Source organism: Streptomyces phaeoluteigriseus (assembly GCF_001896135.2).
GTDB classification, from domain to species: Bacteria; Actinomycetota; Actinomycetes; order Streptomycetales; family Streptomycetaceae; genus Streptomyces; species Streptomyces phaeoluteigriseus.
This window is the reverse complement of sequence record NZ_MPOH02000016.1, coordinates 385077-442747: the sequence shown is the minus strand read 5'-3', so window position 1 is coordinate 442747 and position 57671 is coordinate 385077. Positions and strand designations below refer to the sequence as shown.

General features: G+C 73.1%; 34 protein-coding genes and 8 pseudogenes (2 of these 42 cut by a window edge). 21 read left to right on the top strand and 21 right to left on the bottom strand.

Annotated elements, in window-relative coordinates; all coding sequences use genetic code 11:
* The 4 genes and pseudogenes from BM536_RS26645 to cyc2 form a co-directional block, all read left to right on the top strand.
* Positions 1 to 7509, top strand: partial view of a non-ribosomal peptide synthetase gene (locus BM536_RS26645; RefSeq protein WP_094103606.1) — the 3' portion only. The gene continues 360 nt to the left of window position 1, outside the view; only the last 7509 of its 7869 coding nucleotides appear in the window; its start codon lies beyond the left edge, outside the window; its stop codon occupies positions 7507 to 7509.
* Entirely contained in the window at positions 7506 to 12038 is a 4533-nt protein-coding gene (locus BM536_RS26640) for a non-ribosomal peptide synthetase (RefSeq protein ID WP_158086544.1), read from the top strand. The genes BM536_RS26645 and BM536_RS26640 overlap by 4 nt, the downstream gene beginning before the upstream one ends.
* A gap of 5 nt (positions 12039 to 12043) precedes the next feature.
* Positions 12044 to 13237: a damage-control phosphatase ARMT1 family protein gene (locus BM536_RS26635; RefSeq protein ID WP_094103647.1), complete on the top strand. Its 1194-nt coding sequence runs from the start codon at positions 12044 to 12046 to the stop codon at positions 13235 to 13237.
* Between the two features lie 134 nt (positions 13238 to 13371).
* A pseudogene (gene cyc2, locus BM536_RS26630) lies at positions 13372 to 15533 on the top strand (germacradienol/geosmin synthase Cyc2).
* Between the two features lie 169 nt (positions 15534 to 15702).
* On the opposite strand, the gene BM536_RS26625 reads toward cyc2, so the two are convergent.
* Positions 15703 to 16458, bottom strand: coding sequence for a CTP synthase C-terminal region-related (seleno)protein (locus BM536_RS26625; RefSeq protein ID WP_073498210.1), 756 nt, complete (start codon positions 16456 to 16458; stop codon positions 15703 to 15705).
* Between the two features lie 87 nt (positions 16459 to 16545).
* Between BM536_RS26625 and BM536_RS26620 the strand changes: the two genes are divergently transcribed.
* Together BM536_RS26620 and BM536_RS26615 are read left to right on the top strand one after the other, a co-directional pair.
* The gene (locus BM536_RS26620) at positions 16546 to 17412 is read left to right on the top strand and encodes a LysR family transcriptional regulator (RefSeq protein WP_094103604.1); all 867 of its coding nucleotides are present in this window, start codon (positions 16546 to 16548) and stop codon (positions 17410 to 17412) included.
* Between the two features lie 107 nt (positions 17413 to 17519).
* Positions 17520 to 18098 (top strand): PDZ domain-containing protein, encoded by a 579-nt coding sequence (locus BM536_RS26615; protein ID WP_073498208.1) that lies wholly within the window; start codon positions 17520 to 17522, stop codon positions 18096 to 18098.
* Between the two features lie 33 nt (positions 18099 to 18131).
* Here BM536_RS26615 and BM536_RS26610 read toward each other — a convergent pair.
* Positions 18132 to 18886 (bottom strand): annotated as a pseudogene (locus BM536_RS26610) (phosphodiesterase).
* Positions 18887 to 19102: 216 nt separating this feature from the next.
* Here BM536_RS26610 and BM536_RS26605 point away from each other — a divergent pair.
* Both BM536_RS26605 and BM536_RS26600 read left to right on the top strand, forming a co-directional pair.
* Complete coding sequence (locus BM536_RS26605; protein WP_073498206.1) at positions 19103 to 20230, top strand: aminopeptidase P family protein; 1128 nt, start codon at positions 19103 to 19105, stop codon at positions 20228 to 20230.
* A gap of 58 nt (positions 20231 to 20288) precedes the next feature.
* The gene (locus tag BM536_RS26600; protein WP_094103603.1) at positions 20289 to 21227 is read left to right on the top strand and encodes an aminoglycoside phosphotransferase family protein; all 939 of its coding nucleotides are present in this window, start codon (positions 20289 to 20291) and stop codon (positions 21225 to 21227) included.
* Between the two features lie 41 nt (positions 21228 to 21268).
* Here BM536_RS26600 and treZ read toward each other — a convergent pair whose 3' ends face one another.
* The gene (gene treZ, locus BM536_RS26595) at positions 21269 to 23014 is read right to left on the bottom strand and encodes a malto-oligosyltrehalose trehalohydrolase (protein ID WP_094103602.1); all 1746 of its coding nucleotides are present in this window, start codon (positions 23012 to 23014) and stop codon (positions 21269 to 21271) included.
* Positions 23015 to 23227: 213 nt separating this feature from the next.
* Between treZ and BM536_RS26590 the strand changes: the two genes are divergently transcribed.
* The 3 genes and pseudogenes from BM536_RS26590 to BM536_RS26580 all read left to right on the top strand — a co-directional run bounded on the left by BM536_RS26590 (position 23228) and on the right by BM536_RS26580 (position 25717).
* Complete coding sequence (locus tag BM536_RS26590) at positions 23228 to 23779, top strand: FHA domain-containing protein (RefSeq protein WP_073498204.1); 552 nt, start codon at positions 23228 to 23230, stop codon at positions 23777 to 23779.
* A gap of 122 nt (positions 23780 to 23901) precedes the next feature.
* Positions 23902 to 25256, top strand: a pseudogene (locus tag BM536_RS26585) (M14 family zinc carboxypeptidase).
* Positions 25253 to 25717 carry an SSI family serine proteinase inhibitor gene (locus BM536_RS26580; protein ID WP_094103601.1) on the top strand — a complete coding sequence of 155 codons (465 nt, stop codon included), beginning with the start codon at positions 25253 to 25255 and terminating at the stop codon, positions 25715 to 25717. The pseudogene BM536_RS26585 and the gene BM536_RS26580 overlap by 4 nt, the downstream one beginning before the upstream one ends.
* Positions 25718 to 25791: 74 nt before the next feature.
* Here the strand turns inward: BM536_RS26580 and BM536_RS26575 are convergent, their stop codons facing one another.
* From BM536_RS26575 to glgX, 3 genes and pseudogenes are all read right to left on the bottom strand, one after another.
* Positions 25792 to 27051, bottom strand: a complete 1260-nt coding sequence (locus BM536_RS26575) for a M14 family zinc carboxypeptidase (RefSeq protein ID WP_073492492.1) — start codon at positions 27049 to 27051, stop codon at positions 25792 to 25794.
* 590 nt (positions 27052 to 27641) lie between these two features.
* Positions 27642 to 30014 (bottom strand): annotated as a pseudogene (treY, locus tag BM536_RS26570) (malto-oligosyltrehalose synthase).
* 71 nt (positions 30015 to 30085) lie between these two features.
* Positions 30086 to 32203, bottom strand: a complete 2118-nt coding sequence (glgX, locus tag BM536_RS26565) for a glycogen debranching protein GlgX (protein ID WP_073492494.1) — start codon at positions 32201 to 32203, stop codon at positions 30086 to 30088.
* A gap of 190 nt (positions 32204 to 32393) precedes the next feature.
* Here glgX and BM536_RS26560 point away from each other — a divergent pair.
* From BM536_RS26560 to BM536_RS26545, 4 genes and pseudogenes are all read left to right on the top strand, one after another.
* Positions 32394 to 33229, top strand: a pseudogene (locus BM536_RS26560) (Tat pathway signal sequence domain protein).
* Positions 33230 to 33324: 95 nt separating this feature from the next.
* Positions 33325 to 34671, top strand: a complete 1347-nt coding sequence (locus BM536_RS26555; RefSeq protein ID WP_094103600.1) for a copper amine oxidase — start codon at positions 33325 to 33327, stop codon at positions 34669 to 34671.
* 72 nt (positions 34672 to 34743) lie between these two features.
* Positions 34744 to 36009 carry an SAV2148 family HEPN domain-containing protein gene (locus tag BM536_RS26550; protein WP_073492497.1) on the top strand — a complete coding sequence of 422 codons (1266 nt, stop codon included), beginning with the start codon at positions 34744 to 34746 and terminating at the stop codon, positions 36007 to 36009.
* Between the two features lie 132 nt (positions 36010 to 36141).
* The gene (locus tag BM536_RS26545) at positions 36142 to 36867 is read left to right on the top strand and encodes a 3'-5' exonuclease (RefSeq protein ID WP_094103599.1); all 726 of its coding nucleotides are present in this window, start codon (positions 36142 to 36144) and stop codon (positions 36865 to 36867) included.
* Positions 36868 to 37305: 438 nt separating this feature from the next.
* On the opposite strand, the gene BM536_RS26540 is transcribed toward BM536_RS26545, so the two are convergent.
* Positions 37306 to 38160: a phosphotransferase enzyme family protein gene (locus tag BM536_RS26540; protein ID WP_094103598.1), complete on the bottom strand. Its 855-nt coding sequence runs from the start codon at positions 38158 to 38160 to the stop codon at positions 37306 to 37308.
* A 177-nt stretch (positions 38161 to 38337) separates the two neighbouring features.
* Here BM536_RS26540 and BM536_RS26535 point away from each other — a divergent pair, with 177 nt between their 5' ends.
* The 4 genes and pseudogenes from BM536_RS26535 to mgt all read left to right on the top strand — a co-directional run bounded on the left by BM536_RS26535 (position 38338) and on the right by mgt (position 42650).
* On the top strand, positions 38338 to 39273 hold the full coding sequence (locus BM536_RS26535) for a carbohydrate ABC transporter permease (protein WP_107439629.1): 936 nt from the start codon (positions 38338 to 38340) through the stop codon (positions 39271 to 39273).
* Positions 39270 to 40103 (top strand): carbohydrate ABC transporter permease, encoded by an 834-nt coding sequence (locus tag BM536_RS26530; RefSeq protein WP_073492499.1) that lies wholly within the window; start codon positions 39270 to 39272, stop codon positions 40101 to 40103. The genes BM536_RS26535 and BM536_RS26530 overlap by 4 nt, the downstream gene beginning before the upstream one ends.
* A complete protein-coding gene (locus BM536_RS26525; RefSeq protein ID WP_073492501.1) occupies positions 40103 to 41395 on the top strand; it encodes an ABC transporter substrate-binding protein in 1293 nt (430 codons plus the stop codon). Before BM536_RS26530 ends, BM536_RS26525 begins: the two co-directional genes overlap by 1 nt.
* Before the next feature lie 22 nt (positions 41396 to 41417).
* Positions 41418 to 42650 (top strand): annotated as a pseudogene (gene mgt, locus BM536_RS26520) (macrolide-inactivating glycosyltransferase).
* 227 nt (positions 42651 to 42877) lie between these two features.
* Here the strand turns inward: mgt and BM536_RS26515 are convergent.
* Positions 42878 to 45139, bottom strand: coding sequence for an MMPL family transporter (locus BM536_RS26515; RefSeq protein ID WP_073492503.1), 2262 nt, complete (start codon positions 45137 to 45139; stop codon positions 42878 to 42880).
* A gap of 459 nt (positions 45140 to 45598) precedes the next feature.
* Between BM536_RS26515 and BM536_RS26510 the strand changes: the two genes are divergently transcribed.
* Entirely contained in the window at positions 45599 to 46147 is a 549-nt protein-coding gene (locus tag BM536_RS26510; RefSeq protein WP_073492505.1) for a DUF1697 domain-containing protein, read from the top strand.
* A gap of 55 nt (positions 46148 to 46202) precedes the next feature.
* Positions 46203 to 46804, top strand: a pseudogene (locus BM536_RS26505) (TIGR03086 family metal-binding protein).
* A 293-nt stretch (positions 46805 to 47097) separates the two neighbouring features.
* On the opposite strand, the gene BM536_RS26500 reads toward BM536_RS26505, so the two are convergent.
* From BM536_RS26500 to BM536_RS26440, 13 genes and pseudogenes are all read right to left on the bottom strand, one after another.
* Positions 47098 to 47838, bottom strand: a complete 741-nt coding sequence (locus BM536_RS26500; RefSeq protein WP_073492507.1) for a sirohydrochlorin chelatase — start codon at positions 47836 to 47838, stop codon at positions 47098 to 47100.
* Positions 47839 to 47843: 5 nt separating this feature from the next.
* Positions 47844 to 48752, bottom strand: a complete 909-nt coding sequence (locus tag BM536_RS26495; RefSeq protein WP_073492509.1) for an ABC transporter permease — start codon at positions 48750 to 48752, stop codon at positions 47844 to 47846.
* Positions 48739 to 49527, bottom strand: a complete 789-nt coding sequence (locus BM536_RS26490; RefSeq protein ID WP_073492511.1) for an ABC transporter ATP-binding protein — start codon at positions 49525 to 49527, stop codon at positions 48739 to 48741. Before BM536_RS26490 ends, BM536_RS26495 begins: the two co-directional genes overlap by 14 nt.
* Positions 49528 to 49562: 35 nt before the next feature.
* Complete coding sequence (locus BM536_RS26485) at positions 49563 to 50675, bottom strand: aliphatic sulfonate ABC transporter substrate-binding protein (protein ID WP_073492513.1); 1113 nt, start codon at positions 50673 to 50675, stop codon at positions 49563 to 49565.
* A gap of 222 nt (positions 50676 to 50897) precedes the next feature.
* Positions 50898 to 52231, bottom strand: a pseudogene (locus BM536_RS26475) (sulfate adenylyltransferase subunit 1).
* A 2-nt stretch (positions 52232 to 52233) separates the two neighbouring features.
* Positions 52234 to 53169, bottom strand: coding sequence for a sulfate adenylyltransferase subunit CysD (gene cysD, locus BM536_RS26470; RefSeq protein WP_073492519.1), 936 nt, complete (start codon positions 53167 to 53169; stop codon positions 52234 to 52236).
* Positions 53166 to 53702, bottom strand: a complete 537-nt coding sequence (gene cysC, locus BM536_RS26465) for an adenylyl-sulfate kinase (RefSeq protein ID WP_073492521.1) — start codon at positions 53700 to 53702, stop codon at positions 53166 to 53168. The genes cysD and cysC overlap by 4 nt, the downstream gene beginning before the upstream one ends.
* A gap of 38 nt (positions 53703 to 53740) precedes the next feature.
* Positions 53741 to 54451 (bottom strand): phosphoadenylyl-sulfate reductase, encoded by a 711-nt coding sequence (locus BM536_RS26460; RefSeq protein WP_073492523.1) that lies wholly within the window; start codon positions 54449 to 54451, stop codon positions 53741 to 53743.
* A complete protein-coding gene (locus BM536_RS43190; protein WP_073492525.1) occupies positions 54448 to 54627 on the bottom strand; it encodes a hypothetical protein in 180 nt (59 codons plus the stop codon). The genes BM536_RS26460 and BM536_RS43190 overlap by 4 nt, the downstream gene beginning before the upstream one ends.
* Positions 54624 to 56321 carry a nitrite/sulfite reductase gene (locus tag BM536_RS26450; protein WP_073492527.1) on the bottom strand — a complete coding sequence of 566 codons (1698 nt, stop codon included), beginning with the start codon at positions 56319 to 56321 and terminating at the stop codon, positions 54624 to 54626. Before BM536_RS26450 ends, BM536_RS43190 begins: the two co-directional genes overlap by 4 nt.
* 180 nt (positions 56322 to 56501) lie before the next feature.
* Positions 56502 to 56585: a putative leader peptide gene (locus BM536_RS44425; RefSeq protein WP_309486338.1), complete on the bottom strand. Its 84-nt coding sequence runs from the start codon at positions 56583 to 56585 to the stop codon at positions 56502 to 56504.
* Between the two features lie 127 nt (positions 56586 to 56712).
* On the bottom strand, positions 56713 to 57285 hold the full coding sequence (locus BM536_RS26445) for a GNAT family N-acetyltransferase (RefSeq protein WP_073492529.1): 573 nt from the start codon (positions 57283 to 57285) through the stop codon (positions 56713 to 56715).
* Between the two features lie 17 nt (positions 57286 to 57302).
* On the bottom strand, positions 57303 to 57671 hold the end of the coding sequence (locus tag BM536_RS26440; RefSeq protein ID WP_073492531.1) for a hypothetical protein. Its footprint extends 924 nt past the window's final position; the window shows 369 of its 1293 coding nt (coding positions 925-1293); its start codon lies off the right edge, out of view; it ends in the stop codon at positions 57303 to 57305.

Sequence of the window (57671 nt, the reverse complement as noted above, 5' to 3'; positions counted from 1 at the left end):
TCGCGCCGGCTGATGGCCGAGGACCTGGCGCTGCCGTCCTCGCTGACGGACGGCGCCGTACGGTGGCAGCTGCACCGGCTCGCCGACGACCACCACCGCTTCTACGTGTCGGCCAACCACATCCTGCTGGACGGCTTCAGCCGCACCCCGTTCTACCGGCGGTTCGCCGAGCTGTACGCGGGCACGGCCGACGGCGAGCCCCTGCCGCCGCTGCGGGTCCTCGTCGACGACGAACAGGCCTGTCTCCACTCCGCGAAGCACGAGCGGGACGCCCGGTTCTGGGCCGGCCGGTTCGCGGAGACCCCCGAGCCGACCCGGCTCTCCCCGCGCCGCCCGCTGCGGGCACGGCACACGCTGAGGTGGAATTCCCCCGTTCCCGCAGCGACCGTGACCCGGCTGGAGCGGGCCGCCTGGGAGAGCCGGGTCACCCTCCCCGCCGCGCTGGTCGCGGCCACCGCCTCCTACCTGGCCCGGGTCACCGGCGGCAGCCGGGTGCTGCTGACCCTGCCCGTGCCGGCCAGGACCACGCCGACGGCCCGCACGGTCCCCGGCATGCGCGCCAACTTCCTGCCGCTGCCGCTCGACGTCACCCCCGCGCTGACCCGCGACGGCCTGCTGGAACTCACCGCGGCCGAACTGCGCACCACCCTGCGCCACCAGGGCTACCGCGGTGACCGGCTGCGCCGCGAGCTGGGTCTCGCCGGGGACGCGGAGCTGTCGTACGGGCCGACCGTCAACGTGCTGGAGTCGGGCGCCGACCTGGTCTTCGGCGAGTGCACCGGCCGGCTGCACAACCTGTCCACCGGGCCGGTGCCGGGACTCCAGCTCATCTACCTGGACGCGCCCGGCGGACGCTGGACGCTGCGGCTGGACGCCAACCCGGGCCTGTTCACCGACGAGGAACTCGCCGCGCACGGCGAGCGCCTGCTCGGCCACCTGGAGAGCTTCGCGCTCGCGCCGGCCGCACTGCCGCTGGGCCGGCTCGACGTCACGCTGCCCGCCGAGCGGCAGGTCGTCCTGGAGGACTGGAACGCCACCGTCCGCACCGGCGGCTTCACCGACGTGGTGGAGCGGGTGCGCGAGCTGGCCGCCGCGAGCCCGGACGCGATCGCCGTGGACGACGGCACCGTACGGCTGACGTACGCCGACCTGTGCGCGCGGGCCGACGAGGTGAGCCTGCGGCTGGCCGGGGCCGGGGTGGCCACCGGGTCGCTGGTGGCGCTGGCCGCCGACCCGGGGACGCAGTTCGTCGCCGCCGTGCTCGGGGTGCTCGCCACGGGCGCCGCCTGGATCCCGCTGGACGTGCACGCACCCGTCGCCCGCGGGGCGGCCCTGCTCGCCGACAGCGGGGCGGAGGCCCTGCTGTTCAGCCCCGTCCGCGAGGGCTACGCCCATCAGCTGCTGGCGGCCGGCGACCACTGGCCCAAGATCGTCGAACTCCTGGACGTCCGGGAGGGAGGGAAGCGCGCCGATGCTCCGACGGCTGCCGCACCGGCTGCGGGCACGGGCGACGACCTGGCCTATGTGATCTTCACGTCCGGTTCCACCGGCCGCCCCAAGGGCGCCATGGTGCACCGGGCCGGCATGGTCAACCACCTGCTCGCCAAGGTGGAGGACCTCGGGCTGACGCCCGACGACGTGCTCGTGCACAACGCGCCCGTCAGCTTCGACATCTCCGTGTGGCAGATGCTCGCCGCGCTCGTGGCCGGCGGCCGCACCCGGGTCGTGCCGCGCTCCCTGGCCGCCGACCCGCAGGGCCTGTTCGCGCTGGTCGACGAGGAGGACATCACCGTCCTGGAGGTCGTGCCCTCGCTGCTGCGGGCGGCCGTCGACGACTGGGACAGCGGCGCCGCCCGGCCCCGGCTGGCCTCCCTGCGCCATCTCGTCGTCACCGGCGAGGCCCTGCCCGCCGACCTGTGCCGCCGCTGGTTCGCGCACTTCCCCGGCGTGCCGCTGGTCAACGCCTACGGCCCGACCGAGGCGTCCGACGACGTCACCCACGCCTTCATCCGCTCCGAGGCCGACCTCGGAGACGTCCACACCCCGATCGGCTCCGCGATCCGCAACACCCGCCTGTACGTCCTCGGCGACGGCCTGCGTCCCGTGCCCGTGGGCGCGCCCGGCGAGCTGTACGTCGGCGGGGTCGGCGTGGGCCGCGGCTACCTGGACGATCCGCGCCGCACCTCGGCCGTGTTCGTCGCCGACCCGTTCGCGACGGAGCCGGGCGCCCGCATGTACCGCACCGGTGACCGCGTACGGCACCGCACGGACGGCCGCCTGGAGTTCCTGGAGCGCGTCGACCACCAGGTCAAGATCCGCGGCCATCGCATCGAACTCGGCGAGGTCGAGGCCGCGTTGCGCGGCGTCACCGGTGTCACCGACGCGGCCGTGGACGTCGCCGTGGACAGCGCGGGCTCGACCCGGCTGGCCGCGTTCGTCACCGGCGACGTCGATGTCGCCGAGGTGAAGGCCGAGCTGTCCACCACCCTGCCCGACTACATGGTCCCGGCCGCCTTCGTGGTCCTGGACCGGCTGCCGCTCACCGCCAACGGCAAGGTCGACCGCAAGGCACTGCCCGCACCCGACCTCACCGCCGGGCAGCCGGGACGCCGCCCCCGCACCCCGCGTGAACAGGTGCTGTGCGCGGTGTTCGCGGAGGTCCTCGGCGTCGAACAGGTCGGCATCGACGACGACTTCTTCGAGTTCGGCGGGCACTCGCTGCTCGCCACCCGCGCGATCAGCCGGATCCGGGTGCTGCTCGGCGCCGAACTTCCCGTCCGGGTCCTCTTCGAGGCCCCCACCGTCGCCGCGCTCGCCGAACACCTCACGGAGGCCGGGGCCGCGCGTCCCGCGGTCACCGCCCAGGAGCGGCCCGCCGCACTGCCGCTGTCCTTCGCCCAGCAGCGCCTGTGGTTCCTGGACCGGCTCGACGCGGACGCGGCCGTCGGCTACCACCTGCCGCGCGCCGTACGGCTGACCGGCCCCCTCGACCACGAGGCGCTCGCCGCGGCCCTCGGGGACGTCGTCGACCGCCACGAGTCGCTGCGCACGGTCTTCCCGGAGCGCGACGGCCGGGCCGTCCAGGTCGTCCTGCCCGCCCGGAACGGACCGTTCGACCTCCCCGTCACCGAGGTCGCCGCCGGTGACCTCGACGCGGTGCTCGCCGAACGGGCCGTACGCCCCTTCGACCTCGCCGCCGACCTGCCGCTGCGCGCCGAGCTGTGCACGCTGTCGGACCAGGAGCACGTGCTGCTGGTGGTGCTGCACCACATCGCCGGCGACGGCTGGTCGGTGCTGCCGCTCGCCGAGGACCTGCGCACCGCGTACACGGCACGCACCGCGGGTCACGCCCCCGGCTGGGCACCGCTCGACGTGCAGTACGCCGACTACACGCTGTGGCAGCGCGAACTGCTCGGCGACAGCGCCGACCCCGGCTCGCTCGCCGCCCGCCAGCTCGACTTCTGGCGCGGCGAACTGACCGGAATACCCGACGAGCTGGAGCTGCCGACCGACTTCCCGCGCCCCGCGCTGCCCGCTCACCGCGGCGGGCAGATCTCCTTCCGGCTGGACCGGGAACTGCACGAGGCGGTCACCGCGCTCGCCCGCGCCACCGGCGCCAGCGTCTTCATGGTGCTCCAGGCCGCGCTCGCCGCCATGCTGCGCAAGCTGGGCGCCGGCACCGACATCCCGCTCGGCACGCCCGTCGCCGGCCGCACCGACGCGGCCCTGGAGCGGCAGGTCGGGTTCTTCGTGAACACGCTGGTGCTGCGCACCGACGTGTCCGGCGACCCCACCTTCCGCGAGCTGATCGGCCGCGCACGCACCACCGACCTGGCCGCCTACGCCCACCAGGACGTGCCCTTCGAATGGCTCGTCGAGGCACTCAACCCGGAGCGCTCGCTGGCCCGCCAGCCCCTGTTCCAGGTGCTCCTGGCGCTCCAGAACAACGCGGCGACCGACCTCGCCCTGCCCGGCACCCGTGCCGAGACGACCGCCGTCCCCACCGGCACCGCCCGCTTCGACCTGGCCTTCGAACTCACCGAGGAGCAGGACGGCAGGGGCCGCCCCGACGGCATCGCGGGTCTGCTGGAGTACAGCGCCGACCTGTTCACCCACGAGAGCGCCGAGTCGGTCGCCGCCCGCCTGGTGAGCCTCCTGCACGCCCTCACCGAGCGGCCGGACACCGCGCTCAGCGGCTTCGACGCCCTGCTGCCCGCCGAGCGCGAGCGGCTGTTCGGCGAGTGGAACGGCTCCGCGGTCGAGGCACCCGAACCCACCACGATCGCCCGTCTGTTCGCCGCACGCGCCGCCACCGACCCGCACCGCCCGGCCCTCGCCCTGCCCGACGGCACCACCGTGTCCTACGGCGACCTCGCCGACCGGGCGCACCGGCTCGCGCACCTGCTGGTGGAACGGGGTGTGCGCCCCGGCCAGGTCGTGGCGCTGATGGCGGACCGCTCCGCGCACACGGTCACCGCGGTCCTGGCGGTCCTGGCCGCCGGAGCCGCCTACCTGCCCATCGACCCGGCCTACCCGGACGAGCGGATCGCGTACGTCCTGGACGACGCCCGCCCCGCCGCAGTGCTGACCACGGCGGCCGTCGCCGACCGGGTCCCCGCGACGGCCCCCGAACCGCTGGTACTGGACGCCGACACCGTCCTCGCCGACCTCACCGGCCGGCCCACCCGCGCCCCCGAGCACGGCCCGGCGCCCGGCGACCCGGCGTACGTCATCTACACCTCCGGCTCCACCGGCCGCCCCAAGGGCGTGGTCGTCGGGCACGCCTCGGCGACCGCGCTGACCGCGCAGGCCGCACGGTTCGGGGTGCGGGAAGGGACCCGGCTGCTCCAGTTCGCCTCGCTCAGCTTCGACGCGGCGGCCTGGGAGGTGCTGACCGCCCTGGTCACCGGCGCCGTCCTGGTCCTGGCCACGGAGGACCAGCGCGCCCCCGGCGATCCGCTCGCCGCCCACCTCACCGACGCCGGCATCGACGTCGTATGCCTGCCGCCGGCCGTGCTCGCGGCCTGGCCGGAGGACCGGCCGGTGCCGTCCGGGATCACCGTGATCACCGCGGGGGAGGCCTGCCCGCCCGCGCTGGTGGAGAAGTGGGCCGCGCACACCACCCTGCTCAACGCCTACGGACCCACCGAGACGACGGTCTGCGCGACCGTCAGCGACCCGCTCGTGCCCGGCCGCAGGCCGTCCATCGGCACCCCGCTGGCCGGCACGGTCGTGCACGTCCTCGACGACGACCTGCGGCCCGTCCCGGCCGGCGTCACCGGCGAGCTGTACGTCGGCGGCGCGAGCCTCGCGCACGGCTACCTCGGCCGCCCCGACCTGACCGCCCAGCGGTTCGTCACCGACCCGTACGGCCCGTCGGGCGCCCGCATGTACCGCACCGGCGACCTCGTGCGCCGCCGCGCCGACGGCGTCCTCGACTACCTGGGCCGCGCCGACGACCAGGTCAAACTGCGGGGCTTCCGCATCGAACTGGCCGAGGTGGAGGCCGCCCTGGCCGCCCACCCGGAGGTGGACCGGGCCGCCGTCGTCGTCCGCGAGGACCGCCCCGGCGACAAACGCCTCGTCGCCTACGTCGTCCCGGCGGCCGGCACGACGGCGCCCCCGGCGACCCTGCGCAGCCACGTGGCCGGGCTGCTGCCCGACTACATGGTCCCGGCCGCCGTCGTCACCCTGGCCGGCCTGCCGCTCACCACCAACGGCAAGCTCGACCGGCGTGCCCTGCCCGCCCCCGACTACACCGACGCCACCCGCGGCCGGGCCCCGGTCACCGAGCGGGAACGGGCGCTGTGCGCGGTGTTCGGCGAGGTGCTCGGGCTCGACGAGGTCGGCGCCGACGCCGGGTTCTTCGACCTGGGCGGCGACTCCATCAGCTCCATCCAGCTCGTCGGCCGGGCCCGCGCGGCAGGCCTGCTGCTCACCGCGCAGGACGTCTTCCTGCACCGCACGCCCGCAGGGCTCGCCGCGGTGGCCCGCCCGGTGGACGAACAGGTCGTGCGCGGCACGGACGACGGGATCGGCACCTTCCCGCCCACCCCGATCATGCGCTGGCTGCACGCCCTCGACGGCCCCTGCGACGCCTTCCGGCAGGCGGTCGCCGTCCGCACCCCGGCCGGCGCCACCCGGGCGAGCCTCGCCACCGCCCTGCAGACGCTGATCGACCACCACGACGCCCTGCGGACGCAGCTGCTCGACGAGGACGGCACCTGGACGGCGAAGGTGCGCGAACCCGGCACGGTCAACGCGCCCTGGCTGCTGGTCCGCGAGAACGTGGCCCGGCTGGACGGCCCCGCCCTCGCGCAAGCCGTGCGGGACGCCGCGTCGGCCGACGCCGCACGCCTCGACCCGCGTCAGGGCACCATGCTCCGCGCGACCTGGCTCGACGCGGGCGCCGACCGCCCCGGCAGACTCGTACTGACCCTGCACCACCTGGTCTGCGACGGCGTCTCCTGGCGGATCCTCCTGGACGACCTCGCCCGCGCCCACGAGGCGGCCGTGGCGGGCGGCCCGGCGGAGCTGGAGCCGGTCGGCACCTCCGTACGGCACTGGGCCCGACTTCTCGTCGCGGAGGCCGCCTCCGAACAGCGAGCGGCGGAGGGCGAGTTGTGGCGGCGGACGCTGGCCGCCCCCGACCCGCTGCTCGGCGGGCGGCCCCTCGACCCGGCGCGGGACACCCACGCCACCGCCCGCACCCTGCGCCGCACCCTCGACACCGAGGCGACCCGGGCGGTCCTCACCGAGGTGCCCGCCGCCTTCCACGCCGAGATCAACGACGTCCTGGTCACCGCCTACGCGCTGGCCGTCGCCGACTGGCGGCGCCGCACCCGCGACGACGCGGCGGCGGTGCTGATCGAGATGGAGGGCCACGGCCGCGAGGAGATCGCCGACGGCATCGACCTCGGCCGGACGGTCGGCTGGTTCACCACCACCTACCCGCTGCGCGTCGACCTCGGCGCGCCGGACTGGGCGGAGGTGTGGGCCGGCGGGCCCTCGGCGGGACGCGTCCTCAAGCAGGTCAAGGAGCAGCTGCGGGCCGTGCCCGACCACGGCGTCGGCTTCGGCGTGCTGCGCCGGATCGCCGCCCTGCCGGGCCTGGAGCGCACCCCGCAGCTCGGCTTCAACTACCTGGGCCGGCTGCCCGCCCCGCGCGACGCGGACTGGGCGACCACCGAGGAGTCCCCGCTCATCGCGGCGGGCGCCGACCCCGGGCTCGCGCTGCCGCACACGCTCGGCCTCAACGCCCTCACCGAGGACGGGCCGGACGGGCCGCGCCTGACCGCCGTATGGACCTGGCCGGGCGAACTGCTCGACGAGGCGGACGCCGCCGACGTCGCCGAGGGCTGGTTCCGGGCGCTGCGCGCGCTCGTCGCCCACGCACAGAACCCCGACGCGGGCGGCCACACGCCCAGCGACGTGGACCTGATCGCCCTGAGCCAGGACGAACTGGACGCATTCGAGAACGAGATGGACGACTGGGGGGCCTCCCTGTGACACGCGGAAGATCCAACCTGAGCGACGTCCTGCCGCTCACCCCGCGACAGGAAGGCCTGCTCTTCCACGCGGTCTCCGGGCGGCGGGAGCTGGACGTCTACACCGTGCAGCTGGTGCTGGACCTGTCCGGGCCGCTGGACGGGGCGCGCCTGAAGGCCGCCGCCGAGCGGTTCCTCGACCGCCACCCGCACCTCAAGGCCGGGTTCCGCTACCGCGACAACGGCGACCCCGTCCAGCTCGTGCCGCGCACGATCGCCCTGCCCTGGCAGGAGGACCACGTCACCGACGAGCACCGGATCGGGCAGCTGACCGAGGAGGACCGCCTGCGGCCCTTCGACATGGCCCGCCCGCCCCTGCTCCGGTTCCGCCTGATCCGCACCGGCGCCACGTCGTACCGTTTCGTCCTGACCGCCCATCAGATCCTGTTCGACGGCTGGTCGATGCCGGTCATCATCAGCGAACTGTTCACCCTGTACGGCGACCCGGCGGCCCCGCTGCCGCCCGTCACCCCGTACAAGACCTACCTCGCCCACCTCGCCCGGCAGGACGACGCCGGCGCCGAGGCGGCCTGGCGGGAGGCGCTGGACGGGCTCACCGAGGCCACTCTCGTCGCCCCCGGCGGCACGGACGGCTCCCGGCTGCCCGACCACCACGTCCTCGACCTCCCGACCGGCTTCACCGCCGGCCTCACCGCCTGGGCGAAGGAACGCGGGCTCACCCTCAACACGGTCGTCCAGGGCGCCTGGGCGACGGTCCTGGGCACCCTCACCGGGCGCACCGACATCGTCTTCGGTTCCACGGTCTCCGGCCGCCCGCCGGAGCTGCCCGGCGTCGAGTCGATGGTCGGCCTGTTCATCAACACCGTCCCGGTACGGGTCACGCTGGACCCGTACGCGGCCTTCCCCGAGATCCTCGGCCGGCTCCAGGAGCGGCAGGCCGCGCTCCTGCCCCACCAGCACCTCGGCGCCGCCCGCGTCCAGCGGGCGGTGGGCCTGGGCGAGCTGTACGACACCGTGCTGGTCTTCGAGAACTACCCGCTGGACCCGGCCGCCCTGCGCACCCCGGTCCCCGGCCTCGCCGTGACCGGCCTGGAGGCCAAGGACGCCACCCACTACCCGCTGAGCCTCATGGCGATCCCCGGCGAACGGCTGAGGCTGACGGTGTCCTACGATCCCGGCAGATACGCCGCCGCCGAGGCGGCCGACGTCCTGGCCCGGCTGGAGCGGGTGCTGCGGTCGGCGGTCGCCGAACCCGAGACGCCGTCCGGCCGGATCGGCGCCCTGCTGCCGGGCGAGGACGTACCGGACCTGCCGGTGGCATCCGGCGGGGACGCCTTCACGGACGTCGTGGCCCGGGTGCGCGAGCTGTGCGCGGCCCGGCCCGACGCGGAGGCCGTCGCCGACGACCACGGCAGCCTCACCTACGCCGGCCTGGCCGGACGCGCCGGCGGCATCGCCGCGCACCTCACCGGCGCGGGCGTCGGTCCCGGCTCCCTGGTGGGCGTCCTCGCCGCCCCCGGCCGTGACTTCGTCGCCGCCGTCCTCGGCACCCTCGCGGCGGGTGCCGCCTGGGTCCCCCTCGACGTCCACGCCCCGACGGCCCGCAGCGCCTCCCTGGTCCAGGACGCGGGCGTACGGCACCTGCTGGTCGACGGGGAGCACGAGGGCGCGGCACGCGACGTGCTGGCCGCCGCCGGGGCGGAGCTGCCCGTCACCCCCGTCACCGGCCTGCCCTGCGCGCCCCTTGCGGAGGCGCCCGGCGGCCCGCTCGACCTGGCCTACGTCATCTTCACCTCGGGGTCCACCGGGCGGCCCAAGGGCGCCATGGTGCACCGGGACGGCATGGTGAACCACCTCCTCGCCAAGGCGGAGGACCTCGGCCTCGACGCGGACACCGTGCTCGTGCACAACGCGCCGGTGACCTTCGACATCTCCGTGTGGCAGATGCTGGCCGCCCTGGTGAGCGGGGGCCGGCTGCGGGTCGTGGGACGGTCCACGGCCGCCGACCCGCAGTCCCTGTTCGGGCTCGCGGACACCGACGCGGTCACCACCTTGGAGGTGGTCCCCTCGCTGCTGCGGGCCGCGCTCGACGCCTGGGGCGCGGGCGCCCGCCCGCCGGTCCTCGCCGCGCTGCGGCAGCTGGTCGTCACCGGCGAGGCGCTCCCCGCCGACCTGTGCCGCCGCTGGCTCGCCCGCTTCCCCGGCATCCCCCTGGTCAACGCCTACGGCCCCACCGAGTGCTCCGACGACGTCACCCACGCCCTCATCACCGACGCCACCGGTCTCGGCGACGTACGGGCGCCCATCGGGCGGGCCGTGCGCGAGACCGGGCTGTACGTCCTCGACGACGCCCTGCGTCCGGTGCCCGCCGGGGTGCCCGGGGAGCTGTACGTCGGCGGGCGCGGGGTCGGGCGCGGCTACCTGGACGACGCCGCGCGCACCGGGGCCGCCTTCGTGGCCGACCCGTTCGCGGGGAGGCCCGGCGCCCGCATGTACCGCACCGGCGACCGGGTGGTGCGGACCGTCTCCCCGGAGGGGGAGGCGCGGCTGGAGTTCCTGGAGCGGCGCGACCACCAGGTCAAGGTGCGCGGCCACCGCGTCGAACCCGGCGAGATCGAGGCCGTCCTGCGGACCCTGCCCGGGGTCGCGGACGCCGTGGTCACCGTGTTCGGCGAGACCGGCACGGCCCGCCTCGCCGCCCACCTCGCCGGTACGGCCGACCCGGCGCGCGTGAGGCGGGAACTGGCCGCGCTGCTGCCCGAGTACATGGTTCCGGCCGCGTTCGTCGTCCTGCCCGCGCTGCCGCTGACCCCGAACGGCAAGGTGGACCGCAAGGCGCTGCCCGCCCCGGACCTCGCCGGGGTCTCCACCCGCGGCCCGCGCACCCCGCAGGAGGCCGTGCTCTGCCAGGCCTTCGCCGACGTCCTGGGCGTCGAACGGGTCGGCGCCGACGACGACTTCTTCGACCTGGGCGGCCACTCGCTGCTCGCGACCCGGCTGATCAGCCGCGTCCGCGCGCTGCTCGGCGCGGAGCTGCCGATGGCGCTGGTCTTCGAGGAGCCCACCCCGGCCCGCCTCGCCGCCCGCCTCCGCACGGCCGGGGCGGCCCGGCCCGCCCTCGCCGCCGCCGTACGGCCCGCGAGGCCGCCGCTGTCGTACGCCCAGCGCCGGATGTGGGTGCTCAACCGGCTGGAGGGGACGGCCGGGGCCTACCACCTGCCCTGGACACTGCGGCTCACCGGGCCGCTGGACCGGGACGTCCTCCAGGCGGCGCTGAACGACGTCGTCGCCCGGCACGAGGCGCTGCGGACGGTCTTCCCGGAGGCGGACGGCGAGCCCTACCAGCGGGTGCTGGAGAGGGCCGAGGTGCCGCTGGCCGCCGTCGAGGACCTCCCGGCGTTCGTCGCCCGAGGTTTCGACCTGGCCGCCGAACCACCCCTGCGGGCCGGCCTGCTGGCGGTGGGGGAGGAGGAGCACACGCTCGCCGTCGTCATCCACCACATCGCCGCCGACGGCTGGTCCAACGCCGTCCTCGCCCGCGACCTCGGCACCGCCTACCGGGCCCGGCTCGACGGCACCGCCCCGAGGTTCGCGCCGCTGCCCGTGCAGTACCCGGACTACGCGCTGTGGCAGCGGGACCTGCTCGGCGACGAGGACGACCCCGGCAGCCTCGCGAACGAACAACTCGGCTTCTGGCGCAAGGCCCTGGACGGGCTGCCGGACGAACTCCAGCTGCCCGCCGACCGGCCCCGGCCCGCGGTCGCCTCCTACCGGGGCGCCACCGTCGGCTTCACCGTCCCCGCCGCCACCCACCGCCGGGCCGCCGCCCTCGCCGCCCGCTCGGGCGCCAGCCTCTTCATGGTGCTCCAGGCCGCCCTCGCCGCCCTCTACGCCAAACTGGGCGCCGGCCAGGACGTGCCCCTCGGCACCCCGGTCGCCGGCCGCACCGACGAGGCCCTGGACGACCTGGTCGGCTTCTTCGTCAACACCCTCGTCCTGCGCACCGACGTCTCCGGCGACCCCACCTTCACCGACCTCGTCGACCGCGTCCGCACGGCCGACCTGGCCGCGTACGCCCACCAGGACGTGCCCTTCGAGAAGCTCGTCGAGGCCCTCGCCCCCACCCGCTCCCTGGCCCGCCACCCCCTCTTCCAGACCCTGCTCGCCCTGCACAACAACACCCGGCCCGACCTCGAACTCCCCGGACTGAAGGTCGAGTTCGGCGCGGCCGGCACCGGCGGCGCGCGCTTCGACCTCGCCTTCGACCTGGCCGAGGAACAGGACACCACGGGGGCGCCCGCCGGGCTCGCCGGACGGCTGGAGTTCAGCGCCGACCTGTTCACCGAGGACACCGCCCGACGCCTCGCCGACCGGTTCGCCCACCTCCTCGACGCCCTGACCAGCAACCCCGGCGAACCCCTCAGCACGGTCTCCGCCCTGCTGCCCGGCGAACGCGAGACCCTCCTGGAGGAGTGGAACCAGACCCCCGCCCACCCCTACGACCCGCCCGCCCACCCCGCGATACCGTGATCCGCATGTCCGACACCCCCGTGCCGCCCGTTCCGCCCGTGATCCTGGGCGACGAGCCCGGCTCCTTTGCGCGCGGTGTCCTCGCCGAGCGGCACCCCGCGATCATCCGGCGGGTGCGGGACGCCTTCCCCTACGGACCCGACGTCCGGCGGTCCCTGGACGCGCTGCTGACGAGCTGTGTCGAGGGTGTGATCGAGCCGCTCCCCGCCGACGCGCACGACCGGGACCGCTGGCGGGTCTGGGGGCTGGACGGGTACGCGGGCCGCTCCTGGTACGAGGTGCCCTGGCTGTGGTCGGAAAGCTACTTCTACCGCCTGCTGCTCGAAACCGTCGGCTACTTCCGGCCCGGCCCCTGGCAGGGTCTCGACCCGTTCCGCCCGTTCAAGCTCGCCGAACTGGACGCCCCCGAGACCGACGAGGAACTCGCCGCGCTCGACGGCCTTGAAGGCCGCCCGGAGCCGGAACGGGAACAGGCTCTGCTGCACGGCTCCCTCTGGGGCAACCGCGCCGACCTCGGGTTCCGACTCTCCGACGCGGGCGCGCGGGACAGGGCCGCCGTCCCCGGACTCGTCGCCGACGACAGCGAGACCCTGTGGGCGCTGCTGGCGCCCCCGCAGGCCGCCGACGGCGCGCTGTGCCTGGTCGCCGACAACGCCGGCCGCGAACTGATCCCCGATCTGCTCCTCGCCGCCCACCTCCTCGCCCACGGGCGGGCCGGCCGGGTCGTCCTGCACGTCAAGCCGTACCCCTACTACGTCTCTGACGCCACGACGGCCGACGTCGTCGACGCGCTGCGCCGCCTGACGGCCGCTCCGGGGACGGCCGGCGGGTACGGGCGGCAGCTGTGGGCGGCGATGGCGGACGGCACGCTGACGGTTCGCGCCCATCCCTTCGCCGCGGCCCCGCTGCCGTACGAGCGGATGCCGGACGATCTGCGTGCCGAGTTCGCGGGCGCCGCCCTGACGATCGTGAAGGGTGACCTCAACTACCGCCGTCTGGTTGGCGACCGGCTGTGGCCGCCGACGACCCCCTTCGCGGACGTGACCGCCCACTTCCCCGGCCCGGTCGTGGCCCTGCGCACCCTGAAGTCGGACGTGATCACCGGGTTGTCCGCCGGTACCGAGGCCGCGCTGACCGCCGCCGAGGGCCGGAGCTGGCGGACCGGCGGGACACACGCGCTGATCCAGACCAGGAAGTGAGCGCCGCGCGGGCCGCCGCGTCCGCCCGCTGTCAACAGCGCCCGATTCGCAAGGATTCGCCCCCGGTTCACGCGATGGTGTGATCATGTGCCGCGCCACGGATGACGGTTGGCGCCCCCGGGTAGGGCCCGGCCATGACGCAGCCGTTCGAACTCCCGCACTTCTACATGCCGTATCCCGCGCGCTCAACCCGCACCTCGACGAGGCCCGCGCCCACTCGACGGCGTGGGCGCGCGAGATGGGCATGCTGGAGGGCTCCGGCATCTGGGAGCAGGCCGACCTCGACGCGCACGACTACGGCCTGCTCTGCGCCTATACCCACCCCGACTGCGACGGCCCCGCCCTGTCGCTGATCACCGACTGGTACGTGTGGGTGTTCTTCTTCGACGACCACTTCCTGGACATGTTCAAGCGCACCCCGGACCGGGCGGCCGGAAAGGCCCACCTGGACCGGCTCCCGCTGTTCATGCCGCTCGACCCGGCGACTCCGGTGCCGAAACCGGAGAACCCGGTCGAGGCGGGCCTCGCCGACCTGTGGGCGCGCACGGTACCGGCGATGTCCGCCGACTGGCGGCGCCGCTTCGCCGTCGCCACCGAGCACCTCCTCAACGAGTCGATGTGGGAGCTGTCCAACATCAACGAGGGGCGGATCTCCAACCCCGTCGAGTACATCGAGATGCGCCGCAAGGTGGGCGGCGCCCCGTGGTCCGCGGGGCTCGTGGAGTACGCGACCGCCGAGGTCCCCGCCTCCGTCGCCGGGTCCAGGCCGCTGCGGGTGCTGATGGAGACCTTCTCCGACGGCGTGCACCTGCGCAACGACCTGTTCTCCTACCAGCGCGAGGTGGAGGACGAGGGCGAACTGAGCAACGGCGTGCTCGTCCTGGAGACGTTCTTCGGCTGCACCACCCAGGAGGCCGCCGACACCGTCAACGACATCCTCACCTCCCGCCTCCACCAGTTCGAGCACACCGCCGTGACCGAGGTGCCCGCGCTGGCCCTGGAGAACGGCCTCCGGCCGGACGAGGTGGCCGCCGTCGCCGCCTACACCAAGGGGCTCCAGGACTGGCAGTCCGGCGGCCACGAGTGGCACATGCGCTCCAGCCGCTACATGAACAAGGGAGCCGGCTCCACCTCGCCCTGGGAGAAGCTGACCCGTCCCGGTACCTCCGCCGCCGACGTCGGCGCCCTGCTCGCCTCGGCCGCCGCGGAACGCATGCGCGCGTACACGCACCTGCCGTACCAGAAGGTCGGCCCGTCCCGGCTGCCCGAGTTCCACATGCCCTTCCAGGTGGAGCTGAGCCCGCACCTGGACCGGGCCCGCCACAACCTGGTCGGGTGGGCGCGCCGTATGGGCATGCTGTCCGAAGGGGTGTGGGACGAGGACAAGCTCGCCTCCTGCGACCTGGCGGTCTGCTCGGCGGGCCTGGACCCCGACGCCGGCCCCGAGGCCCTCGACCTCAGCGCCTCGTGGCTCGCGTTCGGCACCTACGGCGACGACTACTACCCGCTGGTGTACGGCCACCGTCGCGACCTGGCCGCGGCCCGGGTCACCACCGCCCGCCTGTCGGCCTGCATGCCCGTCGACGGCGAGGAGACCGTCGTCCCGCTGAACGCCATGGAGCGGTCGCTGATCGACCTGTGGGCGCGTACGACGGCCGGGATGACCCCCGACCAGCGGCGCACCCTGCGCGCGGCGGTCGGCAGCATGACGGAGAGCTGGGTGTGGGAGCTGTCCAACCAGCTCCAGAACCGCATTCCCGATCCCGTGGACTACCTGGAGATGCGGCGCGCGACCTTCGGCTCCGACCTCACCCTGAGCCTGTGCCGTATGGGCCAGGGCCCCGCCGTCCCACCCGAGGTGTACGCCAGCGGCCCGGTCCGCTCGCTGGAGAACGCGGCCATCGACTACGCCTGCCTGCTCAACGACGTCTTCTCGTACCAGAAGGAGATCGAGTTCGAGGGCGAGGTCCACAACGCGATCCTCGTCGTGCAGAACTTCTTCGGCTGCGACTACCCGACCGCGCTCGGCGTCGTCCACGACCTGATGACCCAGCGCATGCAGCAGTTCGAGCACGTCGTCGCGCACGAACTGCCCATCCTGTACGACGACTTCGGCCTGTCTGCGGCGGCCCGCGAGGCCATGCGCGGATATGTGACCGACCTCCAGAACTGGATGGCCGGCATCCTGAACTGGCACCGGGTGGTGGACCGTTACAAGGACTCCTACCTGTCCCGCCGGTCCCACGGCTTCCTGCCCGACCGCCCACCGGCCGTCCCCGCCCTGCCGGTCGGCTGACCGCGCACGGCGACCGTCGCGGCGTTGCCGCTCGACCGACCGCCCGCGCGGGCCGTGCCCGCCGTCCGGCGTGCCGAGTGTCCGTCACCGGGCCGCGCCCGCCCGCCGTCCGGGGTGCGGAGTGTCCGTCACGCGGATCGTGCCCGCCGTCCGGCGTGCGGAGGGTCCGTCAAACGGACCGCGCCGCCGTCCGGCGCGTCGCGTGACCGACCGCGGCTCGTGCCAGTCCCCGGAGCATGGGGTGCGGGCGTGAGCCGTCGCCGTACAGCTCCGGCTGGAAGAGGGAGGCCAGGAAGAAGGGGTGGCCGGGGAGTTCGGCCATCCGGACCTGGCCCGCCGCGTCCCGGCCGGAGAAGCGCAGGCCGTGCGCGACCAGGGTGTCGAAGTGCCGGGAGAGGCCGTACCGGCAGGAGTAGCGCTCGACCGTGGACTCCCGGCCGATCACCTCGCGGGCCAGCGAGCCCGGCTCCAGCAGGACGGTGTCCTCGTGGCCCTCCAGCGAGCAGGCCAACGGTTCCAGGAGCGGGTCCTCGGCGCCCGGGTCGTTCTCCGCGTGCGCCGCGTCGGCCAGCCCGCAGGCGTTGCGGGCGAACTCCAGCAGCGCGTGCTGGAACCCGCCGCAGGTGCCGAGGAACGGAATGCCCTCCTCGCGGGCGGTCCGGATCGCGGCGAGGACACCGGCCTCGCTGCGGTACGGGCTGCCCGGCACCACCCACACCGCGTCGAAGCCGCGCACCGCGTCCTCGGCCTCCGCGTCGGCCGACGGGATCCAGTACGCGTCGAGGACCAGCCGGTCCCGGGCGGCGAGGGCGTCGAGCAGGAGCGGGATCCGGGTGTGCGAGACGACGTTGGGGGAGTGGTCGCCCACCAGGGCGACCTTGGCGATCCGGGCGGTGCCGGCGATCTGAGCGGTGCTGTCGGTCATGGGTCTCATCCTCGGAGCCGGCTCCACTTCACGTCCAACGATGATTTCTGCACTTCCGATAAGCAGAACTGATGCGACCCTGTGGGCATGGACCCGCACCTCCTGCGCACCTACGTCACCGTGGCCCGTCTCGCCTCCTTCTCCGAGGCCGCGCGCGACCTCGGCTACACCCAGTCGGCCGTGTCCCAGCACATCGCGGCCCTGGAACAGGACCTCGGCGCGCCGCTGCTCACCCGCCGTCCCGTCGCCCCCACGGCGGCCGGCGAGCGGCTCCTCGAACACGCGGGGCCCCTGCTGCTGCGTCTGGCGGCGGCCCGCGCGGACGTCGTGCGGATGGCCGCCGCCCCCGACCACGGCCTGACCCTGGCCGCCTCCGCGACCGCGCTCACCCCCGCGACCCTCGCCGCGCTGCCGTCCGCCGGTGTGACACTGCGGGTGCTGGCCCGCGACGAGGTAGCGGCCGCCGTCGCCGCGGGCACCGCCGACGTGGGCCTCGTCGACGGCCTCGCCGCCCCCAGCGACCCCCTCCGGCTGCCCGACGTGGCACCGCTCACGACCCACGGCGTCGGGGAGGAACCGGTCGGCGTCCTGCTGTCCGCCGGCCATCCCCTGGCCCGCCGCACCGGACTGCGCCTCGGGGACCTCGCCGACGCCCGCTGGATCGACGCCCCCGACACGGGTCTGCCGCTGCCCCAGCTCCGCGCCGCGAACGGCGGCCGCGGCTTCCGCCCGGCCCTGCGCTACGACGGCACCGACGTCCGCGTCCTGGCCGCGCTCGCCGCCGCGGGCCACGGCCTGACCCTGCTGCCCCGCTCGGCGACGGCCGACACGCCGGGCGCGGTGGCCGTGCCGCTCACCGCACCGAGGGTCGTCCACCGGGTGGAACTCGTCCACGCCGGGACGCCGACGGGTGCCGCGCGGGCCCTGGTCGCGGCGCTGTCCCCGCGCGTGTGAGCCCGGTTGCGCGGCGGTCGTACCGCTGTTGACCGCTGGTCAGTCTCACTCGTTCGTGGCTTGTGACGCTCCGGTGCGACGGGTAGGGCACCGGACGGAGGCGATCCATGGAACAGACCGCGTTGCGTCCCAAGCCCATGCCCGGCCAGGAGCCCGGCGGAGGCCCGCCGTCCGACGGCCGGCCCCACCACCCGCACGCCGCCCGCCGTCGCGGCCGACATCTGACGACGCTGCTGTCCGGCCTGTTCGTCGGTACGGTCCTGGTGCTGTCCGGCGTCGGCCTCGGCACCGTGGGCGCCACGGTGATCGGCGCGAGCAAGCTCGCCGAGCTGCAACGGCAGGCGGGCGGGGCCGCACCGGGTGCCGTCTCACAGGCGGGCCCGAGTCCGTCCGCTCAGGACTCCCCGGCGGCGGCGCCCGTCGACGCCACCCTGGGCCTGGAGATCGTGGACGCCGACAAGGGGGGCGCCGAGGTCGTCGCCGTCCATGTGCCCGGTCCCGGCTATTCGGCCGGTCTGGTGCGCGGGGACCTCGTACTGCACTTCGGCAGGGTCCGGATCGACTCGGCGGCGGATCTCGCGCGTGCGGTCGACGAGGCGAAGCCGGGCCGGGAGATCAAGGTGACGGTGCGTCACAGGAGCGGCGGGTATCAGCAGTTGACGGTCGTGCCGGGGATCGTCACCTGACGGCCCGGTCCGCGCGAGGGTGCGCCGCCGGACTCAGACGACCACGCGGAAGTGGCTCGTGAGCCGCCGGTCCTCGTCCAGGACGTGGAACGCGAACCCGACCGGAGCCGCACGGTCGGCGATCTCCTCGCCCTCCCAGGGCAGCCGCAGCGTCCATGTCACGCCGGGGCCCACGACCAGCGGCCGCCCGGCGAAGGTGGTGGCGGCCGGGCTGTGGGCGTGGCCGGTGATGATCCCGGCGATCTCCGGCCGGCGCTCCAGCAGCGCGGCCAGCCGGCCGGGGTCACCCAACCGGTAGCCGTCCGGCAGGGGATGGTGCAGCGTCACCGGGGGGTGGTGGAAGGCGAGCAGTGCCGGCACGTCCCCGTCCAGCTCGTCGAGGGTCTCCTCGATCCAGGCGTACGTCTCGTCGGCCAGGGCCCCCTCGTCCTCGCCCGGGATGCTGGAGTCGCACATCAGGACCGCGCCTCCGTCGAACACCTGGACGCTGTTGACCGGCCCGTCGGCGGCCGGCCGCCCGAGCAGGGCCTTGCGGTACGGGGCGCGACGGTCGTGGTTGCGGGGCAGGTGAGCACCGGCCAGGGAGTGCGGGGGCCGTGCGGCCCGAGGATGCGTGCGGCCTCCTCGTACTCGGCCTCCGTCCCGTGGTCCGCGATGTCCCCGGTGACCAGCAGCGCGTCCACCCGCCCCGGCAGGTTCCGGAGCCGCTCGCACACCCGCTCGGCGCGCTCGGTGGCACGTGCGCTGCCGTCCAGGTGCAGATCGCTGATGTGGGCGAGTACGAGCACGGAGTCGGCCTCCCGAAGTAGATTAATGCTTATCAGATACCCAACCATTAGATCTGACGACGAGATCCAACCATGAGATCCGATGAGCAGGCAATGCACACCCGTCAGGGGGCGGCGAGTGGACCTTCCCGCGAAACCCGTCGACCGGGTCGCGCCGCCCCTGATGACCGGGCAGGATGCTGCCCGTAGTCACCACGTCCTTCCAGGGAGGCCCGGATGACCGGCCGTACGCCCGCGCGCTTCACCGCCGCCGACTACCGGGCCCGCATGGAGCGGGCCGTCCGAGCGGCCGCCGACGCGGGGCTGGCCGGTCTGCTCGTGGCCCCCGGCCCGGACCTGGTCTGGCTCACCGGCTACGCGCCCCCGGCGGTCACCGAACGGCTCACCCTGCTCGTCCTCACCCCCGACCGCGACCCCGTCCTCGTCGTCCCGGCGCTGGAGGCCCCCGACGCCGCCGAGGCGGTCGGTGCCCCCGCGCTCACCCTGCGGGACTGGACGGACGGCAAGGACCCCTACGCCGCCACCGCCGCCCTCCTGGACACCGGCAAACGGTTCGGCGTCAGCGACAACGCCTGGGCTCTGCACCTGCTCCGCCTGCAGAGGGCCGTGCCGGACAGCTCCTACGCCTCCCTCACCGAGGCCCTGCCGATGCTGCGTGCCGTCAAGGACGCTGCCGAACTGGAGCTGATGGCGGCCGCGGGAGCGGCCGCCGACGCAACGTACGAGGAGATCCGGAAGGTTCCCTTCGCCGGGCGCAGGGAGTCCGAGGTCGGCGCCGACCTGGCCGACCTGCTCCGCCGCTTCGGGCACTCCCAGGTCGACTTCACCATCGTCGCCTCGGGCCCGAACGGAGCCAACCCGCACCACGAGGTCGGTGACCGCGTCATCGAACACGGCGACATGATCGTCCTCGACTTCGGCGGCCTCAAGGACGGCTACGGCTCCGACACCTCCCGCACCGTCCACGTCGGCGAACCCACCGACGAGGAACGCCGGGTCCACGATCTCGTCCGCGAGGCCCAGGAGGCCGGCTTCCGCGCCGTACGGCCCGGCGTCGCCTGCCAGGAGATCGACCGCGCCGCCCGAGCCGTCATCGCCGACGCCGGGTACGGCGAGTACTTCATCCACCGCACCGGCCACGGCATCGGTGTCACCACGCACGAACCGCCGTACATGATCGAGGGCGAGGAGCAGCCCCTCGTGCCCGGCATGTGCTTCTCCGTGGAACCCGGCGTCTACCTGCCCGGACGGTTCGGGGTGCGCATCGAGGACATCGTCACCGTCACCGAGGACGGCGGCCGGCGCCTCAACGACACCACGCGCGAGATGGTCATGGTCGACTGAAACCCACCAGGAGTTCCGGCACCCACCCGAACGGCACCCGAACGGCTACGGCGCGACCATGACCCAGGCATCCACACCCACCGCGGACACCGTCCGCCGGCTGGTCCGCACGCTCCTCGAGGTCGGCGACGAGGGCGGTCCCGGCCCCGAGGTGCGGCCCGTCACCGAGGAGGGCGGGCACGGCACCTGGTGGGTCGGCACCCGCCACGTCCTGCGGCTGGCCCCCGACCGCGAGGCGACCGTCCGCATGCGCCGCGAACTGCGCCTGCGTGACCTCGTCCGGCCGCACGTACCGGTCGCCGTGCCGACCTCCGTCGCGCACGGCGAATGGTCGCCCGGCCTCACCTACACCCTCGACACCAAGGTGCCCGGCGGCACCGCCGAGGAGCACGACGTGTCCGCCGTGGGCGAGGCCGACCTGGCCGGACTGCTCGGCGGACTGCGCGAGGTACCGGCCCGGCAGGCCGAGACGGTCGGCGTGCCGCGCGTCGCCCCGCGCTCCCTGGAGGCACTGCGCCGGATGGCCGTGGCCGCCGCCCAACGGCTCGCCGACGAGGACGAGTTCGACCCCGCCCGGCTGCACCAGCTCACCCCGCCGGGCGCCGTCCAGCTCGCCGCACAGCCCGCCACCGCCGTCCTCGTCCACCACACCCTGCGGGGCGAGCACCTCGTGGTCGGCGCCGACGGCCGGGTGCGCGGCGTCCTCGACTGGACCGGCGCGGTCGTCGGCGATCCGGCCGAGGACATCGCCGGCCTCGCCCTCGCCGTCGGCTCCGGCGCCGCCGTCCGCGCCGCCACCCTCACCGGGTACGGCGCCCGCGCCTGCCTGCGCGGCCTGTGGCTGGCCCGCTGCGACACCGTCGTACGCCTGGCCGAACGCCTGACCGGCCACGGCACCGAGTCCCCGGCCCTGCTGCGCACCCAGCTGCGACGCTCCTGGGAGGCGATCCTGCTGGAACGGGTGACGGAGCTGCGCGAGGACGGGACGGACGACTGACGGACCCGCCCGTCCCCGCCCCGCTCCGCCCGGTGCGGCCCTCAGTCCTGCTCCAGCACCACGCACGACTCACCGGGCAGGCGCAGCAGCCCGTCCGGGCCCGGTGCCTCCACCGGTTCCCACGCGGCCAGTACGCGTGCGGGGCGGGTACCCAGGGGGATCGCCGCCGGTGCCTCGCCGAGGTTCACGGCCACCCGGACGTCGCCGCGGCGGAAGGCCAGCCAGCGGGCCTGCGTGTCGTAGGCGACCTTGAGGTCGGCGAGGTCGGGGTCGGTGAGGTCCGCCTGGGCGTGCCGCAGCGCGATCAGGCGGCGGTACCAGGCCAGCACGCGCGCGTGCGGCTCGCGCTCCGGCTCCGACCAGTCGAGGCAGGAACGGTCCCGGGTCGCCGGGTCCTGCGGGTCGGGCACCTCCTCCTCCGCCCAGCCGTGCGCCGCGAACTCCCGCCGCCTGCCGTTCCGTACGGCCTCGGCGAGGTCCGGGTCGGTGTGGTCGGTGAAGAACTGCCAGGGCGTGCCCGCCGCCCACTCCTCGCCCATGAACAGCATCGGCGTGAACGGGGACGTCAGTGTCAGCGCCGCCGCGCAGGCCAGCAGGCCGGGGGAGAGGGAGGCCGCGAGCCGGTCGCCCAGGGCGCGGTTGCCGACCTGGTCGTGGGTCTGGGAGTAGCCCAGCAGCCGGTGCGCGGGCACCCGGGTGCGGTCCAGCCGCCGCCCGTGGGACCGGTCGCGGAAGCTGGAGTAGGTGCCGTCGTGGAAGAAGCCGCCGGTGAGGGTCTTGGCCAGCGCGGCGAACGGATCGCGCGCGAAGTCGGCGTAGTAGCCCTGGGACTCGCCGGTCAGGGCGGTGTGCAGGGCGTGGTGGAAGTCGTCGTTCCACTGCGCGTGCAGGCCCAGGCCGTGCTCGCGGCGGGGCGTGATCAGCCGCGGGTCGTTCAGGTCGGACTCGGCGATCAGGAACAGCGGGCGGCCCGTCTCCGCGGCGAGCGCGTCCACCGACTCCGACAGCTCCTCCAGGAACGGGTACGCGCGCGTGTCGGCCAGCGCGTGCACCGCGTCCAGCCGCAGTCCGTCGATCCGGTAGTCGCGCAGCCAGGCCAGCGCGCTGTCCAGCAGGAACGCCCGCACCTCGTCCGAGCCGGGCGCGTCCAGATTGACCGCCGAACCCCAGGGAGTGTGATGGGTGTCCGTGAAGTACGGGCCGAAGACGGGCAGGTAGTTGCCCGACGGACCCAGGTGGTTGTGCACGACGTCCAGGACCACGCCCAGCCCCAGCTCATGGGCGCGGTCGACGAACCGCTTCAGCGCCTCGGGCCCGCCGTACGGCTCGTGCACCGCCCACAGCGAGACCCCCTCGTAGCCCCAGCCGTGCCGGCCGGGGAAGGGGCACAGTGGCATCAACTCCACGTGCGTCACGCCCAGTTCGACGAGATGGCCGAGCCGGTCGGCCGCCGCGTCCAGCGTGCCCTCGGCGGTGTACGTGCCCACGTGCAGCTCGTACAGGACCGCGCCCGGCAGCGGACGCCCCTGCCACGCGGCCCGCCACGCGTAGCGGCCGTGGTCGACGACCGCGCTCAGCCCGTCCGGCCCGTCCGGCTGACGGCGCGACCGCGGGTCCGGCCGCACCGGGCCGTCGTCCACCGCGAAGCCGTACCGGGCGCCGTCCCGCGCCTCCGCCTCGCCGCTCCACCACCCCGGCCGCGCCGCGTCGCGCTCCAACGCGCTTGTGACGCCCTCGCACTGGAGCGTCACACGTTCGGCCTGCGGTGCCCACACCTCGAACTGCACGGACGGTTCCCCTTCGTCTGCTCACAGCCTGCTCACCGTGATGTAGCCCGACCCGACCCATCGTGCTCCAAACGAGATCGATCCGCTGCGCCAACACCCCCTTCGCCGCGCATCTCGTGGCGGTGTCGCGACGGATCGCCTCGGGCACGCGCGCGGAGCCGCCGTTCCGCGTTTTTCTGGACACCCGCCGTTCACTGCCCGACAATCACGAACGTGACGTCGTCATTCGAGTTCAACACGTACCCCGCGCGCCTGTCCGACGTGGAGCGCGACAGGGCACTGAAGGTGCTCCGTGACGGCGCCGCCATGGGCCGCCTCTCCCACGACACGTTCATCCGGCGCATGGAACTGGCGCTCGCCGCCCGCCGCTCCGAGGAACTCGCGGTCCTCACCGCCGACCTGCCCAGTGAAAACCGCTTCTCGCGCGCCCTCTTCGGCACCGTCGAGGCCGTCTCCGGCTTCACCGTACGGCTGCGCAGGGCCTGGCAGGCCGAGCGGCTGCCCAAGCTGCTGCTGCCGCACCCCGGCACCGCTCAGGCCCTGCGCATCGGCCGTGACCCCGCCAGCGGCCTCAGGCTGACCCACGACAGCGTCTCGCGCGTGCACGCCGAACTCAGCCGCCAGGGCGGCATGTGGATCCTGCGCGACCTCGGCTCGACCAACGGCACGACCGTCAACGGACGCCGCGTCATCGGCGCCGCCGTGGTCCGCGAGGGCGACCAGGTCGCCTTCGGACGGATGGCGTTCCGTCTCTCCGTGAACTGAGTCCCGGCCAACCAAGTCGAGGGCTCCGGGGCGGTGTTGACGTCCCTCACGCGCCATGACTCACTGTGCGTACAGTCGGCACTCCCGGTGAGCCGACGGTGCTCCCGACGCGGAGGTGTGTCCTGCCGCCACTCCTGCGCTACCCGACCGCGGACGAACTCGCGGCCCGCGCGGCCGCACTCGTCGCCCGCCGACCCCGCGACACCCGCCTGCGCCGCGTCGCGTCTCGCGCGCCGGCACGCCCCTGTGGCTGCTCTCCGTGGGCCACGGCACCCGCCAGGCCCTGATCGTCGCCGGACCGCACGCCAACGAACCCGTCGGCGGCGCCACCGTCCTGCGGCTGGCCGAGCGCGTCCTCGCCGACCCGCGGCTCACCGAGGACGCCGACGCCACCTGGAACCTGCTGCTCTGCCTCGACCCCGACGGCCTGCGCCGCAACGAGGGCTGGCTGTCCGGCCCCTACACCCTGGGCCGCTACTTCCGGCACTTCTTCCGGCCCGGTTTCCTGGAACAGCCCGAGTGGCTGCCCGACGGGGCGCAGGCCGCGGCCCTGCCGGAGACACGGGCGCTGCTCGGTCTCCAGGACGAGCTGAAACCTTTCTTCCAGTGTTCGCTGCACGGCGTCGACGTCGGCGGCGGCTTCGTCGAACTCACCCGTGACCTGCCCGGACTCCCGCAGCGCGTGGCCCACGCCGCCGCCCGCCTCGGCATCCCCCGCGAACTCGGCCCCTACGACACCCTGTACTGGCCGGGACTGGGACCAGCCGTCTACCGGATCCCGCCGCCCCGCCCGCGCGACCTGGCCGCCGCCATCACCGAGGCCGCCGTCGAGTCGACCTGGTACCACCCGCACCGGCACGGCACCGTCACCGCGGTCGTCGAGGCGCCCATGTGGGGCGTCGCCGCCGTCGAGGACGACTCACCGCCCGCCGACCGCGACGCCGTGCTACGCGCGGTGAGCCGGACCCTGCGCCACGAGACCCGGCTCCTCGAACACGTCCTCGCGCGCGTGCGGCCCCATCTCCCCGCCGCACCCGACACGGCCCGCCTGCTCGCCCCCGTCCACGACTACCTCCTCGTCTGCCCCGGCCTCGCCGACGCCTGGGACCCCGGCGCGGGCGACCCCACCCGTCCGCTGCCGCCCCTGAACACCGCCCACCTGGCCGCCCTGCGCATCGCCGGCCGCCGTATCGCCGTACGCACCGCGGGCCTGCTCCGCCAGCTCGTCGCCGGGTCCGGGCACGACCCCGCCGGGGCGCTCCCCGAGCTGGACGCGCTCATCGACGGGTGGTGCGCCGACTACCACGACGGCTTCGGGGCCCGCTGGATCCCGGTCGCCCGCCAGGTGGAGTACCAGACGAGAGTCGTCCTCGCCGCGTTCGAACTGGCCTCCCGGCCGGCACCCGCACCCGCACCCGCGCGATCGGGTGAGCCGGACTGGGGAACCGGGGCCGCCGTGCCGATGCACCGGGAATGAAGCACTTCCCCACACACCGCATCCTGGGCGCCCTGCCCGTCACGGCCGCCCTCCTCCTCGCCGCCGTCACCCCCGCCCAGGCCTCGGCGCCCCGAAACCCCCTCCCCGGCGACGGACTCCGGCTGACCGTCACCACCGGCGACTCCCGCTCCAGCGACACCCGCGGCACGCTCCTGCTGTGCGACCCGCCCCAGGGCCACTCCCGCGCCGCCGAGGCCTGCGCCGACCTCACGGCGGCCGACGGCGACATCGGCGCCGTCGCGCACAAGGACGCCGTCTGCTCCCTCCTGTACGCGCCCGTGACCGCCCACGCGAGCGGCCGGTGGAACGGCCGCCCGGTCTCGTACACGAAGACCTTCTCCAACACCTGCGTGATGCTCGCGGAGACGGGCGCGGTCTTCGCCCTCGACGACGAGCAGCTCCCCGAAGCGGCCGGACCCGCCGAGCTGCCGGGGGTCTGACACCGGTCGGCCGGTCGCGGCGGCACGCGCGTGTGGGCGTGCCCGCCGCCGACTCCGCCCCGGCTCCACGGCCGCTACGGCTGCCGCGGCGACCCCTCGCGCGCGTGCAGCGCCGCCGCGACGACCGTGCGGGACTGGTGCTCGACCTGGTGCTCCAACGGCACCCAGCGGGCCCGGAACCGCTCGCCGAACGCCTCGCTCCACCCCTCGACGAGACGCTCCAGGTGGGGCGCCGCCCGGTCGTCCCGCTCCCGCAGCACCCGCCACAGCATCGCCGCCGCCCGCAACGGCAGCCGGCGGGCGAACGCGTCCACGCTCCCGACGTACGCCATCGTGATGCCGGCCGGGGGCGTGTGGGTCCAGTCGGCCGCCAGGCCCGGCACCAGCTCCAGCGCCCAGCGGGCCGCTCTCAGCAGCGGTCCGTCGACGCCCGCCAGCCGCGGCGAGGCCTCCGCCAGCACGTGCTCCACCTCCCGGGCGTCCCGCAGCAGGCGGCGGGCCAGACGCCGTATCGCCGCCGCCGGGTCGGGGTGCGGCGCCGGGTCGTCCACCATGTCGCTCGCCCACATCGGCACCTCCACGACCGCCGTCAGGCCGCCGTGGCGGTGGGCGTGGTACCAGGTGCTGTGCCGGGCGTCGTCCGGCATGCTCGGGTACGCCGCGCCCGCGCCGGGTTCCGGCATCACGTGCACCCCCGGCCCGGACGCGGGCCAGCCCGCCGCGTCGGAGGCGCCCGTCTCCACCGGGATGTGCAACTGCGCCGCCGACTTGGCGAACGGCTCGGCCAGGCCCGGTATGTCCCTCGTCAACTGCACCCAGCTGCCGCCCACCTCGGTGCCGTGCAACGTCACCTGGAGGTAGGGCCGCAGCTCGTCGATGACGCGGGTCAGCGCACGCGTCTCCGGGGGCAGCCGGTCGGCCGGCAGGACGGCAGGGGACCACTCCGGCTGCTCCGGGCCCGCCGGCCGGAAGAAGCCCCGGTGGTACTCGAGGAGGCTGCGCGGCGCCGGTGTCACGTGCAGGCTCGCCCCGTCGGGGTCCGCGCAGAGCAGGAAGTGCCAGGACGTGCCGTCCCTCAGATGCGTCTCCCCCAGAACCCTTTCGGCCAGGGCGAGCAGTGTGGGGCCGCCGGTGGGTTCGTTCGCGTGAGCCCCCGCGACGACCAGGACGGCCCGCCGCGCATGCCCCACGGACAGCAGGTGCAGTGGCCGGCCCGCCCGTGAGAGCCCGACCTCGCGCAGCGTGCACAACCCGGGTCGGAGCGCGGCCAACGCCACGGCGGACGCGGTCAGTTCGGACAGCGTGGGGTAGCGCAGCTCCGGCAGGAGACTCACCCCCGTCACGTCCGCCCGGCCTTCGCCTCCGCAGTACCCCACGGTCTCGGTGCCCTGTCAAGAACGCGCCACGGGCGCCTGAGGGGGGCGCCCGGAAGCACTCGGGACGCGGCCCCGGAGACCGCGGCGGCGTACCGGGCGACCGTGGAGGCGTACGGGGTCCGCCTGGTCGGTTTCCCGCCACCCGGTCATGGGCGGAAGCTCTGTGTCGGGGCGGCTGTGGAGCCGCACCGGGCCTGCCTGGTCGGTCTCGCGCCGCCCGGTTGTCGGTGGAAGCTCTGCCGGGGCGACCGTGGAGGTGTACCGGGCCCGCCCGGCCGGCCCCGCCCCTGGCCACGGGGGGAAGCTCTGCCGGGCTGACTGTGGAGCCGTGCCGGGCCTGGTCGGTCTCCCGCCGCCCGGCCATGGGTGGAAGCTCTGTGCCGGGCGCCGGGAGGCGTACCGGGCCCGCCCGCCCCGGTCTCCCGTCACCCGGCCACGGCGGAAACTCGCTGCCGGGCGATCGTAGAGGCCTACCAGGCCTACCAGGCCGGCTGTCCCGCCCGGCCCTGCCCCCGGTCACGGGGGCGAAGCTCTTCGCCGCCCGCCGCCTACTCCGCGTCCCGCTCCAGCCGCTCCAGCAGCGCCACCGGCAGTCGCTCGAACAGGTCCGCCACGCGCGCGTGCCCCAGGAACTCACGGCCGGGATCCAGGGCGTCCACCCACCTGCCCGGAGGGAGCGTCAGGCGCGTGTCCCCCCCAGCCGCCCGCCTCCGCCAGCCGCAGGGACAGCCGGGTGACGACCGTGACGACCCGGCCCGAGCGGGCGAAGGCCAGGACGTGATCGGCGGCCCGGCCCTCGGCGGGCAGCGGCTCGTACGTCGCCTCCGCACCGAAGGCGTCCGGGTGCCGGCGACGCAGCCGCAGCGCCGCCGCGGTCACGGCGCCCTTGGTTCCGGCGTCCTCGGTCCCGGCATCGCCCGGCGGGAAGCGGACGGGGCGCCGGTTGTCCGGGTCGACCAGGGCGAGGTACTCGCTCTCCGTGCCCTGGTAGACGTCCGGCACCCCCGGCATCGTCAGCTGCGTCAGTGCCGCGCCCAGCACGTTCGCCCGGATGTGCGGCGCCAGCGCCTCCCGCAGCGCGGCCACCCGCTCGCCCGGCACCCCGCACGGCCCGGCCGTGACGAACGCCGCCACCGCCTCCTCGTACGGTGGCTCCTGCTCCGTCCAGCTCGTGTACATGCCCGCCTCGCGCACGTGCTTGAGCAGCGCCTCCCGCACCCGCTCCGGGGCGGCCGGCCCCAGCCCGAACACGGTCTGCCAGGCCGCCCACGCCAGCTGCCCGTCCGGCACGCTCACCTCGGCGTGCGTGACGTCCGCCAGAAGCTCCGCCCAGCGGCGCGGGCACTCGGTGAGCACGGCCAGCGCCGCCCGGACGTCGGCGCTGCGCTTGGTGTCGTGCGTGGACAGGACCGTCCCGGTGAGCGGCCAGTCGCGCTGCACGCGCGCGCAGTACGTGTGGAAACCGGCGGGGGAGACGCCCTGCCGGCCGGGATCGCCGCCCACTTCGTTCGCCGAGAGCAGCGGTACGTACCGGTAGAACGCCGTGTCCTCCACCGACTTGGCCCGCAGGGCGGACGCCGTCTGCGCGAACCGGGTGCGGAACTCCACCGCCGCCGCACCGTCCTCGCGCCCCACCACCAGGCCGCGCACCACGTCCACCGCCCCCGCCTCCTCGGGCACGACGAAGGCGAGGCGGGCCTCCGCGGCGGCCTCCTCGGTGACGACGGCGGCCGCGTCACCGCAGTCGTAGGGCCGGTAGACCTCCATCCGCACCAGCAGCTCCTCCAGCGCGGTGCGCAGCGCCCAGGGCGCCCGGTCGCGCGACGCCGGGTCCGGGGACGCGGCGCACGCGCGCGTGGCCGCCCGCGTCAGCCGGTCCAACTCGGTCGCCAGCTCGTGCCTGAGCACCGCGTACGCCGCCCGCCGCACCGTCGCCGCCCAGTCCCCGCCCCGATCCGTCTGCGGGGCCGCGAACCGCCGGTACAGCTCCAGCAGCTCCCCGGCGCCCGCCGGGTCCGTGAACAGGCCGTCGACGTGCCGCAGGGCGTCGTAGCCGGTGGTGCCGGCCACCGGCCAGGCGTCCGGCAGCCGCTCGCCGTCCGCGAGGATCTTCTCCACGACCGTCCAGCGGCCCCCGCTCGCCGCGTGCAGCCGCGCCAGATAGGCGTCGGGGTCGGCCAGCCCGTCGGGGTGGTCGACGCGCAGCCCGTCCAGCACGCCCTCGTGCAGCAGCTGGAGGATCTTGCCGTGCGTGGCGTCGAACACCTCCGGGTCCTCCACCCGCACCCCGATCAGCTCCGAGATGCTGAAGAACCGCCGGTAGTTCAGCTCGGTGCGGGCCAGCCGCCACCACACTGGCCGGTACCACTGCGCGTCCAGCAACCGCGGCAGCGGCAGGTCCCCGGTGCCCTCGCGCAGCGGGAACACGTGGTCGTAGTAGCGCAGGACGTCCCCGTCGACGCGCAGCTCGTCGATCACCTCGCCCACCGGCCCGCCGAGGACGGGCAGCAGCACCTGGCCGCCCTGCGCCTCCCAGTCGATGTCGAACCACCGCGCGTACGGCGACCTGGGGCCCTCCCGCAGCACCTCCCACAGGGCGCGGTTGTGCCGCGGGACCATGGCCATGTGGTTCGGCACGATGTCCACGACCAGACCCAGGCCGTGCCCGCGCGCGGTGTCCGACAGGGCCCGCAGCCCCTCCTCGCCGCCCAGCTCCGCACGCACACGCGCGTGGTCGACCACGTCGTAGCCGTGCGGGGAGCCGGGTACGGCTTCCAGCACGGGCGACAGGTGCAGATGCGACACGCCGAGCGAGGCGAGGTACGGCACGCCGCCGCGGCGGCCTCGAACGGGAACCCCGGCTGGAGCTGGAGCCGGTAGGTGGCCGTGGGCACGGCGGGGGCAGGGCGCTCAGAGGTCATGCAGACCTACGTACCCGCCCTGCCCCGTTCCTGTCATCCCGACCACCAGGTGGCCGCCGGTGATCCGATCGCTATGCGGGCCGCTGAAGGACGGTCATGCTCCGGTCCACCAGCGTCAGCCGGTCCCCGGCCGCCACCTTGGCGCCCTCCCCCCGCTGCACCGCCTCCGGGTTCGCCGTGTCCACGACCACCTGCCACTGGCGGCCGTGGTCGACCGGCACCACGAACTCCAGGGTCTTCGGTGAGGCGTTGAACATGAGCAGGAAGGAGTCGTCGGTGATCCGCTCCCCGCGCGCGCCCGGTTCGGAGATCGCGTTGCCGTTGAGGAACACCGTCAGGGTCGAGGCCTGCGCCGAGTTCCAGTCCCGCTGGGCCATCTCCTTGCCCTCCGGCGTGAACCACGCGATGTCCGACAGGTCGTCGTGCGTCCCCTCCACCTGCCGTCCGTGGAAGAAGCGGCGGCGGCGGAACACGGGGTGCTCCTTGCGCAGCCGCACGATCGCCCGCGTGAAGTCGAGCATCTCGTCGCCCTCCCCCTCGGGGTCGGGCCACTCCACCCACGACAGCTCGCTGTCCTGGCAGTAGGCGTTGTTGTTGCCGTGCTGGGTGCGCGCCACCTCGTCGCCGTGGCTGATCATGGGCACGCCCTGCGACAGCATCAGCGTCGCCATGAAGTTGCGCATCTGCCGGGACCGCAGTTCCAGCACGTCCGGATCGTCGGTGTCGCCCTCCACTCCGCAGTTCCAGGACCGGTTGTGGCTCTCGCCGTCCCGGTTGTCCTCGCCGTTGGCCTCGTTGCGCTTGTCGTTGTACGACACCAGGTCGCGCAGGGTGAACCCGTCGTGGCAGGTGACGAAGTTGATCGAGGCCAGCGGCCGGCGCCCGTCGTCCTGGTACAGGTCGGAGGAGCCGGTCAGCCGGGAGGCGAACTCCGCGAGCGTGCGCGGCTCGCCCCGCCACAGGTCCCGTACGGTGTCGCGGTACTTGCCGTTCCACTCGGTCCACAGCGGCGGGAAGTTCCCCACCTGGTAGCCGCCCTCGCCCACGTCCCACGGCTCGGCGATCAGCTTCACCTGGGAGACGACCGGGTCCTGCTGCACCAGGTCGAAGAACGACGACAGCCGGTCCACCTCGTGGAACTGGCGGGCCAGGGTCGCCGCGAGGTCGAAGCGGAACCCGTCGACATGCATCTCCAGAACCCAGTACCGCAACGAGTCCATGATCAGCTGGAGCACGTGCGGGGACCGCATGAGCAGCGAGTTCCCGGTCCCGGTGGTGTCCATGTAGTACCGCGGGTCGTCCGCCAGCCGGTAGTACTGCGCGTTGTCGATGCCCCGGAAGGACAGCGTCGGGCCCAGGTGGTTGCCCTCGGCGGTGTGGTTGTAGACCACGTCGAGGATCACCTCGATCCCCGCCTCGTGCAGCGCCCGCACCGCCGACTTGAACTCCAGCACCTGCTGCCCGCGGTCGCCCCAGGAGGCGTACGCGTTGTGCGGGGCGAAGAAGCCGATCGTGTTGTAGCCCCAGTAGTTGTTGAGGCCCATGTCGACCAGACGGTGATCGTTGACGAACTGGTGTACGGGCATCAGCTCCAGTGCCGTCACGCCCAGCTCGGTGAGGTGCTCGATGATCGCCGGGTGCGCGAGGGCGGCGTAGGTACCGCGCAGCTCCTCCGGCAGCCCCGGGTGGCGCATCGTGAGGCCCTTGACATGCGCCTCGTAGAGCACCGTGCGGTGGTACTCCGTGCGCGGACGCCGGTCGTCGCCCCAGTCGAAGTAGGGGTTGACCACGACCGACGTCATCGTGTGGGGCGCCGAGTCGAGGTCGTTGCGCTTGTCGGGGGCCCCGAAGTGGTAACCGTACACCTCCTCGCCCCATTTGACCGTGCCGCTGATCGCCTTCGCGTACGGGTCGAGCAGCAGCTTCGCGGAATTGCACCGCGAGCCGCGCTCGGGCGCGTACGGACCGTGCATCCGGAAGCCGTAACGCTGCCCCGGCATGATGCCCGGCACGTACGCGTGCCGCACGAAGGCGTCGCTCTCGCGAAGTTCCACCGCCGTCTCCGAGCCGTCGTCGTGCAGCAGACACAGCTCTACTCGGTCCGCGGCCTCCGTGAAGACCGCGAAGTTCGTACCGGCGCCGTCGTACGTGGCGCCGAGGGGATATGCCTCTCCAGGCCAGACCTGCATGGATACGACTCTTCCAGGTGTGCCGCTCCGTCGGGGACGCCTTGGCACCGAGTCTCCCGGAAAGTGAGGGAACCACCTGTGACTTACGTCCCTCTTACCCGGCGACCAGTGCATGCGCCCCATCCGGCGTACGCCGAACCAATGGGGCCTACAACGTACTCCCGGGGCACAGGGGGAGCAGGGGGAAGATGTGCGCACGACAGTGCGTCGCCACCTGGGCAAGGTGGTGGCAGGCGCGGCCGTCGCGGTGGCCGCGACGGCGCGATGATCGCGATCACCCTGCCGGGCACGGCAGGGGCCGAAGGAACCGGAGGGGGCTCCGGCGGGAAGACGGCGGCGGGGCAGCAGGGCGCCGACCAGGGCGGCCCGGGGCAGCAGGGCGGCTCCGCGGCGGTGGCGCCCGGGGTCGTCGAGCAGGCGCCCGCCGAGGGCGAGCGGGGCACCGGGCGCGACCCGCTGACCGACGACGAGATCGCCCGCGTCGAGCGCATCGCGCTCAGCAGGCAGCTGTTCGACGCCGGCCAGGACGTCGACGGCGACCGGGGCCCGCAGCCCCTCGGCGTGGACCTCGCCGACCCCGAGGCGGACGAGGTGGACGACCCCTCGGCCCCCCGGCGCGCCGAGGTCACGTTCTACGACTACAAGGACGACACGCTCGTCACCAGGACCGTCAACCTGGACACCGGCAAGGTCGAGGCCACGGCCAGCGGGCAGGGCGTCCAGCCGCCGCTCAGCCGCGCCGAGAACACCGAGGCGGCAGCGCTGCTGATCGCCGACCCCCTCGGCGCGGGCCTGCGCGCCGACTACCGTGACGCCACCGGCAAGGCACTCACCTCACCGGAACAGCTGCAGCTCTCCAGCATGGTGTACCGCGCGGTGCCGGGCGCCCAGCCCGCCGCCTTCGACCAGTGCGGGATCCACCGCTGCGCGCGGCTGCTGCTGAAGGTGAAGAACGGCCCGTGGATCGACACCCGGTCCCTGGTGATCGACCTCAGCACCCGCAAGGTGGCCGCGCTCACCCGCTGAGCGCGCCCCTCCGTCCACTTTTCCGACTCACGCCTCCCGCGCCGGGCCGCGCTGTCGCGCCCCCGGGAGGGTGACGCACAGGGAGTCATGTCCTCATGCGCCTGAACCACCCGAACGGCGGCCACCGGCCGCCCGGCACCAGCCGCGCCCGCAGGAGCGCGGCCCTCGGCCTGTCCGTGGTCGCGCTGGCCGCCGGAGCGTCCGCGACGGGCACCGCCCCGGCCACCGCGCACCCGAAGGCGGCCCCCGCGGCCGCCCCGGACTGCAGCGCCGCCTACCGCATCCAGCAGAAACTCTCCAACGGCACGACCTGGAGTATGTGCTGGCGCTTCGAGTCCAAGTCCGGGCTCGTCCTGGAGAAGGTCTCCTACCAGCCGCCCGGCGAGGCCCGCCCGATCCGGGTCCTCAACAGCGCCAAACTCGCCCAGATCCACGTGCCGTACGACGACGGTTCCAACGAGTACAACGACATCACCGACTACAACTTCGGTGCGGGGCTGGTCAACATGACCCCCGCCGAATGCCCCGGCGGCACCATCAAGACGGTGAAGGTCCCGGACGCCTACAACTCCGAGAACCCCAACGTGAAGGGCCTGTGCACCACCACCAGGGCCCGCGGTCACGCGTACCGGATGCAGACCGACTCCGGGAAGGTCTACCAGTCCCAGGGCAAGGACCTGCTCGTCTACACCGTCAACAAGGTGAGCTGGTACGAGTACATCACCGAGTGGCGCTTCGCCGACGACGGCACCGTCTCCATGAACGTCGGCGCCACCGGCAGCCTCTCGCCCTTCGACTACGACGCGGGTGACGGCCGTGGCTGGCCGATAGGCAAGGGCGCCAAGGCCTACTCCACCAGCCACAACCACAACGTGTTCTGGCGGCTGGACTTCGGCCTCGACGGGTCCTCGAAGAACAAGGTCGAGCAGTACGACTCGGTGGTCAGCCCGCCCGCCGCCGGCGGCCAGGCCCCCACCAACAAGACCACCCGCACCCCCGTCACCAAGGAACTCGCGGGCGACGCCAAGAACATGCGCTGGTGGCGCGTGGTCAGCACCACGGGCAAGAACAAGGACGGCCACCCGCGCTCGTACGAGATCGTCCCCGGTGCCAGCAGCAAGTACCCCGGACGCGCCTTCACCCGGCACGACGTCTACTTCACGCAGTACAACAAGTGCGAGCAGTACGCCAACAACAACCTGCGGCTGTGTGCTCCCCGGCACCCCACGGCCGTCGACAAATGGGTGAACGGACAGGCCCTCACCCACCCCGTGGCCTGGGTGAACGTCGGCTTCCACCATGTCGCGCGGGACGAGGACCAGCAGCCCATGCCGGTGCACTGGCAGGGATTCTCGATCGCCCCCCGGGACGTCACCGCTATGAATCCGCTCACTCCGCCCGCCCTCGTCGGCGAGAACGGCCGTCCGCGCACCGAGAGTTGAGAAACGACCCTGTCCATCCGGCTGCACCGCCGACCGCTCCCGGAGTACCCTTCCTTGATCGTTGGGACGGGGATGCTCGGGGGAGCGGAAGGCGGTGCGCGGGTGGGCTCGGGAGGGCTGGAGCTGCCCCCTGGTGACGACAGTCACGAGGGGGGCTCCACAGACGTCCCGCCCGGCACGGTGTCCCTGGCCCGGCCGATGGAGGGCGCCATCGGTCCGGAGCTGGACTGGGACGCCGAGGCCTGGCGGGAGGTGCGCACCCGTGCCCAGCGGGCCGGCCGGGCCTACATCTGGCTGAACCTCGTCGAACAGCGGCTGCGCGCCGTGGTGTCCGCCGTGCTGCGCCCCATCTACGAACCCGTCCACGGGGACGAGTGGGTGGTCGCCGCGGCCGGTCCCGCGGGCCAGGAGTGGGTGCAGCGCGCCGTCGCCGTACGCGAAGTCAGCCGCCGCAAGGGCTACTTGCTCGACCCGGCCGACGACAACGTGATCTCCTTCCTCACCCTGCCGCAGCTGCGTGAACTGATGGTGCAGCACTGGCCGTGCTTCGAGCCCTACCTGGACGACCGACGCGACGTCGAACTCGCCCTGGACGAGCTGGAGGTGACCCGCAACGTCGTCTCCCGCAACCGGGCGCTCTCCGAGGCCGTCCTGAACCAGGCCGAACGCGCCTCCGCACGCCTGCTGGAGATGCTCGGCACCGGCGGCGACGTACCCTCCGCGCGCCGGCTGCCCGTCGACGCCGTCGAGGACCTGATCGGCGACCGGTACGCGGACGTCGTCGCCGTCCACACCGACCGGGTGCGGCTGCTGCGCCAGTTCCCCGCCGAGGACGTCTTCGACGGGGCCCGCCGCCTCGACGCGATCGGCATCGGCCTCAACCTCCTCGTGCAGAACTTCTCCGGCCGCCGCCTGGTCCGGCTGGCCGAGGCGGGCGCCCGGGTGCGGCTGCTGTTCCTCAACCCCGCCTCCAGCGCCGTGAAGCGGCGCGAGCGCGAACTCGGCATGAAGCGGGGCGAACTGAGCCGCGCGGTGGAGATGAACATCCTGCACATGCGCCGGGTCCGCTCCCGGCTGCGCGACCCCGGCGCCTTCCAGATCCAGGTGTACGACGAGACGCCCCGCTTCACCGCCTACCTGGTCGACGGCGACGGCACCGACGGCATCGCGGTCGTGCAGTCCTATCTGCGGCGCATGCGCGGCATGGAGGCACCGGTGCTGGTGCTGCGCAACGGCAACCGGGTGGTCAAGTCGGGCGATATCGGCGAAGGCGGACTTTTCGCCGCCTATCGCGAGGAGTTCGAGCTGGCCTGGGCGGACTCGCGGCCGGTGTCCTGACCGTTCGCTGATGAAGTGCGGCAGTTGTCCGGAATCGTCCCGCGGCAAGCGGAACGCGGTCCTCTGATTGTCAGTGGCGCATGCGAAGGTGGAGACCACTGGGGGAAAGCACCACCAAGAAGGGGGGCCACCATGGCCTGGCATCGCGAGCTGCTCATCGGCTTCGACCTGGAGACGACCGGGACGGACCCGGGCGAGGCGCGCATCGTCACGGGCGCCGTGATCGAGGTCAGGGACGGGCAGGTTCTCGGCAGCCGGGAATGGCTGGCCGACCCGGGCGTGGAGATCCCGGCGGACGCGGTGGCGGTCCACGGCATCAGCAATGAACGGGCGGCCTCCGAGGGCCGCCCCGCCGACGAGGTCGCGGACGCCATCGCCGGTGTCCTCACCGGCTACTGGCGCACCGGCGTCCCGGTCGTCGCCTACAACGCCGCCTTCGACCTCACCCTGCTCTCCGCCGAACTGCGCAGACACGGCCTGCCCTCGCTGCGCGACCGCCTGGGCGGCCTCGACCCCGCCCCGGTCGTCGACCCGTACACCATCGACCGCTGGGCCGACCGCTACCGCCGCGGCAAGCGCAACCTCGAAGCGGTCTGCGCCGAGTACGGCGTCTCCCTCGACGCGGCGCACGACGCCTGCGCCGACGCGCTCGCCGCCGCCCGCCTGGCGCGCGCGATAGCCGAGCGCCATCCCAAGGTCGCCACCCTCGGTCCGGCGGAGCTGCACCGTAGTCAGATCGGCTGGTACGCGGCCTGGGCGGCGGACTTCCAGGACTTCCTGCGCCGCAAGGGCGACGCGGAGGCGGTCGTCGACGGCGTCTGGCCGGTACGAGAACCGGCGAACAGCCACACGGTCTGACCGGCGGCGCACGAGGGGTCCTGGGCGCGGCTGGGGGGAGACCCGGGGCGGGGCTTAGGAGAGACTCGGGGCGCGGCTCGGAGGAGACCCGGGCGTGACTCGGCAGAGAGCCTGAGCGTGGCTCGGAGGAGAGTCGGGGGCGCGGCTGGGGGGAGGCCCGGGCGTGACTCGGCAGAGATCGTGAGCGTGGCTCGGGAGGCCCTGAGCGCAGCTCCGAAGAGGCTCGGGGCGCGGCGAGGAGGAGACCCGGGCGTGATTCGGCAGAGACCCTGAGCGCGGCTGGGAGGAGACCCTGAGCGCGGTTCGCAAGAGGCTCGGGGCGTGGCTCGGAGGGGGCCCGGGCGTGTCCCGGCAGAGACCGTGAGCGCGGCTCGGGAGGCGCTGAGGGCGGCTCGGAATAGGCTCGGGGCGCGCCTAGGAGCAGACCCTGAGCACAGCTCAGAAGGGGTACCAGCGCACCGATTCGTCCCCGTCCCGCAGCGATGCCACCCGCCGCACGAACTCAGCCAGTGCCCTGGGGTCGGCCGGCGCGTGCTGGGCCACCCAGGCGCAGCTCGCCGTCTCCCGGGCGCCCCTCAGCACCGCGCAGCCCTCCCACTCCCGCACGTCCCAGCCGTAGGCGTCGGTGAAGGAGTCGTAGGCCTCGGCGGGCAGCCCGTAGCGGTCGCGGGACAGGGCCAGGACGACCAGGTCGTGCTCGCGCAGGTCGGCCGAGAAGGTCTCCAGGTCGACCAGGACGGGCCCGTCCGGCCCGATGTGCACATTGCGGGGGAGTGCGTCGCCGTGGATCGGGCCGGGCGACAACCGCGGGGTGAGCGCGGCGGCGGCCGTCGCGAAGCCGTCCCGCCGCTCGCGCAGATAGGCCGCGTCCGCCGGGTCGATCGCGTCGCCCGCCAGCCGCAGCCAGCGCTCCACCCCGGCCAGCAGATCCCGCGGCGGCAGCGTGAAGGAGGGTGCGGGCAGCGCGTGCACGAGGCGCAGGAGTTCGGCCAGATCCCGGGGCTCGGCGGGCCGTACCGGGTCGGGCAGCCGGTGCCACACCGTCACCGGATGCCCCTCGACCAGCAGGGGTTCCGCCTCGGCCGCGCGCACGGCGGGGACGCCCGCACCGGCCAGCCAGGCCGCGATGTCCAGCTCGCGCCGGGCCCGCTCCAGCAACTCGGCGTCCCGGCCGACCTTGACCACCAGGTCACCGGCGGCGAACACCGCGTTCTCGCCCAGAGCGAGCAGCCGCGCCTCCCCGGCCGGCAGCCCCGCCGCGGCCAGTACGTCCCTCGCCCGTGCCTCGTCCATCGCCCGCCTCCCTGTCGTGACCGTCCGCGCCTGCCGGGACGGCGTCGGGATCCGGCCATCCGCCGCCCAGTCTCGCATTCGTACAGGTAGGGCCGTGCGCGCGGTCCCTTGACGGCGTACCGCGGCTTCACGACCATGGCGGGGCCCGTCGGAGCCGCCGGGAAGGGGGATCGCTTCGTGCCGTCGCTGACCGAGCGGAGCCGGACGACGCGCCGTGTGCCCGGCACCGGCCCGCCACGCCGGAGCACCGGGCACGGGGCGTGGTTCCTTGTCCTGCCCGCGCTGCTGCCGATCCTGCTGCTGAGCGTCGGACCGCTGCTGTACGGCATCCTGCTCGCCTTCACCGACGCCCAGTCGGGCCGGACCGCGCCCACCCAGTGGATCGGCGGGCTCAACTTCCGTGACCTGTGGCACGACACGCTGTTCTGGGAGTCGTTCCGCATCGGACTGGTGTGGGCGGTCGGGGTGACCGTCCCGCAGTTCCTGCTCGCCCTCGGCCTCGCCCTCCTCCTGGACCAGGAGTTACGGCTGCGCTGGCTGGCCCGCGCCCTCGCGATCGTGCCCTGGGCGATGCCCGAGGTCGTCGTCGGCGTGATGTGGCGGCTCGTCTACAACCCCGACGCCGGTGTCCTCAACGAGACCCTGCGCGGCCTCGGGCTCGGCGACGGCCGGGACTGGCTGAGCGGCCTGACGACCGCGCTGCCCGCGGTGATCGTCGTCGGCGTGTGGGCGGGCATGCCCCAGACGACGGTCGCCCTGCTCGCCGGACTCCAGAACACCCCACGGGAACTCCACGAGGCCGCCGCGGTCGACGGCGCCGGCGCCTGGCGCCGCTTCCGCACGGTCACCTGGCCCGCCCTGCGCCCGGTGGCCCTCGCCATCACCGCCCTCAACTTCATCTGGAACCTCAACTCCTTCGCCCTGGTCTACGTCCTGACCAGCGGAGGCCCGGGCGGCCGTACCCGGCTGCCCATGCTCTTCGCCTATGAAGAGGCTTTCCGCTACGGGCAGTTCGGCTACGCGGCGGCGATGGGATGCGTGATGGTCGCGGTGATCTCGGTGCTCCTCGCCCTCTTCCTCGTAGGCCGCCTCCGGGGAGGTGACCGGACATGAGGACCAGCAGGGCGGGCCGCGCCGGCCAGTACCTGGCCCTGCTCGGCTATCTCGTCTTCCTCGCCTTCCCCTTCCTGTGGCTGGTCTCCACCGCCTTCAAGTCGCCCCGGGAACTGGGCAGTCTGCACCCCGCCTGGATCCCCGAGGACCCCACCCTCGCCAACTTCCGGCAGGCCTTCGACGAACAGCCGCTGCTGCGGGCCGCGGGCAACTCCCTGCTCGCCGCCACCGGGGCCGCGCTGATCGCCGTACTGATCGCGACCCCGCTGGCCTACGTCGTCGCCCGCCGCCGCACCCTGCTCGCGCGGGCCGCGACCGGCTGGGTCGTGGTCAGTCAGGCCTTTCCGCTGGTGCTGGTGATCATCCCGCTGTTCCTGGTGCTGAAGAACCTGCGACTGATCGACTCGATGTCCGGCCTGGTCCTCGTCTACGTGGTGTGGGCCCTGCCGTTCGCGCTGTGGATGCTCGTCGGGTACGTCAGGGCCGTGCCCGCCGAGCTGGAGGAGGCGGCGGCCGTCGACGGGGCCGGGCGGCTGCGGACCCTGGTGTCGGTGACCGCGCCGCTGCTCGCGCCCGGCATCGTGGCGACGGCCCTGTTCGCGTTCGTCACGGCGTGGAACGAGTTCTTCTTCGCGCTCGTCCTGCTGAAGACCCCCGAGAAACAGACCCTGCCCGTCGTCCTCACCCACTTCATCGGCGCGGAGGGCGTCGCCGACCTCGGCCCGCTGGCGGCCGCCGCCTTCCTCGCCACCCTTCCCTCGCTGCTCGTGTTCGCGCTCATCCAGCGACGGATCACGGGCGGCATGCTCACCGGGGCGGTGAAGAGCTGATGCGCACCCGATGTCCTCTCCTCCTCGGCCTCGTCCTCGCCCTGCTCCTGGCGAGCTGCGCGGGCTGCTCGGGCGGCGGCGACTCCGGCACCGGCCCGATCACCCTCCGCTTCCAGTCCCTGGCCTGGCAGGAGGAGTCCGTCGAGGTCAACAAGGAACTGGTGAAGGAGTGGAACGCCGCCCATCCGGACATCAAGGTCGAGTACGTCCAGGGCAGTTGGGACAGCGTCCACGACCAGCTCCTCACCTCCTTCGAGGGCGGCGAGGCGCCGGACATCATCCACGACGCCTCCGACGACCTCGCCGACTTCGCCTACGGCGGTTACCTCGCCGACCTCACCGGCCTGCTGCCCGACCGGCTGACGTCCGACATCCCGCGGCGCAGTTGGGAGACGGTGACCTTCGGCGACGGCGTCTACGGGGTGCCCTTCCTCCAGGAACCCCGCGTCCTCATCGCCAACGCCACCTGGCTCAAGGGATCCGGGGTCCGTGTCCCGACCCCCGAACAGCCCTGGACCTGGGCGGAGTTCCGCCGGATCACCGAACAGCTCAGCGGCGACGGCAGGTACGGGGTGGCCTGGCCGCTGAAGGACCCCGTCTCCGCCACCCTCAACCTCTCCCTCTCGGCCGGCGGACAGCTGTTCCACCGGGGCCCGGACGGCAAGGTCACCGTCCGCTTCCAGGCGGGCGACGAGGTGGTGCCGCGCACCGTGCACGACCAGGTCGTCGAGGACCGCAGCGCGCCCGGCTCCCTGCTCGGCAGCGGCGGCTCGGACACCCTGCCCGGCTTCTTCGCCGGGAAGTACGCCATGGTCCCGCTCGGCTTCTCCTACCGCCAGCAGATCGTCCAGCAGGCCCCGAAGGGCTTCGACTGGCAGGTGCTGCCCGCCCCGGCCGGCGCCGAGGGCCTCACTCAGGGCGTCAGCCCGCAGACCCTGTCGATCGCCGAGGACAGTCCGCACAAGAAGGAGGCCGCCGCCTTCCTCGACTTCCTCCTGAGCCCGCCCCACATGGTCCGCCTGGCCCTGGGGGACTGGATGCTGCCCACCGGCACGAGCGCACTCGCCGACCCGGCCCTGCGCACCACCGAGCACGACTGGGCCACCGGGACCGCCCTCGCCACGCACCTGCGCCCCGCGCCCGCACAGTCGGTGCGCGGCTACCCGGAGTGGAAGGACAAGGTGGCGACCCCGGCCTTCCAGGAGTACTACAGCGGTGCGATCGGCCTCGGTGAACTGCACGACCGGCTGGAGGACGACGGGAACCTGGTACTGGCCCGATACCAGCGCTGAGGGCACCGATGCCTCCCACACGTTGCACGAGACGTATCGTCTCGTCTATGGTCGACCGCATGACCGCACCCGCGCACATCGCCATGTTCTCCATCGCCGCCCACGGCCACGTGAACCCCAGCCTGGAAGTGATCCGCGAACTCGTCGCCCGCGGGCACCGCGTCACCTATGCCGTCCCGCCCGTCCTCGCCGACAAGGTCGCCGCGACCGGCGCCGAGTGAAGCCCTGGCACTCCACCCTGCCCGCACCGGACGCCGACCCGTCGGCCTGGGGCGCCACCCTCCTCGACAACGTGGAGCCCTTCCTCGACGACGCCATCCAGGCACTGCCCCAGCTGATCGAGGCCTACGAGGGCGACGAGCCCGACCTCGTCCTGCACGACATCGCCTCCTACCCGGCCCGCGTCCTCGCCCACCGCTGGGGCGTGCCCGCGATCTCCCTCTCGCCCGCCCTCGTCGCCTGGGAGGGGTACGAGCAGGAGGTGGCCGAACCGATGTGGGCCGAGCCGAAACGGACCGAGCGCGGCCAGGCCTACTACGCCCGCTTCCAGGCCTGGCTGGAGGAGAACGGCATCACCCTGCACCCCGACGACTTCGGCGGCCGGCCCGCCCGCTCCCTGGTGCTCATCCCGAAGGCGCTCCAGCCGAACGCCGACCGGGTCGACGAGAGCGTGTACACCTTCGTCGGCGCCTGCCAGGGCGACCGCACCGCGGAGGGCGACTGGACCAGGCCGGCCGGTGCCGAGAAGGTCGTGCTCGTCTCCCTGGGCTCCGCCTTCACCAAGCAGCCGGACTTCTACCGGGCCTGCGTCCAGGCCTTCGCCGGCCTGCCCGGCTGGCATCTGGTGCTCCAGATCGGCAAGCACGTGGACCCCGCCGAGCTGGGCGACGTACCCGCGAACGTCGAAGTGCGCTCGTGGGTGCCGCAGTTGGCGGTGCTGCGGCAGGCCGACCTGTTCGTGACGCACGCCGGCGCGGGCGGCAGCCAGGAGGGGATGGCCACGGCGACGCCGATGATCGCCGTACCGCAGGCCGTGGACCAGTTCGGCAACGCGGACGTGCTCCAGGCGCTCGGGGTGGCCCGCCACGTCCCCGCCGAGGAGGCCACCGCCGAGACGCTGCGGACCGCCGCCCTGGCCCTCGTCGACGACCCCGAGGTGGCCCGGCGCCTGAAGGAGATCCAGGCGGACATGGCCAAGGAGGGCGGCACGGGCCGGGCGGCCGACCTGATCGAGGCCGAACTGCGCGGCGAGTAGCCGCGCTGGACGAGTGGCCGTGTCCCGCGAGTGGCCGTGTCCCGCGCGTGGCCGTGTCCCGCGCGTGGCCAGGTCGCGGCTTCCTGCGGACACGAGTGAGGGCCCGTTGACTCCCCGGTGGTCAACGGGCCCTCGGTCCATGGGATGGAGGGGTTCAGGAACGCGAGAAGGCAGGGATTCGGGGAGGCGGAGGTGTGCCGGCCGGGTCCGCGTGTCGGTTCAGCGGGTCACACCCGCACCGGCTCGCCCTCGTCGTCCCGCGCCGTCGACGCGATCGCCTCGGACGACTCGTCGTGCGTCAGGTCGGGCAGCCGGTGCAGCCACTTGGGCAGGTACCAGTTGCGCTCGCCGAGCAGCGCCATCACCGCCGGGAGCAGCACGCCCCGGATGACCGTCGCGTCGATCAGGACCGCGGCGGCCAGGCCGACGCCCATCTGCTTCATGGACTGCATGGACAGCGTGCCGAAGATCGCGAACACGGCGACCATGATGACGGCGGCGCTGGTCACGACCCCGGCCGTGGTGACGACACCGTGCGTGATGGCGTCCCTGGTGGTCAGGCCGCGCAGCCGTGCCTCGCGGATCCGGGAGACCACGAACACGTGGTAGTCCATCGACAGACCGAACAGGATCACGAAGAGGAACAGCGGCAGCCAGGTGACGATGGCACCGACACCCTCCGCGCCCACCAGGGACGCGCCCCAGCCGTGCTGGAAGACCCCCACGAGGATGCCGTAGGCGGCGCCCACGGACAGCAGGTTGAGCACGATCGAGGTGATCGCGATCGTCAGCGAGCGGAACGACAGCAGCATCAACGCGAAGGCGAACACCACGACGAAGGCGAAGACCGGGACGACGGCTCCGGCCAACTGGTCGTTGAAGTCCTTCGAACCGGCCACCTGCCCGGTGATCGGCGCCTCCAGACCGTCCACCCGGCCGAGCGTCGCGGGCCGTACGTCGTCGCGCAGCTTGTCCAGGCTCGCGCCCGCCTTGTCCAGGTCGGAGCCGCCGACCAGCGGGACGTACACGAAGGCGATGTTCCGCGCGTCGTGGAGCTTGATCTCCACGGGGCCGCGCGAGGCGCCCGAACTGATCGCCTGCTCACGGAAGTCGGCGAGCGCCGACTTCACCTCGGGTGCGTTGATGTCCTTCGCGTGGACGACGACCTCGGCCGGGTCGGAGCCGCCGGGGAAGGCCTCGTTGACCCGGTTGTAGGTCTGCACGATCGGCAGTGAGTCGCCGAACTCCTGGTCCAGGGTGAGGTTCTGGGTCTTCATGCCGAGCGCGGGCGCCGCGATGGCCAGCAGCGTGCCGGCCGCGACCAGCACGGAGACCAGGGGCCTGGCGAGGACGCCCTTCAGGACGGCCGTCCAGAAACGGCTCTCGCCACCGGCGTTGCCGCCGGGGCGGTTGCGGCTGCGCCGGCGCAGGAAGGGGATACGGCCCTTCTCGACCCGTCCGCCCAGCAGCGAGAGGAGCGCGGGCAGCACGGTCACGGAGCCGACCATGGCCACGGCCACCACCATCAGGGAGGCCAGGCCCATCGCCTCGAACTCGGCGAGCCCCGTGAACAGCATGCCCGCCATCGCCACGCACACGGTGACACCGGAGACGATGATCGCGCGGCCGCTCGTCGCGGCGGCGATCCGCAGCGCGGTCTGCGCGTCCCGGCCGGCCTCGCGCTCCTCGCGCTCACGGCGCAGGTAGAACAGGCAGTAGTCGACACCGACGGCCAGACCGACCAGCAGCATCACGGAGTTGGCGGTGTCGCTCATCGGCATGACGTGGCTGACGACGCCCATCAGGCCCATCGTCGCCATGATCGCGGTGACCGCGAGCAGCACCGGAAGCAGGGCGGCGACCAGGGCGCCGAACGCGATGAGCAGAATGCCGAGGGCCACCGGCACCGCGGAGTACTCGGCCTTCTTGAAGTCGTCGCCGAACGCGTCGTCGAACGTCTTCATCATGCTGGCGCCGCCGATCTCCTCGATCCGCAGCGCCTCGTGCTCCTCCTGCACCCCCTCGACGGCCTTCAGGACCGGCTCGATCCGCTCGCCCGCCGTGTCGGACTCACCGCGGACGTCGAACTGCACGAGCGCGCTGCGGCCGTCCTTGGAGATCGTCTGCGTGTCGTACGGCGAGGTGACCTCGGTGACCTTGCCGGTCCCCTCGACGGCCGTGACGACCGCCTCGACGGCCGCGCGGAACTCGGCGTCCGTGGCCTTCAGCTTCGCGTCCTTGGCCTGGACGAGGACCGTCTCACTGGCGGGCTCCTCGATCCCGGCATCCTCGATGATCTTGGCTGCGGTGTGGGTCTCGCCCTTGAGCTGGTCGCTGTCCTTGACGTCGACCCGGCCGGCCGCCGACCCCAGCCCCACGGCCAGGAAGACGAACAGCACCCAGATACCGACGGCCGTCCAGCGATGCCGGGCACTCCAGCCGCCGGCCCGCGCGGCGATGCCCCGCACCCGTGAATCCGCGTTCCGCATGACGGGCTTTCCCCCTCGAGGTGCGGTGGCGGCCCCCTGCCGCCACCTCTCCCTACGAAGGTATGGGCCGGATAAAGCCATCTCGTCGTGCTGTTCGACGAGGTGTGGACCACCGGGCTCCTCCCCTCGGACCCCGCCGTCTCCGCACTGGGGAGGACAGTGGTCCCCTACACCTATCGGCGGGTCTCGGGGACGATGATCAGGGGCACGCCCCGCTGGCCGTCCGCCGGAGACGTTCGCAGGCCCCACCGATCGGCGGAAGCTCGCGCAACCCCGTTCGGCAACCTGTTCGGAACTCGTACGGTGACCTGGGCCGTCGGCTGTTCGGCGACCCGTTCCACACCTTGTTCCGCGGCTCGGGACCGGACCGGACCGGACCGGACTGGGCCGGGCCGGGCCGGGGCCCGGCGGCCGTCGTGCCCGCCCCCACGGGGCACGACGACCGCCTAGTCTGACCCGATGACGACGACGTACGCCGCACTGTTGCGCGGCATCAACGTGGGCGGCAGCCGGAAGGTCCCGATGGCGGCCCTGCGGACCCTGATGGAGGGCCTCGGCCACGACGGCGTCCGCACGTACCTCCAGAGCGGCCAGGCCGTCTTCTCCACCGGCCACGGTGACGAGGACGGCCTCGCGCGGGAGCTGACGGGGGCGATCGAGAAGCGGTTCGGCTTCGCCGTCGACGTGATCGTGCGCGACCACGCGTATCTGGAAGCGGTTGCCGAGGCCTGTCCCTTCCCGGCCGCCGACCTGGAGGCCAAGCAGCTCCACGTCACCTACTTCTCCGCCCCCGTCGATGCCGACCGCTTCGCGGGGATCGACCCGGCCGTGTACCAGCCCGAGGAGTTCCGCCTCGGCGACCGCGCCCTGTACCTGTACGCCCCCGACGGCCTCGGCCGCTCCAAGCTCGCCGAACAGCTCTCCCGGCCCCGCCTGACCAAGGGGCTGATCGCGACCACCCGCAACTGGAACACCGTGGTCAAGCTGGTGGAGATGACCCGGACCTGAACCCTGTCGCGTTTGTTCAAGCGGACCCCGCACCCCCGTCCCTAGCGTGAGGGACATGAAGTACGACGAGACGCACCGGTACATGTCCGAATGTGCCGCCGAGGCCGCCCGCGTCGCGCGCGGCGTCCCGGCTGCCCGCCTGAACGAACCGACCCACTGTCCCGACTGGGACGTGCGCGCCCTGGTCAACCACTGGGTCCTCTACACCTCCCACGGCCTGGAACACCGCGCCCGGCGCAAGCAGCTCCCCGAGGAACTGGTCGCCCGCGACTTCACCGCCGACCCCTCCTGGGCCGACGCCTACGCCGCCCAGCTCGACCGCGCGGTCGCGGCCTGGGCGGACCGGCGGTCTGGGAGGGCGAGGTCGACCTGGGCGGCGGCGCGCTGCCCGCCGACGAACTGGCCGTCATGATCGTCAAGGAGATGGCCGTGCACGGCTGGGACGTCGCCGTCGCCACCGGCCGGCGGTTCCGCGTCTCGGAGGGCGCCGCCCGCCTCGTCCTCGACGTGGTCGAACGCCACGGCGACCTCTACCGCCAGTACGACGGCTTCGCCGATCCGGTGCCGGTGCCGGACGACGCGCCGACCTTCGCACGGGCGTTGGCGGCGAGCGGACGGGACCCGCGGCAGGGCGCGGTCGCCGAGGCGGACCACTGAGGGGGTTCCATGTCGGGCCCTGGCCGGGATCCCTCGCGGAACCACCGTCGCCGGAACGGCCCACACCCCGCCCGCCCCTCCGCGCCGACTTCCGGTCAGACCCGTCCGCCCGGTGGGCTGGTGGGCCGGTGGGCCGGTGGGTGGACTGTCCGTCGGCGTGAGGTCGGGCGGCGGGCCGTGTCGCCGGTCGCCCCCCGCCGGGGTGGGGCTGCATGCGGGTGCGGTCGGCACCGCGTGCCGGATTCGGGAACCGCGTGTGCGATTCGGCACCGTCCCGCCCCGCGGGCGGTCCCTCAGGCTCCGACCGCCGCCAGCATCGGCGTGCGTGCCGCGTCGTACCGTTCCAGCAGTACCCGGGCCACCTCGGGTGACGGGCCCAGCACCTCGGCCAGGACGTCCGCTTCCGTCGCGCCCCGGGCGATGCGGTCGGGGAGGAAGCCGGGGGCCAGGACGTACGGGGCCACCGCCACCGTCGAGCAACCCAGTTCGCGCAGTTCGCGCACCGCGTCCTCGGTGCGCGGAAGGGACGCGGAGGCGAACGCGGGTCGCACGGCGCACCAACCGGTGTGCCACCACTCCCGCGCGATGTCTGCGATCACCGCGATCGCCTCCGGGTCCGTGGACCCCGCCGAGGCCAGCACGACCCCGGTCGAGGACTTGTCGGCGGGCGTCAACCCCGCCTCGTACAGCCGCCGTTCGAGGGCGGAGAGCAGCAGCGGGGAGGGGCCGAGCACCTCGGCCTGGCGGATCCGCAGCCGGCGCGGCGCGTCCCGCAGGACCGCCGGGATGTCCGCCTTGGCGTGGAACGCACGCGTCAGCAGCAGCGGCAGCGCCACCACATCGCGTACGCCCTCCGCCGCCAGCGACTCCAGCACCCCCTGTGCGGACGGGATGTTGAAGTCGAGGAAACCGGTCTCCACACGCAGCCCGGGCCGCAGCGACCGCACCCGCCGCACGAGGGCGTGGACGGTCGCCGCGTGCCGCGGATCGCGGCTGCCGTGGGCGATGACGAGGAGAACCGGCTGATGGCGCATGGGGGTCAGCCCTTCACCAGCAGTCCGCGCCCGCGCAGCACCCGCCGCTCCAGCGGGCTGAAGATCAGCAGGTCGATGGCGATGCCGACGAACAGGATCAGGACGATCGCCTCGAACACCATCGCCATGGAACTGGCGTTGCGGCCGTTCTCCAGCAGCGCGCCCAGGCCGACGCCCAGGTCGGGGGAGGAGGCGATGATCTCCGCCGCCATCAGCGACCGCCAGGAGAAGGCCCAGCCCTGCTTCAGACCGCCCAGGTAACCGGGCAGCGAGGCCGGCAGCACGATGTGCCAGGCGCCCTTCAGCCCCGTCGCGCCCATCGTGCGGCCCGCCCGCAGGAACAGCGGCGGCACCTGGTCGATGCCGGAGACCAGGCCGTTGGCGATCGAGGGGACCGCACCGAGCAGGATCACCGCGTACATCATCGAGTTGTTCAGGCCCAGCCAGATCACCGCCGGCGGCACCCACGCCACCGAGGGCAGCGACTGGAGACCCGACAGGATCGGGCCGATCGCCGCGCGCACGAACTTCACCCGGGCGACCAGCAGACCGAGCGGCGTACCGATGGCGAGCGCCAGCAGGAAGCCCAGCAGACCGCGCGAGACGCTGGTCCAGATGTACTCGAGGAGCTTGCCCTCCAGCCACGCGTCCTTGAACTCGTTGCCCACGTCGGACGGCGACGGCAGCTTCGCCGGGTCGTCGACGATCTTGAAGGTGATCAGCGCCTGCCAGACCACCAGGACCACCGCTATCGCGACGATCGGGGGCAGGATCTTGTTGACGAAGGTCTGCCGGAAGGACGTACCGGCCGTCGCCGTGGTCTCCAGGGCGTCGAGGCCCGCCTCCACCCCCGCGATGCCGCTGTCGCGGACGGGGTCCTTCGCCGTCGGGTCGGTGGTCTCAGTGCTGGCCATGACGGCGGATCTCCCCACGCAGGACTTCGGTGATCTCCAGGGACAGCTCGGCGACCGGAGCGTCCTCGATGCGACGCGGCTGCGGAATGCCGACCGTCCACTCGCGCGCTATCCGGCCCGGCCGGGACGACAGCAGGACGACGCGCTGCGCGAGCCGTACCGCCTCCCGCACGTTGTGCGTGACGAACAGCACCGACAGGCCCGTCTCGGCCCAGATCCGGGTGAGTTCGTCGTGCAGCACGTCCCGCGTGATCGCGTCGAGCGCCGCGAACGGCTCGTCCATCAGCAACAGCCGGGCGTCCTGCGCCAGAGCGCGGGCCAGCGCCACCCGCTGCCGCATACCGCCGGAAAGCTCATGCACGCGCTTTCCGTACGATCCCTTCAGCCGGACCAGCTCGAGCAGCTCCTCGGCCCGGTCGTGCCGGTCGTTCTTGGGAACTCCCCCCAGTTTCAGGGCGAGTTCGATGTTCTTGCCCGCGGTCAGCCACGGGAACAGGGCGTGCTCCTGGAACATCAGGGCCGGTCGCCCGTCGGTGCCGATGTGACCGGCGGTCGGGGCGTCGAGCCCCGCCACCAGGTTCAGCAGCGTCGACTTGCCGCACCCCGAGGCCCCCAGGAGGGTGACGAACTCGCCCGGCGCGACATCGAGGGTGATGTCGTCGAGGACGAGCTGCTGCCCGGCGGGCCCGGCGAACGACTTCGAGACATGCTCGATGCGCGCGGCGTACTCCACCGACTCGGTGCCGTCGGCGGCCTTGGCGAGGGTGGTTGCCATGGTCGTCACCTCCTGGGGACTCTCGTGGTTGCGGGTTACTTGACGCCGAGACCGGCGTCGTCGACGGTCGGCTCGCCCGCGGCCTGAAGGACCTTGTTCAGGGGCGCGAGGTCGTAGATGCCGTCCAGCAACGGGTCCTCCAGCAGACCGGCCTTGACCGCGTGTCCGGCCTCGGTGTCGAGCGTGGCCGCGAGCGGGTCATTGGTGAACTGGATGGACTTCCAGGCCGGGTCCAGGACCTCCGCGGGCAGCTCCTTGCCGGAGTCCACCTTGAGCTGCGCGTTCGCCGCCGCCTTCGCCTCGTCCGGGTTGGCGTTGATGTACTTGTTGATGTCGACGGAGGCCTTCAGCACCGCCTCGACCGCCTTCGGGTGCTCCGTGAGGAACTTCTGCGACACGATGATGTTCGTGATCACGAACTTCTTGTCGGGCCACAGGTCGGACTCGTCCAGCAGCACCTCGGCGCCCTCGGCCACCAGCTTCGACGCGGTCGGCTCCGGCACCCAGGCACCGTCGATGGAACCGGACTTGTAGGCGTCGGGGGTGACCTTGTTGTCGGTGCGGATGACCGACACATCGCCCTTGCCGCTCTCCGCGTCGACCTTCCAGCCCTGCTCGGAGATCCAGTTCAGCAACGCCACGTCCTGCGTGTTGCCGAGCTGAGGCGTGGCGATCCTCTTGCCCTTGACGTCCTTCAGCGACTTGATCTTGGCCGGGTTCACCACCAGCTTCACCCCGCCGGACGCCGAACCGCCCACGATGCGCAGGTTCTTGCCGGCGGACTTGGTGTAGCCGTTGATGGCCGGCGAGGGGCCGATCCAGCCGATGTCGATCGACCCGGAGTTGAGCGCCTCGATCTCGGACGGACCGGCGTTGAAGACCTGGTACGACGCCTTGGTCGCGCCGAGGGCCTTCTGGAAGTAGCCCTTGTTCACGCCGACGAGGGCGGTCCCGTGGGTCAGGTTGCCGAAGTAGCCGATCTTGACGGAGTCGAGACCGTCGATCTTCTCCGCCCCGGCGGCGACCTTCTGGGCGGCCGGTTCGTCCTTGGCCTCGGAGCCGTAACCGCAGGCGGCGAGGGTGAGAAGCGGAAGTGCGGCGGCGGCGGCGAGTCCGCGGCGAAGGAGTGTCGAGCGAGTGGCAGGCACGGGAGGTGTTCCTCTCGTTGGCCCGGCGGTCACGGTCTCTCAGGTCGTGGCCGGGAGGTCGGCAGGTTTTCGTCTACGGCGGTGGGGGGTGCGGGCGCGCAGGCAGTGCGCGTACGTCAGCGCACACATCGCGCCACCCCGCCCTGCCCGCTGCCGAGGGCGCCGCTGCCGACGCGGCCGCCCTCCTTCGCGAACGTGGAGTAGTAGTCGGTGGGGTTCATGTCAGAAGTCCCACCCGTCGTCGTCCGACAGGTCCTTGACCGGCTCGGGGGAGGCGAACGACTCGCCGACCATGCCCGCGGTGAGCGTGGTGCCGTCGCTCGGGTCGATCAGGATGAACGAGCCCGTGCGGCGCGAGTCGGCGTAGGAGTCCACCGGCAGCGGCTCCGCGGCGCGGATCTTCACCCGGCCGATGTCGTTGGCCACGAGCTGTCCCGGATGCGGGTGCAGGGACAGGTCGTCGAGGGTCAGACGGGACGGGATGTCCTTGACGATCGCCTTGACCGTGCGGGTGCCGTGCCGCAGCAGCACCCGGTGGCCGACCGTCAGCGGAGCGTCGGCGACATGGCAGACGGTCGCCTCGACGTCCTGCGTGGTCGGCGGGGCGTCCTTGCTGGGCACGATCAGGTCGCCGCGCGAGACGTCGATGTCGTCCTCCAGCAGGACGGTCACCGACTGTGTCGTCCAGGCCACGTCGACCGGCGTGCCGAGCAGGTCGATGCCCGCGATCTTCGTGGAGCGGCCGGACGGCAGCACCGTGACCTGCTCGCCGACCCGGAACGTGCCGGCGGCGATCTGGCCCGCGTAACCGCGGTAGTCGGGGTGCTCGGCGGTCTGCGGCCGGATCACGTACTGCACGGGCAGCCGCGCGTGGCAGTGCGCCAGGTCGTGGCTCACGGGAACCGTTTCCAGGTGTTCCAGGAAGGTCGGCCCGCCGTACCAGTCCATGTTCGCCGACGGATCCACCACGTTGTCCCCGGCGAGCGCCGAGATCGGGATCGCGGTGACCTCGGGGACGCCCAGCTCGCTCGCGTACGCCGTGAACTCCTCGGCGATCGCGCGAAGACGGTCTCCTCGTACTTCACGAGGTCCATCTTGTTGACGGCGAGCACGACGTGCGGGACGCGCAGCAGCGCCGCGATCGCCGCGTGCCGCCGCGTCTGTTCCACCACGCCGTTACGGGCGTCGACCAGGATCACCGTCAGCTCGGCCGTGGAGGCACCCGTCACCATGTTGCGGGTGTACTGCACGTGGCCGGGCGTGTCCGCGAGGATGAACCGGCGCCGGGGCGTGGCGAAGTAGCGGTAGGCGACGTCGATCGTGATGCCCTGCTCCCGTTCGGCCCGCAGGCCGTCCGTGAGCAGCGCGAGGTCGGGGCCCTCCTGGCCGCGGCTCGCCGAGGCCCGCTCCACGGCCTCCAGCTGGTCCGTGAGGATCGACTTGGAGTCGTGCAGCAGCCGTCCGACGAGCGTGGACTTGCCGTCGTCGACGGAGCCGGCGGTGGCGAACCGCAGCAGGGTGGTGGCCGAGAGTTCCTCGGTCGTGACGGTGCTCATGCTTAGAAGTACCCCTCGCGCTTGCGGTCTTCCATCGCGGCCTCGGACATCTTGTCGTCGGCGCGGGTGGCCCCGCGCTCGGTGAGCCGGGAGGCGGCGATCTCGGCGATGACCTGCTCCAGCGTCAGCGCGTCGGAGTCGACGGCGCCGGTGCAGGACATGTCCCCGACGGTGCGGTAGCGCACGAGCCGCTTCTCGACGGTCTCGTTCTCCTTGGGGCCGCCCCACTCGCCGGGCGTCAGCCACATCCCGGCCCGCCGGAACACCTCGCGCTCGTGCGCGAAGTAGATCCCGGGCAGCTCGATGCCCTCGCGGGCGATGTACTGCCACACGTCCAGCTCGGTCCAGTTGGACAGCGGGAAGACGCGGACGTGCTCACCGGGGGCGTGCCGGCCGTTGTACAGGTTCCACAGCTCGGGGCGCTGGCGACGCGGGTCCCACTGGGAGAACTCGTCGCGCAGGGAGAACACGCGCTCCTTGGCGCGGGCCTTCTCCTCGTCGCGCCGGCCGCCGCCGAACACCGCGTCGAACCGCTCCGCCTGGATCTTCTCCGTCAGCGGCAGCGTCTGGAGCGGGTTGCGGGTCCCGTCCGGACGCTCCTTCAGCAGGCCCCGGTCGATGTAGTCCTGCACGGAGGCGACATGCAGCCGCAGCCCGTGCTCGGCCACCGTACGGTCGCGGTACTCGAGGACCTCGGGGAAGTTGTGCCCCGTGTCCACGTGCAGCAGCGAGAACGGCACCGACGCCGGCGCGAACGCCTTCAGCGCCAGATGCAGCATGACGATGGAGTCCTTGCCGCCGGAGAACAGGATCACCGGGTTCTCGAACTCGCCCGCCACCTCGCGGAAGATGTGCACCGCCTCCGACTCCAGGGAGTCCAGGTGGCTGAGGGCGTACGGGGAGTCCGTGCCCTCCTCGGTCCGTGCGACGGTCGTCACACCAGTCCCCTCTCGCTGAGCAGGGCGTACAGCGACGCCGCGGACTCCTTGACGGTCTGGTTCTGGGACTCGATCCGCAGATCGGGCCGCTCCGGGATCTCGTAGGGGTCGTCGACCCCGGTGAGCCCGGTCAGCTCGCCCGCGGCCTGCTTGGCGTACAGGCCCTTCACGTCCCGCTCGCTGCACACGTCGACGGGGGTCGCCACATGCACCTCCAGGTACGCCGTCGCACTCTCCTCGTGGCGCTTGCGCACCGCGTCACGGCTGTCGGCGTACGGCGCGATCACCGGCACGAGCGCCTTCACGCCGTTACGGGCCAGCAGTTCGGCGAGGAAACCGATGCGCTGCACGTTGGTGTGCCGGTCCTCACGGCTGAAGCCGAGGCCCGCGGAGATGAACTCGCGGATCTCGTCGCCGTCGAGCACCTCGACGAGGTGGCCCTCCTCGCGCAGCCGGGCGGCCAGCTCGTACGCGATGGTGGTCTTGCCGGCACTCGGCAGACCCGTGAGCCAGACGGTGGCTCCGGTCGTCACGTGGTTCTCCAAATCGGTAGGAAGCGCGGTCATGGGCGTCAGCCGTGCAGTCCGCACTCGGTCTTCGCGCGGCCCGCCCAGCGGCCGGCGCGCGCGTCCTCGCCCTCCAGGACCCGGCGGGTGCAGGGGGCGCAGCCGACGGAGGCGTAGCCGTCCATCAGCAGGGGGTTGGTCAGTACGCCGTGCTCGGTGACGTAGGCGTCCACGTCGTCCTGGCTCCAGCGGGCGATCGGGGAGACCTTGACCTTCTGCCGCTTCTCGTCCCAGCCGACGACCGGGGTGTTCGCCCGGGTCGGGGACTCGTCGCGGCGCAGCCCGGTCGCCCAGGCGCGGTAGCCCTTGAGGCCCTCTTCCAGCGGCTGCACCTTGCGGAGCTTGCAGCACAGGTCGGGGTCGCGGTCGTGCAGCCGGGGGCCGTACTCGGCGTCCTGCTCGGCGACCGTCCGCCGCGGGGTGAGGGTGATGACGTTGACGTCCATCACGGCCTCGACCGCGTCCCGGGTGCCGATGGTCTCGGGGAAGTGGTAACCGGTGTCGAGGAAGACCACGTCCACGCCCTTGAGCACGCGGGAGGCCAGATGCGCCACCACCGCGTCCTCCATGGACGAGGTCACGCAGAACTGCTTGCCGAAGGTGTCCACGGCCCACTGGAGGATCTCCAGCGCGGAGGCGTCCTCCAGGTCGCGGCCCGCCTGCTCGGCGAGCGACTTCAGCTCTTCGGCGGTGCGGGTTTCCTGAGCCGTCGTCATATCGGGTCCCCTCCGTTGTCGGCTCGCTGAACTCCTCGGGCGAGCAGCCCGAGGAACTTCAGCTGGAATGCGCGATTGCATGCCCCGCATTCCCAGGCGCCGTGACCCTGCTCGCTCGGACGCAGGTCCTCGTCGCCGCAGTAGGGGCAGTAGAAGGGCGCGGCGCGCTCGCTCACGAAAGGGCCTCCTCGTCGGCCCGTGCTGCCCAGACGGCGAACCGCTCGCCGTCCTCGCGCTCCGCCTGGAACCGCTTGAGGACCCGCTCGACGTAGTCCGGCAGCTCGTCCGAGGTGACCTTCAGGCCACGGACCTTGCGGCCGAAACCGGCTTCGAGACCGAGTGCTCCGCCCAGGTGCACCTGGAAGCCCTCGACCTGCCGGCCCTGGTCGTCGAGGACCAGCTGGCCCTTGAGACCGATGTCCGCCACCTGGATGCGGGCGCAGGCGTTCGGGCAGCCGTTGATGTTGATGGTGATCGGCTCGTCGAACTCCGGGATGCGGCGCTCGAGTTCGTCGATCAGGGCGGAGCCGCGCTGCTTGGTCTCGACGATGGCGAGCTTGCAGTACTCGATGCCGGTGCAGGCCATCGTGCCGCGCCGGAAGGGGGAGGGCTTGGCGGTGAGGTCCAGTGCCCCGAGAGCCTCCACCAGCGACTCGACCTGCGCCTCCTCGACATCGAGGACGATCATCTTCTGCTCGACGGTGGTCCGGACCCGGCCCGAGCCGTGCGCCTCGGCCAGCTCCGCGATCTTCGTCAGGGTGGCGCCGTCCACGCGGCCGACACGCGGCGCGAAACCGACGTAGTAACGGCCGTCCTTCTGGCGGTGCACGCCGACGTGGTCGCGCCAGCGCTCGACGGGCTGGGCGGGGGCGGGGCCGTCGACCAGCTTGCGCCGCAGGTACTCGTCCTCCAGGACCTGGCGGAACTTCTCCGGGCCCCAGTCGGCGACCAGGAACTTCAGCCGGGCGCGGGTGCGCAGCCGCCGGTAACCGTAGTCACGGAAGATCGAGATGACGCCCTCGTGGACGTCCGCGACCTCGTCCAGCGGGACCCAGGCGCCGAGCCGGACGCCGATCTTCGGGTTGGTGGACAGGCCGCCGCCGACCCACACGTCGAAACCGGGGCCGTGCTCGGGGTGGTGCACCCCCACGAACGCGACGTCGTTGATCTCGTGGGCCACGTCCAGCAGCGGTGAGCCGGAGACCGCGGTCTTGAACTTGCGGGGCAGGTTCGAGAAGGCCGGGTTGCCGACGATCCGGCGGTGGATCTCCTCGATGGCCGGGGTGCCGTCGATGATCTCGTCCTCGGCGATCCCGGCTACCGGCGAGCCGAGGACCACGCGGGGCGTGTCACCGCAGGCCTCGGTGGTGGACAGGCCGACCGCCTCCAGGCGGTTCCAGATCTCCGGCACGTCCTCGATGCGGATCCAGTGGTACTGGACGTTCTGCCGGTCGGTGATGTCGGCGGTGCCGCGCGCGAACTCCTGAGAGATCTCGCCGATCACCCGCAGCTGCTCGGTGGTGAGCCGGCCGCCGTCGATCCGGACCCGCAGCATGAAGAACTCGTCGTCCAGCTCCTCCGGCTCCAGGATCGCGGTCTTGCCGCCGTCGATCCCGGGCTTGCGCTGGGTGTACAGACCCCACCAGCGCATCCGGCCGCGCAGATCGTTCGGGTCGATCGAGTCGAAGCCGCGCTTGGAGTAGATCGTCTCAATGCGTGTCCGCACGTTGAGACCGTCGTCGTCCTTCTTGAACTGCTCGTTGCCGTTGAGCGGGGTGAAGTGCCCCGCGGCCCACTGACCCTCGCCGCGGTGACGGCTCACCTTGCGGCGGGGCGCTGAGGCGGCAGGGTTCTGGGGGGTGGCGGCCATGGTGAATACGTCCTTCGGGACAGCGACGGGAACGGGTCGCGCGTGGCGCCGTCCATGAGGGGCGGTGGTCGGGTGACGGGCGGGCGGCTCTGACCTGCGCAGCACCGGAGCACGGAGGCACGCGTGCGCGTCGCCGCGCGGAGGGAGGCTGGAAGGGGCTGTCGACGGTGCTTCGGCTCGTCAGCTCGCCGGACAGATGGCGCTGGACATGCGGCCGAGGTCGACGTGCCGCCGACTCACCAAGGCAATTCCAGTTCCAGACATGACGGAAGCGTGTCACGGCGATCTGGACACAGTCCAGCTTCGTCCGTCATGTGGACACCCTGGTCTCGATATACGAGACCGGGGTGGTGTCGGTCACATGAGCCGCGCGAAGTCTTGTCGGCGCAGGTCAGGCGAGGTATGCGCCCGGCCAGGGGCCCGGAGCGGCCACCTCGGCCTCTTCCTCGACCTTGGTGTCGAACAGCTTGAACCCGCGGCGCTGGTAGTTGTCCATCGCGTGCTCGCCGTCCAGGCTGCACGTGTGCAGCCACACCCGCTTCGTCCGGGGCAGCCCCGGCCAGCGGTCCGCGAGGTCCCAGGCGCGCGCGGCGCCGTACGACAGCAGATGGCCGCCGATCCGTCGGCCGCGGAAGGCCGGGAGCAGACCGAAGTAGACGATTTCGACCGCTCCGTCGTCCTGCGGCTCCAACTCCACGTACCCCGCGGGCGTCCCCCGGTCGTAGGCCACCCAGGTCTCCACGCCCGGCCGGGCCAGATGCTCCTGCCACCGCGCATACGTCCAGCCCAGCCGGTCGACCCAGCGGATGTCCCCGCCGACGGACGCGTACAGGAAGCGGCTGAACTCGGGGGAGGGCACCTCGGCGCGCACGATCCGCACGTCGCCCTCCGGCGCGGCCGCCGTCAGGAGGTCACCCGGTGCGGTCTGCTCCAGGGACCAGGTGGTCACGGGGATGTTGGTCATGCCCGTCAGGGAATCATCTACTTCGCCGATCTGTCGATCGAGGCCAGCGGCAGCGCGAACAGCACGCGGCCCGACTGCGTCCAGACATCACCGGTCTGCGCCCAGTAGGACAGCGACGCGGTCCGCGGGCTCCAGCAGTCGCGGCTGTCGTCGGCGCCGCAGCGCAGGCCCCGCGCGCCGTCCGTGTCCTGCCGCCACAGCGATCCGTGCCCGTCCCCGGCACCACCGCCCCGGCTCACGTACCAGCCGCCCTCGTACGACAGCACGCCGCGCACCCCGGTCGCCTTCGTCCGGTACGCCTCCGTCGCACCGACCCGGCCCGTGGAGTCACCCGCGAGGAACCCGGCCCGGCCGGGGGCGGTGTCGAAGGCGTACCGCCACAGGCG

Coding starts and splice junctions, on each gene's coding strand:
- BM536_RS26620 (WP_094103604.1), top strand. CDS start 16,546: ATGGACCCGCACCTCCTGCGCACCTACGTCACCGTGGCCCGTCTCGCC.
- glgX (WP_073492494.1), bottom strand. CDS start 32,203: ATGCAGGTCTGGCCTGGAGAGGCATATCCCCTCGGCGCCACGTACGAC.
- BM536_RS26460 (WP_073492523.1), bottom strand. CDS start 54,451: ATGACGACGGCTCAGGAAACCCGCACCGCCGAAGAGCTGAAGTCGCTC.
- BM536_RS26500 (WP_073492507.1), bottom strand. CDS start 47,838: ATGCGCCATCAGCCGGTTCTCCTCGTCATCGCCCACGGCAGCCGCGAT.
- BM536_RS26525 (WP_073492501.1), top strand. CDS start 40,103: ATGCGCACCCGATGTCCTCTCCTCCTCGGCCTCGTCCTCGCCCTGCTC.
- BM536_RS26635 (WP_094103647.1), top strand. CDS start 12,044: ATGTCCGACACCCCCGTGCCGCCCGTTCCGCCCGTGATCCTGGGCGAC.
- BM536_RS26615 (WP_073498208.1), top strand. CDS start 17,520: ATGGAACAGACCGCGTTGCGTCCCAAGCCCATGCCCGGCCAGGAGCCC.
- BM536_RS26530 (WP_073492499.1), top strand. CDS start 39,270: ATGAGGACCAGCAGGGCGGGCCGCGCCGGCCAGTACCTGGCCCTGCTC.
- BM536_RS26600 (WP_094103603.1), top strand. CDS start 20,289: ATGACCCAGGCATCCACACCCACCGCGGACACCGTCCGCCGGCTGGTC.
- BM536_RS26495 (WP_073492509.1), bottom strand. CDS start 48,752: ATGGCCAGCACTGAGACCACCGACCCGACGGCGAAGGACCCCGTCCGC.
- BM536_RS26555 (WP_094103600.1), top strand. CDS start 33,325: ATGCGCCTGAACCACCCGAACGGCGGCCACCGGCCGCCCGGCACCAGC.
- BM536_RS26605 (WP_073498206.1), top strand. CDS start 19,103: ATGACCGGCCGTACGCCCGCGCGCTTCACCGCCGCCGACTACCGGGCC.
- BM536_RS26540 (WP_094103598.1), bottom strand. CDS start 38,160: ATGGACGAGGCACGGGCGAGGGACGTACTGGCCGCGGCGGGGCTGCCG.
- BM536_RS26580 (WP_094103601.1), top strand. CDS start 25,253: ATGAAGCACTTCCCCACACACCGCATCCTGGGCGCCCTGCCCGTCACG.
- BM536_RS26510 (WP_073492505.1), top strand. CDS start 45,599: ATGACGACGACGTACGCCGCACTGTTGCGCGGCATCAACGTGGGCGGC.
- BM536_RS44425 (WP_309486338.1), bottom strand. CDS start 56,585: ATGTCTGGAACTGGAATTGCCTTGGTGAGTCGGCGGCACGTCGACCTC.
- BM536_RS26550 (WP_073492497.1), top strand. CDS start 34,744: ATGCTCGGGGGAGCGGAAGGCGGTGCGCGGGTGGGCTCGGGAGGGCTG.
- BM536_RS26450 (WP_073492527.1), bottom strand. CDS start 56,321: ATGGCCGCCACCCCCCAGAACCCTGCCGCCTCAGCGCCCCGCCGCAAG.
- BM536_RS26625 (WP_073498210.1), bottom strand. CDS start 16,458: ATGACCGACAGCACCGCTCAGATCGCCGGCACCGCCCGGATCGCCAAG.
- BM536_RS26545 (WP_094103599.1), top strand. CDS start 36,142: ATGGCCTGGCATCGCGAGCTGCTCATCGGCTTCGACCTGGAGACGACC.
- BM536_RS26445 (WP_073492529.1), bottom strand. CDS start 57,285: ATGACCAACATCCCCGTGACCACCTGGTCCCTGGAGCAGACCGCACCG.
- BM536_RS26515 (WP_073492503.1), bottom strand. CDS start 45,139: ATGCGGAACGCGGATTCACGGGTGCGGGGCATCGCCGCGCGGGCCGGC.
- BM536_RS26490 (WP_073492511.1), bottom strand. CDS start 49,527: ATGGCAACCACCCTCGCCAAGGCCGCCGACGGCACCGAGTCGGTGGAG.